Source organism: Arthrobacter sp. fls2-241-R2A-200 (assembly GCF_030209745.1).
Lineage (GTDB): Bacteria > Actinomycetota > Actinomycetes > Actinomycetales > Micrococcaceae > Arthrobacter.
Window position 1 is genome coordinate 114,395 of sequence record NZ_JARVRJ010000001.1, and the last position, 57,671, is coordinate 172,065.

General features: G+C 62.8%; 48 protein-coding genes and 1 pseudogene (2 of these 49 running past the window's edge). 31 read left to right on the plus strand and 18 right to left on the minus strand.

Translation table 11 applies throughout. The features are described 5' to 3' along the window. A protein-coding gene (locus QRN42_RS00550; protein ID WP_284977531.1) for a chitobiase/beta-hexosaminidase C-terminal domain-containing protein crosses the window boundary here: on the minus strand, window positions 1–187 show its 5' end (the start). 2,756 nt of this gene lie to the left of the window's left edge; only the first 187 of its 2,943 coding nucleotides appear in the window; its start codon is at window positions 185–187; its stop codon lies off the left edge, out of view. A 208-nt stretch (window positions 188–395) separates the two neighbouring features. On the opposite strand from QRN42_RS00550, the gene QRN42_RS00555 reads away from it, so the two are divergent. Continuing rightward, on the plus strand, window positions 396–1,529 hold the full coding sequence (locus QRN42_RS00555) for an LOG family protein (RefSeq protein WP_284977532.1): 1,134 nt from the start codon (window positions 396–398) through the stop codon (window positions 1,527–1,529). A gap of 4 nt (window positions 1,530–1,533) precedes the next feature. On the opposite strand, the gene QRN42_RS00560 is transcribed toward QRN42_RS00555, so the two are convergent. Both QRN42_RS00560 and QRN42_RS00565 read right to left on the minus strand, forming a co-directional pair. After that, window positions 1,534–2,346 carry a matrixin family metalloprotease gene (locus QRN42_RS00560; RefSeq protein ID WP_502869471.1) on the minus strand — a complete coding sequence of 271 codons (813 nt, stop codon included), beginning with the start codon at window positions 2,344–2,346 and terminating at the stop codon, window positions 1,534–1,536. A 50-nt stretch (window positions 2,347–2,396) separates the two neighbouring features. After that, window positions 2,397–3,533, minus strand: coding sequence for a VIT1/CCC1 transporter family protein (locus QRN42_RS00565; protein WP_284977534.1), 1,137 nt, complete (start codon window positions 3,531–3,533; stop codon window positions 2,397–2,399). Window positions 3,534–3,766: 233 nt separating this feature from the next. Between QRN42_RS00565 and QRN42_RS00570 the strand changes: the two genes are divergently transcribed. Continuing rightward, window positions 3,767–3,958 carry a hypothetical protein gene (locus QRN42_RS00570; protein ID WP_284974201.1) on the plus strand — a complete coding sequence of 64 codons (192 nt, stop codon included), beginning with the start codon at window positions 3,767–3,769 and terminating at the stop codon, window positions 3,956–3,958. Window positions 3,959–3,994: 36 nt separating this feature from the next. Here QRN42_RS00570 and QRN42_RS00575 read toward each other — a convergent pair. After that, window positions 3,995–5,527: pseudogene (locus tag QRN42_RS00575) on the minus strand (sodium:solute symporter family protein). Window positions 5,528–5,784: 257 nt separating this feature from the next. Between QRN42_RS00575 and QRN42_RS00580 the strand changes: the two are divergent. Beyond that, window positions 5,785–6,360, plus strand: coding sequence for a helix-turn-helix domain-containing protein (locus QRN42_RS00580; RefSeq protein WP_284974203.1), 576 nt, complete (start codon window positions 5,785–5,787; stop codon window positions 6,358–6,360). A gap of 8 nt (window positions 6,361–6,368) precedes the next feature. On the opposite strand, the gene QRN42_RS00585 is transcribed toward QRN42_RS00580, so the two are convergent. Continuing rightward, window positions 6,369–8,342 carry an APC family permease gene (locus tag QRN42_RS00585; RefSeq protein WP_284977535.1) on the minus strand — a complete coding sequence of 658 codons (1,974 nt, stop codon included), beginning with the start codon at window positions 8,340–8,342 and terminating at the stop codon, window positions 6,369–6,371. Window positions 8,343–8,581: 239 nt separating this feature from the next. Here QRN42_RS00585 and speB point away from each other — a divergent pair, with 239 nt between their 5' ends. The 11 genes from speB (at window position 8,582) to QRN42_RS00640 (ending at window position 25,026) form a co-directional block, all read left to right on the plus strand. Beyond that, on the plus strand, window positions 8,582–9,682 hold the full coding sequence (gene speB, locus QRN42_RS00590; RefSeq protein ID WP_284977536.1) for an agmatinase: 1,101 nt from the start codon (window positions 8,582–8,584) through the stop codon (window positions 9,680–9,682). Further along, window positions 9,679–11,391 carry a thiamine pyrophosphate-binding protein gene (locus QRN42_RS00595; RefSeq protein ID WP_284977537.1) on the plus strand — a complete coding sequence of 571 codons (1,713 nt, stop codon included), beginning with the start codon at window positions 9,679–9,681 and terminating at the stop codon, window positions 11,389–11,391. Before speB ends, QRN42_RS00595 begins: the two co-directional genes overlap by 4 nt. Window positions 11,392–11,526: 135 nt before the next feature. Continuing rightward, window positions 11,527–12,009: a MarR family winged helix-turn-helix transcriptional regulator gene (locus tag QRN42_RS00600; protein WP_284977538.1), complete on the plus strand. Its 483-nt coding sequence runs from the start codon at window positions 11,527–11,529 to the stop codon at window positions 12,007–12,009. 72 nt (window positions 12,010–12,081) lie between these two features. Continuing rightward, window positions 12,082–14,085, plus strand: a complete 2,004-nt coding sequence (locus QRN42_RS00605; protein WP_502869472.1) for an MFS transporter — start codon at window positions 12,082–12,084, stop codon at window positions 14,083–14,085. A 207-nt stretch (window positions 14,086–14,292) separates the two neighbouring features. Next, a complete protein-coding gene (locus tag QRN42_RS00610; protein WP_284977540.1) occupies window positions 14,293–16,026 on the plus strand; it encodes an ABC transporter ATP-binding protein in 1,734 nt (577 codons plus the stop codon). Beyond that, window positions 16,023–18,101, plus strand: a complete 2,079-nt coding sequence (locus QRN42_RS00615) for an ABC transporter ATP-binding protein (protein ID WP_284977541.1) — start codon at window positions 16,023–16,025, stop codon at window positions 18,099–18,101. The genes QRN42_RS00610 and QRN42_RS00615 overlap by 4 nt, the downstream gene beginning before the upstream one ends. Before the next feature lie 59 nt (window positions 18,102–18,160). Beyond that, window positions 18,161–18,577, plus strand: a complete 417-nt coding sequence (locus QRN42_RS00620; RefSeq protein WP_284977542.1) for an acyl-CoA thioesterase — start codon at window positions 18,161–18,163, stop codon at window positions 18,575–18,577. Between the two features lie 63 nt (window positions 18,578–18,640). Beyond that, window positions 18,641–19,432 (plus strand): copper homeostasis protein CutC, encoded by a 792-nt coding sequence (locus QRN42_RS00625; protein ID WP_284977543.1) that lies wholly within the window; start codon window positions 18,641–18,643, stop codon window positions 19,430–19,432. After that, window positions 19,432–21,438 (plus strand): DUF5107 domain-containing protein, encoded by a 2,007-nt coding sequence (locus QRN42_RS00630; RefSeq protein WP_284977544.1) that lies wholly within the window; start codon window positions 19,432–19,434, stop codon window positions 21,436–21,438. Before QRN42_RS00625 ends, QRN42_RS00630 begins: the two co-directional genes overlap by 1 nt. Before the next feature lie 107 nt (window positions 21,439–21,545). Next, window positions 21,546–23,777, plus strand: coding sequence for an McrB family protein (locus tag QRN42_RS00635; protein WP_284977545.1), 2,232 nt, complete (start codon window positions 21,546–21,548; stop codon window positions 23,775–23,777). Window positions 23,778–23,814: 37 nt separating this feature from the next. Continuing rightward, window positions 23,815–25,026, plus strand: coding sequence for a 5-methylcytosine restriction system specificity protein McrC (locus tag QRN42_RS00640; protein ID WP_284977841.1), 1,212 nt, complete (start codon window positions 23,815–23,817; stop codon window positions 25,024–25,026). Here QRN42_RS00640 and QRN42_RS00645 read toward each other — a convergent pair. Next, complete coding sequence (locus QRN42_RS00645; protein WP_284977546.1) at window positions 25,023–26,693, minus strand: sensor histidine kinase; 1,671 nt, start codon at window positions 26,691–26,693, stop codon at window positions 25,023–25,025. The genes QRN42_RS00640 and QRN42_RS00645 overlap by 4 nt on opposite strands. A gap of 99 nt (window positions 26,694–26,792) precedes the next feature. Between QRN42_RS00645 and QRN42_RS00650 the strand changes: the two genes are divergently transcribed. Beyond that, entirely contained in the window at window positions 26,793–27,539 is a 747-nt protein-coding gene (locus QRN42_RS00650) for a response regulator transcription factor (RefSeq protein ID WP_284977547.1), read from the plus strand. A 24-nt stretch (window positions 27,540–27,563) separates the two neighbouring features. Here QRN42_RS00650 and QRN42_RS00655 read toward each other — a convergent pair whose 3' ends face one another. The 3 genes from QRN42_RS00655 to QRN42_RS00665 all read right to left on the minus strand — a co-directional run bounded on the left by QRN42_RS00655 (window position 27,564) and on the right by QRN42_RS00665 (window position 29,943). Further along, window positions 27,564–27,944 carry an Hpt domain-containing protein gene (locus QRN42_RS00655; protein ID WP_284977548.1) on the minus strand — a complete coding sequence of 127 codons (381 nt, stop codon included), beginning with the start codon at window positions 27,942–27,944 and terminating at the stop codon, window positions 27,564–27,566. A 338-nt stretch (window positions 27,945–28,282) separates the two neighbouring features. Next, window positions 28,283–28,762, minus strand: a complete 480-nt coding sequence (locus QRN42_RS00660) for a very short patch repair endonuclease (protein ID WP_284977549.1) — start codon at window positions 28,760–28,762, stop codon at window positions 28,283–28,285. A gap of 5 nt (window positions 28,763–28,767) precedes the next feature. Continuing rightward, a complete protein-coding gene (locus QRN42_RS00665) occupies window positions 28,768–29,943 on the minus strand; it encodes a zinc-dependent alcohol dehydrogenase (RefSeq protein WP_284977550.1) in 1,176 nt (391 codons plus the stop codon). A 286-nt stretch (window positions 29,944–30,229) separates the two neighbouring features. Between QRN42_RS00665 and QRN42_RS00670 the strand changes: the two genes are divergently transcribed. From QRN42_RS00670 to QRN42_RS00725, 12 genes are all read left to right on the plus strand, one after another. Then, a complete protein-coding gene (locus tag QRN42_RS00670; RefSeq protein ID WP_284977551.1) occupies window positions 30,230–30,556 on the plus strand; it encodes a hypothetical protein in 327 nt (108 codons plus the stop codon). Window positions 30,557–30,691: 135 nt separating this feature from the next. After that, complete coding sequence (locus QRN42_RS00675; protein WP_284977552.1) at window positions 30,692–31,168, plus strand: hypothetical protein; 477 nt, start codon at window positions 30,692–30,694, stop codon at window positions 31,166–31,168. A gap of 29 nt (window positions 31,169–31,197) precedes the next feature. Next, window positions 31,198–31,809 (plus strand): SIS domain-containing protein, encoded by a 612-nt coding sequence (locus QRN42_RS00680; RefSeq protein ID WP_284977553.1) that lies wholly within the window; start codon window positions 31,198–31,200, stop codon window positions 31,807–31,809. A 90-nt stretch (window positions 31,810–31,899) separates the two neighbouring features. Further along, the gene (locus QRN42_RS00685; RefSeq protein ID WP_284977554.1) at window positions 31,900–32,970 is read left to right on the plus strand and encodes an alkene reductase; all 1,071 of its coding nucleotides are present in this window, start codon (window positions 31,900–31,902) and stop codon (window positions 32,968–32,970) included. Window positions 32,971–33,032: 62 nt separating this feature from the next. Next, window positions 33,033–33,725, plus strand: a complete 693-nt coding sequence (locus QRN42_RS00690) for a GntR family transcriptional regulator (protein WP_284977555.1) — start codon at window positions 33,033–33,035, stop codon at window positions 33,723–33,725. 162 nt (window positions 33,726–33,887) lie between these two features. Next, window positions 33,888–34,889: a sugar phosphate isomerase/epimerase family protein gene (locus QRN42_RS00695; RefSeq protein ID WP_284977556.1), complete on the plus strand. Its 1,002-nt coding sequence runs from the start codon at window positions 33,888–33,890 to the stop codon at window positions 34,887–34,889. A gap of 4 nt (window positions 34,890–34,893) precedes the next feature. Then, a complete protein-coding gene (dhaL, locus tag QRN42_RS00700) occupies window positions 34,894–36,666 on the plus strand; it encodes a dihydroxyacetone kinase subunit DhaL (protein ID WP_284977557.1) in 1,773 nt (590 codons plus the stop codon). A 2-nt stretch (window positions 36,667–36,668) separates the two neighbouring features. Next, window positions 36,669–37,151: a ribose-5-phosphate isomerase gene (locus QRN42_RS00705; RefSeq protein WP_284977558.1), complete on the plus strand. Its 483-nt coding sequence runs from the start codon at window positions 36,669–36,671 to the stop codon at window positions 37,149–37,151. Window positions 37,152–37,153: 2 nt separating this feature from the next. Beyond that, on the plus strand, window positions 37,154–38,143 hold the full coding sequence (locus QRN42_RS00710) for a 3-hydroxyacyl-CoA dehydrogenase family protein (protein WP_284977559.1): 990 nt from the start codon (window positions 37,154–37,156) through the stop codon (window positions 38,141–38,143). Between the two features lie 19 nt (window positions 38,144–38,162). After that, window positions 38,163–38,927, plus strand: coding sequence for an SDR family NAD(P)-dependent oxidoreductase (locus QRN42_RS00715; protein WP_284977560.1), 765 nt, complete (start codon window positions 38,163–38,165; stop codon window positions 38,925–38,927). A 33-nt stretch (window positions 38,928–38,960) separates the two neighbouring features. Beyond that, window positions 38,961–40,310 carry an MFS transporter gene (locus tag QRN42_RS00720; protein ID WP_284977561.1) on the plus strand — a complete coding sequence of 450 codons (1,350 nt, stop codon included), beginning with the start codon at window positions 38,961–38,963 and terminating at the stop codon, window positions 40,308–40,310. 21 nt (window positions 40,311–40,331) lie between these two features. After that, a complete protein-coding gene (locus tag QRN42_RS00725; RefSeq protein WP_284977843.1) occupies window positions 40,332–41,108 on the plus strand; it encodes a triose-phosphate isomerase family protein in 777 nt (258 codons plus the stop codon). Here QRN42_RS00725 and QRN42_RS00730 read toward each other — a convergent pair. After that, window positions 41,105–44,728 (minus strand): TM0106 family RecB-like putative nuclease, encoded by a 3,624-nt coding sequence (locus tag QRN42_RS00730; protein WP_284977562.1) that lies wholly within the window; start codon window positions 44,726–44,728, stop codon window positions 41,105–41,107. The genes QRN42_RS00725 and QRN42_RS00730 overlap by 4 nt on opposite strands. A gap of 389 nt (window positions 44,729–45,117) precedes the next feature. On the opposite strand from QRN42_RS00730, the gene QRN42_RS00735 reads away from it, so the two are divergent. After that, window positions 45,118–47,574: a Tex family protein gene (locus tag QRN42_RS00735; protein WP_284977563.1), complete on the plus strand. Its 2,457-nt coding sequence runs from the start codon at window positions 45,118–45,120 to the stop codon at window positions 47,572–47,574. 50 nt (window positions 47,575–47,624) lie between these two features. Here the strand turns inward: QRN42_RS00735 and QRN42_RS00740 are convergent, their stop codons facing one another. From QRN42_RS00740 to pxpA, 7 genes are all read right to left on the minus strand, one after another. After that, complete coding sequence (locus tag QRN42_RS00740) at window positions 47,625–48,671, minus strand: alpha/beta hydrolase (protein WP_284977564.1); 1,047 nt, start codon at window positions 48,669–48,671, stop codon at window positions 47,625–47,627. Window positions 48,672–48,692: 21 nt separating this feature from the next. Continuing rightward, complete coding sequence (locus QRN42_RS00745) at window positions 48,693–49,094, minus strand: DUF1622 domain-containing protein (protein ID WP_284977565.1); 402 nt, start codon at window positions 49,092–49,094, stop codon at window positions 48,693–48,695. Window positions 49,095–49,275: 181 nt separating this feature from the next. Beyond that, window positions 49,276–50,256 (minus strand): 5-oxoprolinase subunit C family protein, encoded by a 981-nt coding sequence (locus QRN42_RS00750; protein WP_284977566.1) that lies wholly within the window; start codon window positions 50,254–50,256, stop codon window positions 49,276–49,278. Next, window positions 50,246–51,169, minus strand: a complete 924-nt coding sequence (locus tag QRN42_RS00755; RefSeq protein WP_284977567.1) for a 5-oxoprolinase subunit B family protein — start codon at window positions 51,167–51,169, stop codon at window positions 50,246–50,248. Before QRN42_RS00755 ends, QRN42_RS00750 begins: the two co-directional genes overlap by 11 nt. Then, a complete protein-coding gene (locus QRN42_RS00760; protein WP_350224855.1) occupies window positions 51,166–52,521 on the minus strand; it encodes an acetyl-CoA carboxylase biotin carboxylase subunit in 1,356 nt (451 codons plus the stop codon). The genes QRN42_RS00755 and QRN42_RS00760 overlap by 4 nt, the downstream gene beginning before the upstream one ends. 6 nt (window positions 52,522–52,527) lie before the next feature. Then, on the minus strand, window positions 52,528–52,767 hold the full coding sequence (locus tag QRN42_RS00765; protein ID WP_090820234.1) for an acetyl-CoA carboxylase: 240 nt from the start codon (window positions 52,765–52,767) through the stop codon (window positions 52,528–52,530). 56 nt (window positions 52,768–52,823) lie between these two features. Then, entirely contained in the window at window positions 52,824–53,588 is a 765-nt protein-coding gene (gene pxpA, locus QRN42_RS00770; protein WP_284977568.1) for a 5-oxoprolinase subunit PxpA, read from the minus strand. Between the two features lie 121 nt (window positions 53,589–53,709). Here pxpA and QRN42_RS00775 point away from each other — a divergent pair, with 121 nt between their 5' ends. Then, window positions 53,710–55,170: a PucR family transcriptional regulator gene (locus tag QRN42_RS00775; protein WP_284977569.1), complete on the plus strand. Its 1,461-nt coding sequence runs from the start codon at window positions 53,710–53,712 to the stop codon at window positions 55,168–55,170. A 31-nt stretch (window positions 55,171–55,201) separates the two neighbouring features. On the opposite strand, the gene QRN42_RS00780 is transcribed toward QRN42_RS00775, so the two are convergent. Further along, window positions 55,202–56,113, minus strand: a complete 912-nt coding sequence (locus QRN42_RS00780) for an MSMEG_6728 family protein (protein ID WP_284977570.1) — start codon at window positions 56,111–56,113, stop codon at window positions 55,202–55,204. 82 nt (window positions 56,114–56,195) lie between these two features. Here QRN42_RS00780 and QRN42_RS00785 point away from each other — a divergent pair, with 82 nt between their 5' ends. Both QRN42_RS00785 and QRN42_RS00790 read left to right on the plus strand, forming a co-directional pair. Further along, window positions 56,196–57,218 carry an adenosine deaminase gene (locus QRN42_RS00785; RefSeq protein ID WP_284974242.1) on the plus strand — a complete coding sequence of 341 codons (1,023 nt, stop codon included), beginning with the start codon at window positions 56,196–56,198 and terminating at the stop codon, window positions 57,216–57,218. A 131-nt stretch (window positions 57,219–57,349) separates the two neighbouring features. After that, window positions 57,350–57,671, plus strand: the start of a protein-coding gene (locus QRN42_RS00790; protein ID WP_284977571.1) for a pullulanase X25 domain-containing protein. Its footprint extends 575 nt past the window's final position; the window shows 322 of its 897 coding nt (coding positions 1–322); the start codon lies at window positions 57,350–57,352; its stop codon lies off the right edge, out of view.

The window sequence follows — 57,671 nt, forward strand, 5'->3', positions numbered from 1 at the left end:
GGCTGGCAGCAACAACTGGTGGCGCGAAGCCGAAAACCAGGGTGGTCAGGCCGAGCGAAAGGCCTGAGAGGAATCCCAAAGCGCGCCTGGGTATGGAGGCGCGCTGGGGCCCGGAGGAGGTACGGCGAGTGAGGGAGGAAGAGTGGGTGCCGCCAAGGGGACGGCGAGGGGAATTTGAACGGACCACAATCATGCTCCTTGAGCAGATGTTGGGCCCCCCAGCCGGCAAGCTTACGGCGTCCCTTTCGACGCCGATTCAATGGCATTGGCTACTTCAACCGCGTTCCCCGGAAGTACTAAGGATACGGTGCGTGTCACGTTACTCCCTCCGCGTGGATCTGAAAAGTGCCCGGCTAGGCCAATATTCACGGTGGTCGGTCCCTTAGGCTAAACCCATGAATCGAACCGGAGCTTTGAGTCCGAGCCCCCGGACACTCGACGTCGAAAGCGTGGCCCGCTTCGACGAATTGGTGAAGGCAGGTGCCCGCTCCCTCCACGGCTGGCACGCACAATCCCTGGATCTTCGCGGCCGTTCCCGTGAGCTCAAAGCCCTCGACCCCCGCGGGGCTGTTTTCTTGGGGTGCACCTTTGACAATGGTGTGGAGGAGAGCTTGAGAAGCCGCGGTGCGCTCATCTTTCCCCAGCTCGGCGGCGTCCCTTTCAACCCTTACCGCGCCAGCCTCTACAGTGCGCAGGAACTCTACGAGGACATAGCTACCGAGGAATACGAGTCCACACTGGACGCCCGGGTATATCAGTGGAGCATCCTTCCGGGCCGTCGCGGAAGCCTTGACTCAACGCTTGCCGCCGCCCTCCATGACCACGCGATCGGCGATGCCTTGGATGAGTTGCTGGAACACGGAGTTCTCGCTGGAAAGAAGCTGGTGGGTGTCATGGGCGGGCACGCTGCCCAGCGTGGCACCAGCGAGTTCGCCGACGCCGCCCGACTAGGCCGCCTGCTGGCCCAATCCGGCTTCACTGTCGCTACAGGAGGCGGTCCGGGCGCGATGGAAGCCGCCAACTTAGGTGCCTACCTTAGCGGAATGCCCGACGCCGATTCCGCGGCTGCCCTTCAGGCGCTCGGCGCCGTGCTAGGGTTCCGGCCCTCGGTGACGGCTTGGGCGCGTCAGGCGGCCGCCGTCGTCGAGCGTTATCCCCAGGGCACGGCGACGCTGGGGATTCCGACATGGTTCTACGGCCACGAGCCGCCTAATCTCTTCGCCACCCACATCGCCAAGTACTTTGCCAATTCAGTCCGGGAAGCCATCCTCCTGGAACTCTGCAACGGAGGTGTCGTCTACCTTCCCGGTGCGGCCGGCACAGTCCAGGAAATCTTCCAAGATGCCTGCGAAAACTACTACGGCACACCGGAAACGGTGACCCCCATGGTGCTGGTTGGCCGCGATTATTGGGTCAGGGATTTCCCGGCGTGGCCCATGGTGCAGAGTCTCGCGGAGGGCCGTCCCATGGCGGACCGGATCTTCCTGGTGGATACCATCGAGGATGCGCTGGCGGTCCTGACGCGGTAGCCGCTCAGATGTCCTTCCGGCAGGGCGCCGATGAGAGGCGGTAGAGGCCGTTGAGGTCCCCGGCGGCGAGGCCATCCGGGGCGCCGATTTCCGGGTACATGAGCTGGACCGGATCATCCACATGGTCCAGCCCCATCACGTGCCCCAGTTCGTGTTGCATGACGGCCAATACGTAGTCCTTGCCGCCCTGTTCGGCAAGCAGTTCGGTGATCTGAGGAGTGTCCAACTCCAGGCTGCCGGTGATGTAGCTTTTAGGCCCTTTGTTGAGCGAATACATGGTGCTCCCGCCGGTCCCGATGACGTTCCCGGCCAAGGCCGGAGCCACGTCCGGAGTTGTCCAGGAGATAAGTAGGGGAGCCCAGCGGTCGCCGTATTTGGCCCGCTGATACGGTTCGCGGTGGGGCACTGGAAGCTCGTCCGTGCTGCCATCATTGACGAAACTGATGCCGGTGGCGGTCGAAATTTTCTCGATGGCAGTGCTCAGGAGTGCGTCGCTCCCTGGCGGGGCGGTGGCGCTGTTCACCACATAGTGCAGCGGCCGGCAGGGCGAGTACCCCACGGGAGTGCCGTCGTCGTTAGTGGCCAGGAACTTATATGAATCACTGGCGACAGCTGGCGCGGGAGGCGAGCCCAGCGGCGCGTCTGCCTCTTCACGGCCTGGCGGAGGCGCGTTCTCTGCCCGCGGAGGCGACGGTTGGACGATTCCCGGTTGCGGGGAAGCCAGGGCGCTGAACGGCGGGAGCAGTTCTTTGAATCGTGCGTTGCCGTGAAGGAACAGGCCGATGACGACGGCGAGAACCGCCGACGCTACCACCAGGAGACTTCGCGTGGCCGCCCTAACGCCTCGGTGCTTCGGCCGATTCAAACTCAGACGATCAAGGCGCCGAATAGCAGCCCCAGCCCGTAAGTGGCAGCCGCCGCACCGAAGCCGATAGCCAGCTGCCGGAGGCCGCGGCTCAGCGGCGATGTTCCGGAGAGCAATCCGACGACGGCGCCCGTGCCCAAGAGTGCGATGCCCACCAAAACACCGGCTACTGCCAACGCGCCCAAGCCGGTCATGCCAAACAGGAAGGGGATGATGGGCACGATAGCGCCGGAGGCGAAGAAGCAGAAACTGGACATGGCGGCGCCCCACGCAGAGCCCACGGTCTCGTGATCGTCGGTGGGCGGCTTTTCCGGCTGCAAGGACAGGCTGGGGTCGCAGTCGCAGGTGAACAAGCCCATGCGCTCGGCTACGCGGTGCTCGGCTGCTTCCCGTGTCATTCCGCGGGCCAGGTAGACCAGGACGAGTTCGTTGTGCTCGATGTCCAGGGAAGGGGCCGCTGTCAGCGTTGCCTGGGTTGGCAAGGTGGCGTTGAGAAGTTCGCGCTGCGACCGCACGGACACATACTCCCCGGCGCCCATGGAGAGTGCACCGGCAAGGAGCCCGGCCACCCCACTCATGAGGACCACTGAGCTGGACACGCCTGTTGCGGCCATGCCCATGACCAGGGAGAGGTTGCTTACCAGGCCGTCGTTGGCGCCAAAAACGGCCGCGCGGAAGGTTCCGGAGAGCCGGTTCCGTCCTCGTGTGGCCAAGCCGCGAACAACTTCCTCATGGATTTGTTCATCGGCCACCATGGCGGGGGTTGCAGCCGGTTCGGTTCCGTAGGGGGAGCGGCCTTCTGCGCGCTGCGCCAAGGCAAGGACGAACACCGAGCCGAAGTGGCGGGCCAGGAATCCGAGGAGCCGGCTGTGGTTGGACGCGGCCTTGGGCATCCCGGCGTGCTCGCCCAGGAGTTTGAGCCAGTGTGCCTCGTGGCGGCCCTCAGCCTCGGCGAGGGCCAGCAGAATCTGGCGTTCTTCGCCCTCTCGCCGCTGTGCCAGTTGCCTGTACACGGCAGCTTCTGCTCGTTCATCGGCCAGGTATTGCCGCCAACGCCGCAGATCGGCTGCGGTGGGAGGCTTGGGGGCGGCGTCCGGAGCGGGGCTCGACGAACCGGGGGATTCTTGGTGCGCTTGCACGGTGTGTCTCCTGTGCTGGGTGGGGTAGAAATCGGCCCCTTTGCACGCACCACTGTACCTCTTATCGGCGTCGAATTTTGGCCGGTATTCCTTAATCGGAATGTTCGGCGCACCTCAATTTCGCACCCTCCTTGACCGCCGATTGCGACGGTGCTCAGATGGAAGGACACCGGCGGGAACTCCCCGCGTTTCGGATGAGGGCTCTCGCCAGCCCACGGGATGGAGGTCGCATCATGAACTCTATTGATCCAACTGCGAACTACCCTGAGCGGACACGCATCGAGTCGGACCCGGCCTACGACTACAGCGAAGACCAAGAGGTGGACCAGCCTTGGGTGGAAGACGTTGACGCCCCCGAGGACGATGAACGAGTGGTCCCGATTGATGAAACCGAGGAATTCCGGGGCGAAGAGGACGACATCTAGCGGATTGCCCGCAGACGCCGTCCCCTCCGGCCCAGGTTACTTGGTGGCGACCGGGTGCAGCGCCGGGGGCAATTCCTCTGAAACCGCCCCTGCAACGCGGGCATCCCATGCAGCCCGGACCGCGGGATCCGTGGGCGGCGTGAGCAGTGAGATGACCACATAGGCGATGAAAGAGGCAGCGAGGCCGTAGTAGATCGGTTCGTTGGCGTAAACGCCGTCCTCGCTTGGGATCGCTCCGGTGGCGAACAGGATCAGCAGGCCCAAGGTGAGGATCGAGCCAATGGCCATCGACCACGCTGCGGCTATGCCTGTTCCGCGTTTCCAGACCAAGCCGCCGAGGATTGCCACCAGAAGTCCACCCACCAGGATGTCGTAGGCAATGGTCAGGGCTACCACAACGTCCTGTGCCGCCATCGAGATCAGTACGGCAACAACACCCAAGCCCAGAACCCAATAACGGTTGGCCTTGACATCGTGCTCGGGATTTTCGGTGTCGTCGGTGGAGATCGTCTTACCGAACCAGCTGGCAACGAACGGCACGACGTCGGCGCGAGCCACCGTTGCGGCAGCGATCAGGGCACCCGATGCGGTGGACATCATTGCCGCGACAGCAGCTGCCATGACAAGGCCGCCGATTCCGATGGGCAGGATGTGGGTGGCCACCTCTGCGTACACGACGTCTTTACCGAGGGTGGCGACGTCGATATTGGGCAGAGCCACCCGGGCAGCCAAGCCGATCAGGGCACCTGCCACACCATAGAGGATGCAGTAGACGCCGGCGGTGGCGCCTCCCCAGCGTGCCACCGTGGGGGTTTTGGCGGTGAAGACGCGCTGCCAGATGTCCTGCCCGATCAGCAGGCCGAGGGTATAGACCACGAAGTACGTGATGATCGTCTGGACACCGATGCCGTCGATCTGGAAGAAGCTGGCGTTGACCCGTGCGCGGATCCCGTCGAAGCCGCCCGCGGCGTTCAGGACGAAGGGGAGCATCAGGAAGAAGATGCCCACCGTTTTGATGATGAACTGGACCTGATCGGCCAAAGTGATGGACCACATGCCGCCGATGGTCGAATATACGAGGACGATGGCACCGCCGATGGCGATGGCCAGCCAGCGCTCCCAGCCGAACAGGACAACGAAGATGGTGGCGTAGGCCCCGGTGGAGGTTGCTCAGAGCATCAAGGTGTACGCGAGCATGACGATGCCGGAGGTCTGCGTTGCCTTGCTTCCGTAGCGAAGGCTCAGCATCTGGGACACCGTGTAAATCTTCAACCGTTGGATGGTTCCGGCGAACAGCAAGCTCAGGAGCAGCACGCCGGCGCCGATGGCCACCACCAGCCACATGCCGGAGATGCCAAACTTGTATCCGAGGCCTACGCCGCCAACAGTGGATGCCCCGCCGAGGACAACGGCTGCCATGGTGCCCGTATACAGGAAGGGTCCCAGGCGGCGGCCTGCCACGAGGAAGTCGCTGTTGTTCTTGGTGCGGGACTTGCCCCACCAACCGAACGCGAGCATGGCCAGCAGGTACACCACCACTATTGCGATGTTTAGAGCCGAAGATTCCATGGATGGTCCTTGAAGCTAATGCACGGTGGGGAACGACGCCGCTCCTGCAAAAATCCTGCGAGGGTGGGTCTCCGTGCGGGCGAGGGGGGAGTGGCTGAATGCCTAGCAGTCAACACTTGTTGCCTGTGAGGATATGTTGTGACGGGCGCAACAGTCAAGCAAGGGCCTCCAGCTGCCCGGCAGGCGACTCCCGCGGACCGATCCGGCTACTATTGCTCCAATGAATGGGCCGGAGTGCAGGCCTGAAAGGTTCGTGAATGAAGGCTCTTCCCGTTGAACCGAGCAACGTACCTGTTGCCATAGGTTCCAGAATCCGTGCTGCCCGCCAGGCCCAGCGCCTCACCATCGAACAAGTGGCAGACGCCACCGGCCTCACCAAGGGTTTCCTGAGCCGCGTGGAGCGCGACCTGACGTCGCCGTCTGTCGCGTCCCTCGTGACACTGTGCCAAGTCCTGTCCGTCTCTGTAGGCGATCTCTTCATTGCCCCTGAGACCCACCTGACCAGGCGAAACGACGGCCCCCGGATTTCGCTCGGGGGCCAGGGTATCGTGGAACGGCTCTTGACCGCCCGCTCGGAACGCCGCCTGCAAATACTCCAAGCCACCATCGAACCGCGTGGGCGTGGTGAGAGCGAGTTGTACGCGGTGGATTGCGATGTCGACGTGCTGCATGTGGTCAAAGGCCGGATCAAACTCGTCCTGACCAACGAGGAGTACGACCTCGAGGAAGGGGACACTCTTTCATTCCCCGGGCGGGAGCCACACACCTGGATCAACCCGACAGACCACCCGGTCGAGGTGCTCTGGGTTCTTGTGCCTGCGGCGAGCCGGTAGCGCGTCCCTTAGCCCACGTGGACCCAGGGGCGCCGGGTGATGTCCGGTTCCGCTTCCCGCAACACTTCGCGGGTGACTGGCGCGATCTCGCCTTCTCCGAAGAACAGGAACCTACTCAAGTTGGAGATGGGATTCCCCTCAGTCCAGCGGAAATAGATGTGAGGCATGAATCCGGTGACGTCCCGGATGTGCAGCAGGACCGCGGCCACGGTGTTGGGAACGTTGTTGCTGTGGACCTCGAGGATTTTGAAGCCGAACCGCTCTTTGCCCACCACCTGGAGCTCCTGCTCAAAGTCGGAACTGTCGTCCACGATGACCTCGATGAACAAAACTTCGCTGTCCACGGGCAGGTGGTTGGCCTGTTGGGCGTGCTGGAGTTTTTCCCTGTATCTGTTGGCACTGAGGCGTTTCGGTTCGTGGGCGATGATGCGCACGGGACCATCAGCGTTCTCTGCCGTGAATTCCAACGCTTTCTGGTCCATCTTGATGTAGGTGGCACGCAGTTCGAAAGCCCGCCGGATACGGGATACAAAGCTCACCACCATGATTCCCAGGATGAACAAAGCGGCGATCTTCAAGCCGTCCGGGCGTTCAATGGAGTTGACCACGGTGGTGTAGACAAATGCCACGGAAACGATCCCAAAGCCTATGACTTGTCCCCGCTGCTTCTTGCGCCGGGCGGACAGCGTCACGGCAATGGAGGCAGAAGTGATCAGCACCAACACTCCCGTGGCGTAGGCGCCACCCTGCGCGTTAACGTCGGCTTTGAAGATCAGCGTGACCACAAAAGCGATGACGGTGAAGACGAGCACCAAGGGGCGCAATGCCCGGGCCCACGCGGGAGCCATTCCATATCGCGGCAGGTACCTCGGCACGAGGTTCAGCAGTCCGGCCATGGCAGAGGCGCCGGCAAACCACAAGATGGCAATGGTGCTGACGTCGTACACGGTCCCGAATCCGTCGCCCAAATACTTGTGCGCAAGGTAGGCCAGTGCGCGGCCGTCCGCCTTTCCGCCGGCGTCGAACTCCGCAGCGGGGATCAGCATCACGGTGGTGAAACTGGACGTGATCAGGAACGTACTCATGATGATGGCCGCCGTGGTCAAGAGTTTGTGGGCACCCTTGATCCGGCCTGCAGGATTGGCCTCTGTGTCGGCGTCGTGTCCCTTGATTTGGGGCATCACGGCAACGCCGGTCTCGAAGCCGGAAAGACCCAGGGCAAGTCGTGGGAACACGAGCAGCGCCAAAGCAAGCATCATGATCGGGTCACCGTGTGAGGTAGTGAGGCCCGTCCACCAGTCCGGAATGACTCGGGAGTCACTGAATACGTGACCGATGGATACGCCCACCACCACGAGGTTCAGGGTGAGGAAAAGGCCAACCAGGACGACGGCGACATTGATGGCTTCCTTGAATCCGCGCAGGAAGACGATACCCAGCCCGGCAATCAAAGCGAGCGTGATGACCACCTGCTGGCCTTCGAGGAAGTCCGGCGCGAATGGATTCTCGATGAGGTGGGCGGTGGCGTCGGCGGCGGAAAGCGTGATGGTGATCATGAAGTCCGTGGCGGCGAAGCCGAGCAGCGCCAGGACGAACAGCTTGCCACTCCAGCGGGGGAGCAGGCGCTCCAACATCGCAATGGAGCCTTCTCCCCGGGGACTCTCCTTGGCCACCCGCCGGTATACGGGCAGGGCGCCCGCCAACGTGGCAATGACCAGGAGAAGCGTCGCCAGCGGGGACAGGAGGCCGGCAGCCAATGCCGCGATGGCAGGCTGATAGCCGAGTGTGGAGAAGTAGTCCAGGCCGGTGAGGCACATGACTTTCCACCAGGCTTGGGGCTTGTGCGACTCCGCAGGGCGGCCGTGTGGACCTTGCCGCTTGCCCGAGGTTTCCGGCATTCCTTCCAGCAGCCACGATTTGAGGTTGAAGGGAAGCTTTGGCCCGTTGGCCGGATCGGCCGGAGGCCTCGTCAGCGTAGTCACATGGTCCTTTCGTGCAGCAGTGTGCTGCTTCCGCTAGGAGCGTATGGCTGCCGCCGACGTCGAACGGCCGTTTTTTATGGAATCTTTACGTCGTGTGTGAGCGGGATCTCATGTGTTTCACGGGACTGTGTTTGGGGCTGTCTTTGTAAACAACTGATGCATCCTACGAAACTTTGAGTGTATGATGGGTGTCACAGAGAACTGATCCCATTCACCGATCCACTAAGGAGTGGCGCACTTTGGAAGAGCTCCGCATTGAGGCCAACGGCAACCTCGGCCCTATCGATTCATCCCGCATTCCGCGCTACGCAGGTGCTGCCACCTACGCCCGGTTGCCGCGTTTGGACCAGGTCTCCAAGGCCGACGTCACAGTAGTCGGCGTTCCTTTCGACTCCGGCGTTTCCTACCGCCCGGGCGCCCGCTTCGGCGCCAACCACGTACGCGAAGCCAGCCGGTTGCTGCGCCCGTACAACCCGGCGTGGGACGTCAGCCCCTTCGAAAACATCCAAGTCGCCGACGCCGGTGACATGGCGGTAAACCCGTTCAATATCAACGAGGCCATCGAGACCATCCAGCAAAACGCCTTGGACCTTACGGCAAAGGGAAGCAAGCTGGTCACGCTCGGTGGCGATCACACTATTGCCCTTCCGTTGCTGAGGGCCGCTGCCGAGCGCGCTGGAGAACCCATCGCCATGCTGCACTTCGATGCGCACTTGGACACCTGGGACACCTATTTCGGTGCTGAGTACACGCACGGGACTCCGTTCCGTCGCGCCGTCGAAGAAGGAATCCTGGACACGGAGGCCATCAGCCACGTGGGCACCCGCGGCCCCCTTTATGGCAAGAAAGACCTCGACGACGATCACCGCTTCGGCTTCGGCATCGTCACCTCGGCCGACGTCTACTACCAGGGCGTGCTCGAGACGGTCGCAAAGATCCGTGACCGTATCGGCAACCGCCCCCTGTACATTTCGGTGGACATCGACGTCCTGGACCCCGCCCACGCACCGGGAACCGGCACCCCTGAGGCCGGCGGCATCAGCAGCCGCGAGCTGCTGGAGATCATCCGCGGCTTCCGCGGCATGAACCTGGTGGGTGCGGACATCGTGGAAGTCGCCCCGGCATACGATCACGCAGAAATCACCGGTGTGGCGGGCAGCCACGTTGCGTACGAGCTCGTGACCCTTATGGCGGACAACGCAGTGGAAGGCGATCGGCACGGCGCACCCAACGGGTACGCACAGCAGGCTCTGGGCGCCCGCATCGAAGAATTCGCGCAGGCATCCGCGGCGCAGGCCGGCGCAGCGCGCGCTTCCGCAAACGGGGCCGAGCAGCGATGATCGACGTCGATCCCACAGCGGCAGCGGCGGCCAACGGAGCGTCGGGGACCGGCCAGCGCAATGGTGGGGACCTCGTCGTCGAAACCCTTGAGGCACTCGGTGCCAAGACCGTCTTCGGGATTCCGGGCCAGCACGCGCTGGGACTCTTCGACGCGATGGGCCGCGGCAACCTGCACTTTGTCTCTTCCCGGGTGGAGAACAACTCCGCCTTCGCCGCTGACGGCTACTCGCGCGCCACCGGCGAAGTCGGTGTGCTGTTCCTGTCCACCGGCCCGGGTGCGTTGACGTCCCTGGCCGGTCTGCAGGAGGCCTATGCAACGGGCGTTCCCATGGTGGTAGTGGCGAGCCAGATCCCCCTGGATGGCCTCGGTGCGCGCCGGAAGGGCATGCTCCACCAGCTCGATGACCAGAAGGCCTCGGCTGCGAACGTCACCAAGAGCCAGCGGTTGATCCAGCATGCCTCCGGAATCCCGTCAGCCATCCAGGACGCTTGGACCGAGGCGATCTCCTCGCCGCAGGGTCCGGTGTGGATCGAAATTCCCCAGAATGTACTGCTGGACCCGATCGTCGTTCCGCCCGTTGAGGACGCGCTCGCCGAAGCCTTCGACAACCCGCCGCGAGTCGAGCTGATCCGCGAGGCCGTCAAGTGGCTCTCGACGGCGGAACGTCCGGCCATCATTGCCGGCGGCGGCACACGTCGCGGCCGGGCGGAGAAGTCCTTGCTCTCCATCGCTGAGCAACTGCGCGCTCCGGTCATCTGCACGCCGGGTGGAAATGGGGCGTTCCCTTGGACCCATGAGCTGTCCCTGCAGTCCTGGATCGAGGACCGCTACATGACCGACGTGCTTGAAGATGCCGACGTGCTGGTGGTCATCGGATCGTCCTTGGGTGAAGTAACGTCCAACTACTTCACATTCGAACCCCGCGGCCGCATCATCCAGATCGACGCCGAGCCGCGCGTCCTGGAGTCCAACCGGCCAGGTTTGGGTATCCGCGCCGACGCCGGCCAGGCTCTTGCAGCGTTGGACGAAGCCCTGTCCCAGGCAGGTCCGGGGGACCGGTCGTTGCGTTCATGGCATGGCACGACGCCGGAAGACCTCACCAAAGAGACGCTGGCAAAGGTCCGGGCCCGCCTCGAATCACAGGATCTGGCCAAGGAACTGAAGTTCATGGCCGATATCCGCGAGGCTGTTCCGGCTGACATGCAAACGTTCTGGGACATGACCATCTCCGCATATTGGGGCTGGAGTTGCTGGGATGCCCGGCAGGGTCAGTTCCACTCCGCCCAAGGTGCCGGCGGCCTGGGTTACGGTTTTCCGGCGGCCATCGGCGGCGCGGTGGGATTGGAAACCACAGGCAAGCCGAGCAGGGTGCTGGCGGTGTCCGGCGATGGATCGTCCATGTACTCCATCTCCGAACTTGCCACCGCCAAGCAGCACAACATCCCGGTCACCTGGCTGATTGTGGACGACGGCGGCTACGGCATCCTCCGTGAGTACATGGTGGGAGCCTTCGGGAAAGCCACAGCCACCGAGCTGGCCCGCCCGGACTTCGTCAAACTTGCCGAGTCCTTCGGAGTCCCGGCGCGCCGTGTCGCACCAGAGGACGTCGGGGACGCGCTTAAGGCGTCCTTTGACGCCGATGGACCCAACGTCGTCGTCGTCGAGACGCTCCTGAAGATGTTCGGTCCCACGCATTTGGGCGACTAGCTTCGTCCCCAGCCAGCCCCCGTACGGATGTTCCGTGCGGGGGCTGGCCCATTTTTAGCTTCCTCTTCTTTAGTTTCCCAAAGCAATCATTTTAAGCTATGGTTGCTTAGGGCAAATAAAAAAGGGGTATTGGCAATGTCTGTCGGATCTGCCACGGCAACCGATTTGGTACATCAAATTTTCGATCTGCAGCGGACTCTGCGCTGCGTGGTGATGGCGCATCAGTCCAAGGCTGGCGACGTCGGAATGGCGATCCAAGGCGTGATGCGGTTCATCGGCGAAGGGGAAACCCGCGCCACCCAACTCGCTGCGCGCCTGGGCGTCAGCCCGCCGGTGTTGAGCAGGCATATAGCAGAGCTGGAAGACCTCGGCTTCGTCACCAGGCGACCGGATCCCGCTGACGGCAGGGCCCAGCTTCTCGCGTTGACGGAAGAGGGCGCCGCCAAACTCCGTGATTTCGAGGAACAACGCAGTGTCAGGGTGCGGGATTACTTGGGCGACTGGAGCGAGGAAGACGCCAGGGACGCATCCGAGGTTCTGCAGAAACTGACCGATTCACTCAAAGATTCAATCCGGGCAACGGCGGCCGGTTCCACTACGACGAACTACACAGTTTAGGAGCCCGGAATGGCTAAACCATCAACTCACACCCCCGCGGCGGCGGCCGCTGCGGTGGGCACTGCCGCGCCCATGACGCACCGCCAAATCATGGAGGCATTGACCGGTCTCCTGGCAGCCTTCTTTACGGCAATCCTGAGCAGCACCATCGTGTCCAACGCGCTGCCCACCATCATGTCCGAGCTCAAGGGCACGCAGACGGACTTTGCCTGGGTTATCACTGCCGCCCTCTTGGCGAACGCTGCCACCACTCCCATCTGGGGCAAGCTTGCCGACCTGTTCGACAAGAAGCTCCTGGTGCAGTTGAGCATCGTTATTTTTGTCGCCGGTTCGGTCATGGCGGGCCTTTCCCAGACCATTCCGCTTTTGCTGACCGCCCGCGTCATCCAAGGCGTGGCACTGGGTGGCCTCACCGCGTTGGCCCAAGCCATCATCGGTTCCATGATTCCGCCAAGGGATCGCGGTAAGTACTCCGGATACATGGGCGCGGTCATGGCTGTTGGTACAGCCGGTGGTCCTTTGCTCGGTGGTTTCATTGTCGATAGTCCGCTCGGATGGCGCTGGACGTTCTTCGTCTGCGTCCCGCTTGCCGTCGTCGCGCTTATCCTGCTCCAGGTGACCCTGAAGATCGAGCACATCAGGCGGCCCGCAAAGATCGACTGGCTCGGCTCCATCTTGCTGACTTCAGGCGTGAGCCTGCTCCTCATTTGGGTTTCCTTCGCTGGCAACCCGGACTACTACGACTGGATCTCCTGGCAATCCGCCCTCATGGTCGGCGGCGGCGTGGTGCTGTTGGGCCTCTTGGTTCTTGTGGAAACCAAGGTTGCCCAGCCGATCATCCCGTTGAAGATCATCTCGGAGCGCACCACGGCACTGGCTATCGTCGCTTCGATTGCCGTGGGTATCGCCATGTTCGGCTCCTCCACCTTCCTGGGTCAGTATTACCAGGTTGCCCGCGGTGCCACGCCTACTGAGGCAGGCCTGCTGACGCTTCCGATGATCGCTGGGAACCTGGTCGGTTCGGTCGCATCCGGCATCCTGATCAGCCGATTCGGAAAGTGGAAGCGGTTCCTGATCGCCGGATCCGTCTTGCTGGTGGGTGGCCTCGCCTTCGCCGGCACTTTGGATCACACCACGGCTCTGTGGCTGGTGGCCATCTACATCGGAGTCTTCGGCCTGGGCCTTGGCATGCTGATGCAGAACCTGGTCCTTGCCGTGCAGAACACCGTCCAGGCCAAGGACATTGGAACGGCCAGTGCTTCGGTTGCTTTCTTCCGCTCTGTCGGCGGCGCGATCGGCGTATCAGTCCTCGGTGCCGTCATGGCCAACCACGTCAAGGACTTGGCGGTCAGCGGGATGGCCAAGGCCGGGATCCCGGTGCAGGGTGGTGGTGGGGCCTCCGGCTCCAGCATGGACCTGACGGACATGCCGGCTCCGATCCGCGACATCATGCGTGCAGCCTATGGTGACGCGACTGCACAGATCTTCATGATTTCCGCGATCATCGCCGTGCTTGCCTTCGTGTCCGTGCTGCTGATCAAGGAACGCCCGCTCCGCCGGACCGTTGACGCCACCCCGGACAAGGGACTCATCGCCACGGCATCCGCCGAGGCCGCGATGTCCGTGGATACCGCGTCGATGGACGCAGTGAAGCTGGGCGACACTGAGGAAGCTCCCGACGCCGTCGAACGTCCGACGTCGAAACGCCCGCTTTCCCGGACGGCACCGCGCGAGTCCGCTCCAGCCGACGGGCCGGACCTCGACTTGGAGTTTGCCCGGATCCTCACCCAGGAACGGCCAGGCAGTGCGGGGGACGTGAGGGAGTTGCAGGAGCAACTGTCCAGGACGCAGTATGTCCTCGCTGAGCAGCAGCTGCAGTTGAGCCGGGCAAACGTTGAACTGCAGGCGCGCCTGCGGGAGCAGCAAGCCATGGCCGAACAGCAGGCCCGCACCGCAGCCGAGCTCGCGGCAATCCGCAAGGAACTCAAGCGCGAGCGTAAGCAACAGGAGCGTATGGCCCTTCTGCTCCTGCAGGGAGTGGAAGCCCGCTCCGATCACGGCAAGCACGCAGGCTAACTTCGATGCACATCAAAGCGCCGGCTGGGATTCCAGCCGGCGCTTTTGTTGTGTCCAGAGACTTAAATACTCCGCAGGGATGATCTTTTGCCGTGGTTGTTTCGCCGCGGCAAGGGATTTCGTAGAGTGGGGAGGCTAATAGTGTCAGCCCTTGCTGCAAAACTCTCTTTTACTTCATTCACGCACTCTTTCTAAGGACCCGTGGGCATGCTTGTCACCCTTATACGGCGGTATTCCAAGCCGTATTTGCCGCAGATAGTGGCCGTCCTCATTTTTCAGTTGGCGTCCACCATCGCCACGCTCTATCTCCCCAGCCTCAACGCCAAAATCATCGATGAAGGAGTGTCCAGGGGGGACACCGATTTCATTTGGCGTACCGGGGCGCTCATGCTCGCTGTGGCCCTCGGACAAGTCGTTTCGGCCATCATCGCGGTCTATTTCGGTGCAAAGACCGCAATGGCGATCGGCCGCGACCTGCGCCGCGGTGTCTACCGCCAGGTCAGCAGCTTCTCGGCGCAGGACGTGAACCGCTTCGGTGCCCCAACCCTCATTACGCGCGGCACCAATGATGTCCAGCAAGTACAAATGCTGGTGCTGATGGGCCTGAACTTCATGGTCTCAACCCCCATCATGTGCGTTGGCGGCATCATCATGGCCCTGCGCGAAGACCTCAGCCTTTCCTGGCTGGTCTGGGTGTCCGTGCCCGTCTTGGTGGCCGTGGTGGGATACCTCGTGGTCCGCCTTATGCCGCTGTTCCGCTCCATGCAGAAAAAGATTGATGCCATCAACGGTGTGCTCCGGGAGCAGATCATCGGCATCCGGGTTGTGCGCGCGTTCGTCCGCGAACCTTATGAGGTCAAGCGATTCGGCGATGCCAACCAGGACCTCACAGCAGTTTCGGTCAAGATCGGCAACCTGTTCGTCCTGATGTTCCCGGCTATCGGCATGATCCTGCACCTGTCCACGGCTGCCGTGCTGTGGTTCGGCGGCCACCGTGTTGATTCGGGAGCCATGCAGGTCGGTTCCTTGACGGCGTTCCTCCAGTACCTGTTGCAGATCCTGATGGCCGTCATGATGGGTACGTTCATGGCCATGATGATCCCGCGCGCATCGGTCTGTGCGGACCGCATTGGTGAGGTCCTCGACGTCGAGCCTTCCATCCACAACCCGGTCTCGCCGGTGGTTCCTGCCGAGAAGAAGGGCCGCGTTGAGTTCCGCGACGTTACCTTCAAATACCCTGGTGCGGAAGCGCCGGTTCTGAGCAACGTCTCGTTCACCGCTGAGCCCGGCAAGACGCTGGCCATCATCGGCTCCACCGGTGCAGGGAAAACCACCTTGGTGTCCCTGCTGCCGCGGCTCTATGACGTCGCTTCCGGCCAAGTACTGCTCGACGGCGTGCCGGTCACCGACCTTGATGCATCCGAGATCACCAGCCGGGTGGCCGCTGTGCCGCAGCGGCCGTACCTGTTCTCCGGCACCATTGAGCACAATCTCCGATTCGGCAAGCCGGACGCCACGGACGCAGAACTGTGGGAAGCACTGGAAACCGCGCAGGCGAAAGGCTTCGTGGCGGAGAAGTCCTCCGGGTTGAACCGCCGCATCGCCCAGGGCGGCACCAACGTTTCCGGTGGCCAACGCCAGAGGCTCTCCATCGCCAGGGCTTTGGTGACCAAGCCGAACGTGTACTTGTTCGACGATTCGTTCTCGGCGCTGGACGTAGCTACCGATGCCCGCCTGCGGAAGGCCTTGAAAGCCAAGACGCAGGACTCCACGGTCATCATCGTGGCGCAGCGGGTCTCCACCATCGCCGACGCGGACGAAATCCTGGTGTTGGATAACGGCCGCATCGTGGACCGGGGAACACACGATGAACTGCTGGAGACATCGCCTACGTACCAGGAAATCGTTGAATCCCAGCTGAGCGTGGAGGAAGTGGCATGAGCGAGCAGAACCAGCAGAAGAAACGTGGCTGGGCTGCCAAGGCAGAGGCCGCGAAGAACGCCAAGGCGGCCGCCGTGGCGGAAACAGCAACCGAAACGCTTGACGACGACGACTTCGTCGAGGAGGAGTACGTTCCCTCAGAGGCCGACGGCGGCATGTTCGGTGACGTTCCCGCCAAGAAAGCCAAGGCCTTCTGGCCGTCCGCCAAACGCCTCATGGGTTTACTCAAGCCCGAAAGCACCGGCGTTTACACGGTGGTCGGCCTCGTGGTGGTCTCCGTGGTCCTCAACGTGATCGCTCCCAAGATCCTCGGCAACGCCATGGACGTTATTTTTGGTGGCGTCATGGGAAAGCAGCTTCCGCCGGGCGTCACTCAGACGCAATTCGCTGACCTGATGCGCCAGCAGGGCCAGAACAACTTCGCGGACATGGTCTCCAAGATGGAACTGACCAATGGAATCAACTTTTCCAAGCTGACATTCCTGATTTCGATCGTGCTTTTGATGTACTTCGTGGCCAACATCTTCATGTGGGCGCAAGGGTGGTTGCTCAACAGGATCGTCATGAGGGTCATCAAACGGCTCCGTAACGATGTCCAGGCCAAGCTCAACCGGTTGCCGCTGAACTACTTCGACACCCGTCAGCGTGGCGACATCCTTTCCCGGGTGACCAACGACGTCGACAACGTCCAGCAGGGCCTCCAGCAAGCGTTCTCGCAGTTGGTCAGCTCCGTGCTCACTGTGCTGGGCATCATCGTGATGATGTTTATCGTGTCCTGGGAGTTGGCACTCATTGCATTGGTGGCGCTACCGCTCTCCGGGATCGTGGCCGGCGTCATTGGCGCACGCAGCCAGAAGCTCTTCGCGGCGCAGTGGAAGAACACCGGAACCCTGAACGGCCAGATCGAGGAATCCTTCTCCGGCCACGACCTCGTCAAGGTCTTTGGCCGGGATGCCGACATGCTCGAGCGGTTCGATGAACGCAACGAGGCTCTTTACAAGGCGTCCTTTGGAGCGCAGTTCGTTTCCGGCGTGATTTTCCCGGCCATGAACTTCGTTTCCTACCTCGCTTACGTCGGCATTGCCGTGGTGGGTGGGCTGCGGGTCGCCTCCGGTTCCATGAGCCTTGGTGATGCGACGGCGTTCATCCAGTACTCGCGCGAGTTCACCCAGCCTCTCGGCCAGATTGCGGGCATGGCAAACATGCTGCAATCCGGGGTCGCCTCGGCGGAACGCGTCTTCGAATTCCTCGACGCGGATGAAGAGGTCGTGGAGACGGGAACCCGTCATTTGCCGGCGAAGACGGATGGACATGTGGAGTTCGAGCATGTCTCGTTCAGCTACGTCGCGGATAAGCCCCTCATCGAGGACCTGTCCTTCAGCGCAGAGCCGGGCCATACGGTGGCAATTGTCGGCCCCACGGGTGCCGGCAAGACCACCCTGGTGAACCTCGTGATGCGGTTCTACGAGCTCAACGCCGGCCGGATCACCCTTGACGGCGTGGACATCAAGGACCTGAGCCGGGCGGAACTGCGTTCCAAGGTGGGGATGGTGTTGCAGGACGCCTGGCTGTTCGGTGGGACCATCTACGACAACATCCGGTACGGCAACTTGGATGCCACCGAGGACCAGGTCATGGAGGCGGCCAGGGCCACCTACGTTGACCGCTTCGTCCGTGCCCTTCCGGATGGCTACCAGACCATCATCGATGAGGAAGGCAGCAACGTCAGCGCCGGTGAGAAGCAGCTCATCACCATCGCCCGCGCGTTCGTTTCCAACCCCTCCTTGCTCATCTTGGATGAAGCAACCAGCTCCGTGGACACCCGCACGGAATTGCTGCTGCAGAAGGCCATGGCAGCTTTGCGGACGGATCGGACGAGCTTCGTGATCGCCCACCGTCTCTCAACCATTCGCGACGCCGACACCATCCTGGTCATGGAAAACGGCAAGATCGTGGAGCAGGGCAACCATGCCGCGCTGTTGGCCCTCCAAGGTGCCTACTACCGCTTGTACATGTCTCAGTTTGCCGGTGAGGAAGACACGGCTGTGGACGACTCGACGGCGGTGCACAGCTGAGCACGTCCGCAGAACCCGGGCAGTCCGTGGCACCCCGGCGCATCGAGGTACTTGTACCTATGCGCTGGGGTGACATGGATGCCTACGGGCACATCAACAACGTTCAGATCGTGCGCATGTTGGAAGAGGCCCGTGTTGCCGCGTTCGGGCCGCCAAGTGGCGCAGGCTTGCCTGGGGCCGAGCCGCCCGCGGCGCTGTTCAACGACGTCGGACCCGGCGTCATGACCCTGGTTGTTGAGCACAAAGTCCGCTATGTGCGGACCTTGGAGTATCGCAATATTCCGGCCGTGGTAGAGATCTGGGTCGGGGCCATCAAAGGTGCCAGCTTCGATCTTCACTACGTCATCAAGGATCCGGTCACCAGGGAGGACTGCGTGAAGGCCACCACGCATTTGGCCTTCGTCAGCGAGGCCAGCGGCCGGGTCCTCAGGCTCACCCCGGAGCAAAAAGCCAAGCTGGAGGCGTACCGGGCATGAACCGCAGGGTGCATGGACTGTGAATCCCGTCCCCGTTAATCCATGTGCCCGTAGAGTTTCATTATGAAACTGGAAATCGCCGTGGTGAGCGCTACCGGAGCAGGGACTGCCGCATCAGAGGGCGCAGACCGGGTTGAGCTCTGCAGCAGCCTGGAACTTGGCGGAATTACCCCGAGCCAAGGGTTGATGGAGGCCAGCCTCGAACACGTCGATGGGCGGTTGGAGATCCATGCCTTGATCCGGTGCAGGCCCGGGGACTTCCGGTATTCCGCCTCGGATGTTGACACGATGGTCCACGAGACCCGTCACTTGCTGGCCCAAGGTGCCCATGGCGTGGTGTTTGGGGCACTGAGCGGCGAAGGGGACGTGGACCTCACAGCGACACGACGACTGGTGGATGCAGCGCGGGAGGCAAACCCGGACGCGCAGCTGACATTCCACCGGGCCATTGACCAAGCCAGGGACCCGCTTGCCGTGTTGGATGAGTTGCTGGCACTGGGGTTCACCAGGGTGCTGACGTCAGGGCATGAACCCAGTGCAGGTGCCGGCTTGCCCACCTTGGAGCGAATGGTTCAGCGCGCACATGGTGATGCGGAAATCATGGCCGGCGGCGGCCTGACACTGGAAGATATTCCGGCCATGCATGCCGCTGGCCTCGCAGCCGTCCACCTTTCAGCCAAGAAAGTGGTCTCCTCGCGGGCCGATTCTTCCGCCAGGGCCGATTCCTCCCCACATACAGGGAAGCCCATCGACGTCGGCAGTCACCGCTGGGATCCGACGGCATATACGGTCACCGACCGCCCGACCGTCCGCTCGGCGCGGGCGATTGTGAACGCCTTGCTGGTGCAACAGTGATGCGGACGCCTACCACTCCAGCCACGGCACGGGTAGAGCCCTCCAACCTCACTGTCACCACCATTTCGCTCACCATGGCGGACGTGGGACGGTCGAATCCGTTGCCCCCTGTGGCATCGGAGCTCCAGCAGTCCTACCTGGTGGGCGCCGGCGTCCCGGAAGAACTTCAGGCTTCAACCAGATACGGCGGGGTGCCCAACGTCTACCCTTATCTGACGCAGGATAGCTACACCCGGGAAGCCACGCCCCGTGAGGTGACCGCCGTCGTTCTTGAAAACAGCAAGCTCAAGGTGACGGTGTTGCCATCACTGGGCGGCAGAATATGGGAGTTGTTCGACAAAACGGCCGGTAAGCACCTTTTGCATACGCACCACTCGCCTCAAGTGGCCAACTTGGCGCTCCGGAACGCATGGTTTGCCGGCGGCCTGGAGTGGAATATCGGAACTCGGGGTCATTCACCCACCACGTGCGATCCGCTCCACGCTGCAATCGTCCACACCCCTGACGGAAAGCACATCCTGAGGTTGTGGGAGTATGAGCGGTTGCGTGAAGTGGTGTTCCAAGTGGACTTGTGGCTTCCCACGAACTCGGAGGTCCTGCTCGCGGCGGTGCGGATACGGAACCCGAATGATCACGAGGTTCCCATGTATTGGTGGAGCAATGCTGCGATCCCGGAGACGGACAGGAGCCGCGTGATCGCGCCTGCCGATGAAGCCTTTGGCAGCGACTACGCCGCTGCCATCACCCGTGTCCGCCCCACCGATCATGAAGGCTACGATGCCACCTGGTTGGTCAACAACCCACACGCCGCCGACTACTTCTTCGACATTGAGGGTTCGCAGCGGCGCTGGATCGTCGCAGCAGATGACGACGGCGACGGCTTGGCCATAATGTCGACAGGCATGTTGCGCGGCAGGAAGCTTTTTGTCTGGGGGCAGGGCCCTGGCGGTAAGCGCTGGCAGGAATGGCTCAGCCCCGGTGCTGGTCCCTATGCCGAAATCCAAGCGGGGCTCGCCCAAACACAATTCGAACACCTGGCTATGCCGGCCGGCGCCGAATGGGCGTGGGTGGAGGCCTACGGGAACGGCCACCTGGATCCGGAAACCTCACATGGCGTGGACTGGGATGCTGCGGTGGCGCATGCGGGTGAACGTCTCGAGCACCTGATGCCGCAGGCATACCTTGACGAGGCGCTCCCGGCGGCACTGCGGGACGGCGACGTGCCGCCGTCGAAAATGTTGTCGGTGGGAAGCGGCTGGGGCGTGGTGGAGCGGGCCCGCCGCCGGAAGACCGGCCGGGCGTGGATTGACGAGTCGGGCACGCCGTTCGTGAATGAGAGTGTGACCGGAGAGCAGCGCCCGTGGCTCGAGCTCCTCTCGGGGAAGGAGTTCGGCGAACGGCCGGACGTTGATGAACCAAGCTTTGTTGCCGGGGCTGATTGGGAGGAATTGCTGGCCAGCGCCGGCAACCAAGACAGCCCGGAAGCACAGTTTCACGTGGCCACCATGAAGCACGCGCGGCAGGAGCTGGCGGGCGCAATGGACGGGTATCGCGCGGTATTGGCGAACCGGCACGCCCGGGCCCGCACCACGGCACTCGCACACCGGGGATTGGGCCTGGCGATGATTGCTGCCAGTTTGGAGGGGCCGGAGGGTTTGGACGGGATGGAGGGGTTGGTCGAGCTCGTCAAGGGCGTCGAGGCGCACCCCTCACCGCTGCCACTGTTGATCGAAGCAATGACGCTGTGTATTCGCCACGGACACCCTCAGGCTGCCCTGGAACTGTTGGAGAAGAGCCCTGGGGCGGTGGCCGCCGTCGGGCGTTTGAAGTTCCTGAAAGCCGCGGCCCTTGCCGGGATCGGTGACGACGCCGGTGCTGCTGCCATACTGCGTGGGGGCGTCGAGATTCCGGACCTGCGCGAAGGCGAGGATGCGATCGCGCACCTTTGGGAACGGGTATGTCCGGGCGAGCCCGTGCCCGAAAACTACACGTTCGGGATGCGCTGAGGGAACGCCCTCAGAAAACCGGAGTAAGGAAGAAAGCTGCCCTGCCGGGCTCGTGAGCCTGTGGATAGCCGGATGCTTGGGTAAGCCAAACAAGGTAAGTTGTCAGGGTGACTCCCACCGCCAAACCTGACCTTGACCGCGCCCCCGGGATCTCCAAGGAGATCGAGGATGCAGCGTGGTTTGTGCTCGGTCCTGCGCTGCAGGGAAAACCTTCGGCGTTGGACGGCAGCACTCTGACGTGGACGGCCGAAGCCGCCGCGGAGTTACTCGAACGGCTGGAACGCGGGGTCGGGGATTCCAAAGCGCCCATGATGACCAACCTGCGCCAAAACCTGGAAGGCGCGTCCCGCGAGGCCAAGCTCCTGGCAGTGGAGTTGCTGTTCCTGCAGTCCTTGCCGCTGGCCCACGAGGTCAAGTCCCTCAGGGTGAAGCGGGCACGCGTCGCCGAGGCTGCGTCCTGGGTGGAGCCGCCAATTGAGCTTCCCGAGGAACTCTACGAAGGCTTGACGGACCACGGCGTCATCCGGGACCGCACCGCGGAGTTCAACTGGACCATCTGGGACCACCTGATGTGGCTTTGCCGCTTCGTCATCCATCTGGACACCCAAAGCACCGCAACCATCAACAAGGCCCTCGCGGACCCCCTGAAGTTCCACGAACTCGCCGCCGGCACCCCCGAGGACCAGCCCGCCCTGCGGCGCAGCATCGAGTATCTGGTGTGGCCCAGTTACTTTGAGCCGGTGGTGGCGGACGTTGAGCGCCAAGAGATCCGGGACGCTTTTGCCTCGCTGGTCGGCGGGGCCAAGGGTGACTCGGATGAGGACATTACCGCGGACATCCACAGGATCCGGCTGCACCTTGACGAGCAGGCCGGCCAGCGGATCGATTGGTACGACAGGCAGTTGGTCAGCCAGTGGCGCAAAGTAGGCGATCCCGGCCGCCGGTCCTGGCTTCTTCGGACCCACCACGACAACGCCGAGTTGCTCGCCGCCTGGGCAGCCGAGGAGAAGGCAACCCTGGACGTGGAACACCTGCGCTCGCTGTCGGCCGGTGTGACCGCCGGCGTGGTGCAACGTGCCGTTGACGAGGATTACAAGCACTTGGGTTACGTGGAGAGGGAGGACACCAAGACCGCGGTTTTCGCCTTCCTCACCGTCATGAAACCAGGGGACCTCACGCTGTACCAGCACGCCGGCCGCGTCCGCGTGGGCGTTGTGTTGGGCGAGCCGGAACACCAGGAGGACAACCGCGGCATCCGCCGCAAGGTCCGCTGGTTCGAGGACAGCTATGCCATCTCCGAACTCCCTCGCCACGCACAGAGGCAGCTCTCCACTCCGGGCATCATCGTGGACGTTACCCGGGTCATCCAGGCCCTGCAGGAACTGCTTCCTGTCGAGGCCGAAACCGACGGCGAGGAAGAGGTCCCGCCCACCGCCGTCGTCGAGGTTGTCCAGCAGGGTTTCCGTCCCCTGACGGAGGCGTTCGCCGAGTCCCTCCACATGGACCTGGAGCCCTTGCAGGAGATTGCGGAACTCCTTGAAGAGAACCGGCAGCTGGTCCTTTATGGTCCTCCCGGTACCGGAAAAACGTACTTGGCCAAGCACCTCGCGGCCGAGCTCGCGGGGGACAGCACCGATGAGCGTGTGAAGCTGGTGCAGTTCCATCCGTCTTACGCCTATGAGGATTTCTTCGAGGGTTACCGACCCGACCAGACCGACGACGGCCAGGTTTCCTTCAAGCTCGTTGCGGGCCCGCTTCGCCGCCTCGCGGAGGAGGCAGCCAAGCCGGAGAACGCGCACAAGCCCTACTTCCTGATCATCGACGAGATGAACCGGGCAAACCTGGCAAAAGTCTTCGGTGAGCTGTACTTCCTCCTTGAATACCGGGACGATCGCATCTACCTGCAGTACAGTCCCAACGAGCCCTTCAGCTTGCCGGACAACCTGTACATCATCGGCACCATGAACACCGCGGACCGATCCATTGCCATGATGGACGCCGCCATCCGCCGTCGCTTCGCCTTCATTGAACTCCATCCCAAAGTGGAACCGGTCCGGGGTTCCCTGCGCCGGTTCCTGCAGGCCCGCGGACTGGACACCCTCAACGCCGATCTCTTGGATGCGCTGAACGATGCCATCGATGATTGGGACCGCGACCTCATGATTGGGCCGTCCTATTTCATGAAGAACGCCGCGCAAAACCCCACAGGCTTGCGGCGGATCTGGAAATACGAGCTCATGCCGCTGCTCGAGGAGCACTATCACGGACAGTTGAACCGGGCGCAGTTGGAAGAACGCTTCGGCCTTGACCAGTTGCTGGGACGACTTGCGGCCCGCTGACCGCCGTCCTACGGGTGCAGCTCCCCGGCATGTGGTCATGGACGAGCTTTCCGGCGGCGTGGTGGACAAGGTCGATCCCGAGTCCGCGGCATTCATCAACGCCAGCGGCCTGGCCAAGGTTTCGCCCATCGGCATGGGTCTTTACCGCATTGAGCCGGTCGGAAAGGTCGGCTCCGTGCGGACCGCGTCGGTCCAACTTGAGGTTCGGCCCAAGGATCGGCTTGGCCTCAGCCGATTGCTCTTCCTACTCAGTTACGCCGGGGAGCAAGGATTCGGCGAGCACTTAGTAGAGGCAGCGGAGCACCCGGATTTATGGAGCGCGCTGGCCGAATCGCTGTCACAGCTGGCTGACAGGGCATTGAGCCGGGGAGTCTTGCAGGGTTATCTGACGGTGGAGGAGTCCCTGCGGAGGGTCAAGGGCCGCATCCGCATTTCAGACCAAATTTCGCGTCGCCCCGGGATGATGGTCCCGTTGGAAGTCTCCTATGACGAATTCACGGAGGACATCGCTGAGAACCGGATCCTCCGGGCCGCCCTGGAGCGGATGGGGCAAGTACCCGGAGTTCGTCCTGACGTCCTCAGCCGTTTACGCCAGCTCAAGGGAAAGCTCGACGCCGTCACCCGCCTTCAGTCCGGCGCACCCCTGCCGCCGTGGCGTGCCAGCCGCATGAACGCGCGGTACCACGCCGTGTTGCGGTTGGCCGAGGTCATCCTGCGGAATGCTTCGGCTGAGGCCGGAGTCGGCAAACAGCAGACTGCATCGTTCGTGGTGGACATGGGGCAGGTCTTCGAAGAGTTTGTGGGGACGGCCTTGCGCAGTGCCATGAGCGCCTACCCAGGTGAGATGCGGCTGCAGTACGGGGCCATCCTGAATGAGGCTGTGCGTGACTCGGACCGCCTGACGGTAAGGCCGGATGCGGTACATTTCCTCGGTGGCCGACCCGTGGTGGTCTACGACACAAAGTACAAGGCAGCCTCCGACGCGGGAGCCTCCGTAAGTGCCGACCACTACCAATTGCTGGCGTACTGCACAGCGCTCCGGGTACCCACCGCGTGGCTCGTTTACGCGGGGCCCGGGGAGATCAAATTGCGGCGCATCCTTAACACGGACATCGACATCGTGGAGTACCCGCTGGACCTGTCTAGGCCGCCGTCGGAGATCCTGGCAGCCCTGGCGGATCTCGCCGAACAGTCGTGGGGCGAGGTAGTCCGCCAAGCGGTAGCAGACCTCCCCGGGCAGGACGGCTAGGCCGGCACCTTCACCGTGAACGTGGTTCCCCGGCCGGGTTGGCTATCAAGGGTGATGGTACCGCCATGGGCCTCGACGATTGCCTTGCTGATGGGAAGGCCAAGGCCGACGCCGGGGATGGTGCTGTTGCGCACACCGCCCGCCCGGAAAAACTTGGTGAACGCCTCCGCCTGTTCATCATCGGTCATGCCCATCCCGGTGTCACTGACGCGGCAGAAGACGAAGTTCGAGTCCTCCCACGCCGCTACCTCAACGTCGCCGCCGTCGGGGGAGTACTTGATGGCATTGGAGACCAGGTTGTCCAGCACTTGTGCCATCCGCGAGGAGTCCACGTGTGCTTCCAGGGCGTCGGGGACGTCCATGGAGAGACGGATGCCGGCCTTCGCGGCGCGGGGCTCGGCGGATGTGACGCTGCCCCGCACCAGTTCGGCCACGTCCACGGCGTGCGGCTGGATGACGATGTGGCCGGAGCGCACTGACAACAGGTCTGAGACGAGGGTCAACAGGCGTTCTGCGTTGCGGCGGACGATGTTCAATTGGGCTTTGGCTGCAGCGTCGAGTCCATGGGGATCATCAAGGATGAGCTCAACATAACCCAGGATGGATGTCAGGGGAGTGCGGAACTCATGGGAGACGTTGGCAACAAAATCGTCTTTCGCCGCCAGTGCGTTGACCAGGTCCGTGACGTCGCTGAAGACCACCACCGAACCTGCGAACTTGCCGCCGTCGTCCGTCATGGGCCGGGCGCTCGCGGTGAAGGCGCGCTGGTCTTTGGCTGTGCCAATCCAGACCAGCTGATCGGTGAATCGTTCCCCAAGGACCGCTCGCCGCACCGGACGGCGATCTGCCGCCAAGGGTGAGGTCCTGTCCCGATCGAATATGAGCAGCTCCGCCTCGGCGGGATTCGGATTCCCTGGTGGGGCGGCCAGGGCATGTGTTTGGCGTTGCCTACGGTTCATGAGGATGTCCTGCCCGTCACTGTCGACGGCGACGACACCCAACGGGAGTGCCTCCATGACGGTGTTCAGGAGCCGTTCCTGCGTGGTGCTGACATCCAAGGCCTTCTTGAGTGCTGCATCCTTTTCTTTCAAAGCACGTTGCTGGCGCACCACGCTCAGGGTCAACACGCTGACCGAAATGCCAATGCCAAGCATCAGGATCGGGAACAGAAGGGGTTTGGTGATGTCTTGCTCGGTAAGGGCGCCGCGGACGAATAGCGGCACCCAAACTATTCCCAGCGGTCCGAGGAATGACATGAAGATTGCGAGCCTGGGGTAAAGACCGGACGCGCACAGCCAAATAACCGGCAGAACCACCAGGACACTGAGGCCGGTAATGGAATCCACCGACCCTTCGCGGGCGAATCCTATGGAGACCATGTCCAGGATCGGGATCGAAAGGAAGCTCGCATAGGGCAGGCGGTCCCATGGCAACAGCACGCAAAGGGCCAGGAGGATCGTCTGACTTAGCAGGTAGATGACGAACAGTTCATTATCCAGCGTGGCGGGGAAATACAGCCATACCAAAATGGCGGAAATACACACACAAACGGACAACGGCAATTGGCTGAGGACCACCCGTATCCGGAGCGAATGTTCGTGGAATGAGCGCTCGAACACCAAGAGTTTCTTCTTCTCGCTCATGTCCCACGGTGAGGGGTGGGTCATGGCAGGACCACAAAGGTTGCAGAAGAAGTTCGATTCATGAGATTAGCCTAACCATAATGGATATACTGCTGAGGTTATCGAATGGGGCTGAGGGGCGCGATGAGTGAAGCACGTGTGGGGCTGGTTATTGAAGATGACCAGGATATTCGCGAGTTGGTTCGCGTCGTCCTATCCCAGGCAGGGTTTGACGTGCACGTCGCGTCCACCGGATCTGCCGGCGTGACCTCCGCCCGGGAGCTGAACCCCGACGTTATCACCTTGGACCTCGGACTGCCGGACATCGATGGATTCGAAGTCGCCCGCCAGATTCGCAAATCCTCCGACGCGTACATCATCATGCTCACCGCGCGCGCCGAGGAGTTGGACACCTTGATGGGCCTGGAAGCAGGCGGCGACGACTACCTCACCAAGCCGTTCCGCCCGCGCGAGTTGCGCGCCCGCGTGGAGGCCATGATGCGCAGGCCGCGTGCGTCGTCGGAGTCCAAGCCAGTGACGGAAGAACTGCCGGATCCGGAGATAACGCACAACGGCTTGGCCGTTTCCGCCGGCTCGCGCACCGCAGTACTGAACGGCAGGGAGCTCAAGCTCACCCGCACCGAATTCGACCTCCTCCTCGCATTGCTTGAAACCGGCAGGATCGTGCGGACCAAGGCGGATCTGGCGCGTCGCCTGCGGAACGAACAGTACGACGTCGGAAGTTACGTCAGCGATGCCGACGAGCGTGCCGTTGAGGTGCACATGGGGAATTTGCGCAAGAAGCTCGGGGACAGTATCCAGACTCCCCACTGGCTGGAAACAGTCCGAGGTGTTGGCTACAGGCTGGCCCCGTCTGCCAGCAACAATTAGGCGGCCAACAACAAATACGCGGCCTTAGGATAGCGGTGTCTCGAGCTCGTAAATCGTGCCGAAGACAAAGTGCTCCATTTCGGTGACCTGCAGCTTGAGCTCGCTCAGGTGTTGGCCGCTGGGCAGCAATCGGAGCCTGATTTCCATCTCGGTGGCGAGGCGGTTCATGCAGATAGCGCCCACCATGGCGCTGGATGTCTTCAGGCTCAGTACGGCGTCCATGGCATCTTCCATGTCCAGGTTTTCCAAGGCGCGATGAAGGCGCGATACCCGCCACGGCAGAAGCGCAACGTAATTGCGGACGAAGGCAAGGATGATGCCCTGATCGCCTCCCAACTCCGCTTGAAGTTCTGTCAGGACGGTATGGTCCACCAAGGAATCGGTGCACTCGTCATACTCAGACACCAGACTCCTCCCGCCCCGAAACAATAGATTCACGCTTCAACAGTAGGACTCGTGGAAGTGCCCGCAGGCCATCCAAGCAAAGATTGATCCAATCTTGAGCGGACTCAGAGGCAGACTTGATCCCCCTCTCCGAGAGTGGAAATCAACCGAAGAATGGTCACTGATTGGGGAGCACAGGCGTGGACGAAAGCACCGGAAAATCCGTGAACCAGAGGGCTCGCCCACCAGTGGGGATTGCGGCGGCGGTAGGCATTTGCCTCGTCGTCTTGCTGGGCATCGGCGGTTCCTCGGCGTACTCTCTCTGGGGCCAGGGCTCCGTCCATGACCGCTCGACCCAGTCAGGAACGTCCTCCCACGCCGGACGATAACTGGCCGCTTTTTCCCGCAGCTGCGTCGAGAAACGCCCTCATCCGGTCTTCGAGAGCGGAGCGGTCTTTGAGTTCGCATTCCCACACTGTCAACACTTCCCAGCCGGCGGCCTCCAGTTCGTGGCGCTTTTGGGCATCCCGTTCGCGGGTGCGGGTCCTTTTGGCCGCCCAGAATTCTGCGTTGGCGGCCGGTGCGTGCTGCCCCGCCTTGCAGTCATGGAAGTGCCAAAAGCAGCCGTTGACGAAGATGACCTTGTGCCGCCCGGCGAAGACGAGGTCGGGACGGCCCGGGAGGCGGGTCTGCCCGTACTGGCCGTGCAGTCGATACCTGTAACCCTTGGCATGCAGCAGAGCACGGACCAGCAATTCCGGCTTGGTGTCCTTGCCCCGGATTTTGGACATGTTGCTGCTACGCTGCTCCCGCGTCAGGCGGTCCCGCCCTTGGTCCACCACTGCTATGGCTTGAGCACCACCTTGATGCAGCCGTCCTGCTTCTTCTGGAACTTTTCGTAGAGCGCAGGTGCCTCATCAAGTGAGCCCGTGTGGGTGACCAGGTGCATGACTCCCAGCGGATCGGCGTCGTCCTCTACCAAGGGGAGGAGTTGGTTAGTCCAGCTTCGAACGTTGCATTGCCCCATCCTCAACTGGATTTGCTTATCGAACATCGTCATCAGCGGCATCGGGTCTGCTTGCCCGCCATACACGCCGCTCAGGGAGATGGTTCCGCCGCGGCGCACGAGGTCGATTGCCGTATGGAGGGCTGCCAGCCTATCGACGCTCATGGTTTCCATCGCCACTTGTGCAGGCTTGTCCGGGAGCAGCGAGACGGCCTTGTGCAGGAACGACGCCACCGGGGAACCATGAGCTTCCATCCCCACCGCATCCACCACCGAATCCGGTCCTCGTCCCAATGTTTCCTCACGGATTTTGCCGGATACGTCCGGGCTGTAGTCCATCGTCTCCACGCCGTGGGCCTCAGCCATGGCCCGGCGCTCGGGGACGGGATCCACGCCAATTACACGGAAGCCTTTGTGGACGCCGATCCGGGCGGCAAATTGCCCCACGGGTCCCAGCCCCAACACGGCCAAGGTACCTCCCTCCGGAACGTTGGCATACTCCACCGCTTGCCAGGCTGTAGGGAGGATGTCCGAGAGGAAGAGGTAGCGCTCGTCCGGCGCATCCGAGTCGACTTTCACAGGGCCATAGTCCGCGAAGGGAACACGCAGGTACTGTGCTTGTCCGCCCGGAACGGAGCCGTAGAGTTCCGAGTAGCCAAACAGCGCCGCCCCTGATCCCTTCGACGTGACTTGCGTGGTTTCGCACTGGGACTGCAGGCCTTGGTTGCACATGTAGCAATGCCCGCAGGAGATGTTGAACGGAATGACAACCCGGTCGCCCTTTTTGAGCCGGTGGACCTCCGCGCCCACCTCTTCCACAATCCCCATGGGTTCGTGCCCGATCACATCCCCTTTGTGCATGTACGGGCCAAGGACTTCGTAGAGGTGCAGATCAGAGCCACAAATCGCGGAGGACGTGATGCGGACGATAGCGTCTGTCGGTTCCTGGACAGCGGGATCGGGTACGTCGATGACGCTCACGGAGCGCCTGCCTTGCCAAGTAACTGCTTTCACGTTGTGGTACTCCCTGCGTTGTGGCTGGGTTGTCCCGCGCTGCAGGAGACCTTTCCAGCGAAGCAGAGAAGATGGGTGGGCACAAGGCATTCACAAGAACAACTAGTAAGCAACCTGATCATTGGTTTACCATTACTGCAAGGGGGAGTAACCGGGCAGAGCTGACGGAGGAGTGACCACATTGTCCACCACAAAGAAACCGTATATCCCGGGGGCCGCATCTCATGCTGAGGTGAAGGCCCTGATCTGTTCGGCCTGCCATTCCGCAGACCACCTGAATTTGGAAATGATTGAATCCATAGAGCCGCACCCCGGAGATCTCCTGGTGTTGGTTTCCTATAAGTGCATGACGTGCGAGGCGTCCTACTCCCATACCGCGGCGTTCCATGATGTTGCCGAGGTCCTTAACCGCGCTGGAACAGTGTCCGGCCTTCTGCAGTTCGGCGGGGAATACTTCCATTGCGGGGAACCAATGAGCTTTGCTAACTCCTCGGCGCGGAGCCTCTACGCGCCCATGTCCACCGAAGACGTCGACGACGGCCTGCTCGATGTCTACCTGCAGACCCGCGTGCTGCAATGCCGCTGCGGATTCCGGATGGAGCTACCCGCCTAAGTTCCCTGAGATTGGGGTGCTCATAGGGGTTGCGGCGCTACGCCACCGTTTAGGACGATGTGAGCAGGGGTACAGCTCGGGTAGAAGGTCAAGGGCGGCGCCGATGAAAGGCCGCACAACAGGGAGGTAGCCGGCATGGACACTGGACAAGTGGTACTGATCATTGTCATCGTCGTCATTGTTATTGCGGCGATAGTTGTGGCCGCAACCATCGGCCGCCGGAAGAAGGCGGAGGTGAACCGCCGTCGAGCCGCTGAGTTGCGCGAGAAGGCGGACCTAGAAGCCATAGGCGCCCACCAGGCCAAAGCTGAATCCGCCCAAGCCGAAGCCGCTGCGCTGCAGGCCGAGGTGGAAGCGAATCGTCTTCGCCGCGATGCCGAGCAGCACGCCCAAAAGGCTGACGAGGCCCACGGGCGGGTGGAAGAACATCTTCGCCACGCCGACAAGCTTGATCCCAACGCCGGCAGGGACTCCGGTTCAAACGGCTTGCCCTCTGGTGGTTCCCGCACACATGACGCGAACCGCTCCGATGCCGCCGAAGGTGAAAACGTGACCCGCGACCGTGCAGGGCACGACGGCGGCGCTACCCGCGAAGACGACGGGAACCGTTAACTTTCGATCAGGCAAAAGGGAGGCGGGTAGTGAGCATCGTGGTGAGGAGAACAGGCCGGGACGTGCGCTCGAACGAGTCGAAAGCGAACCGGCATGCAGTGGACGTGGTTCTTGGACATTTGGGCGAGATTGGGCCGGCGGTAGCTGCGCTCCGCAGGGAGTCCTCGCGACTTGCTGAATGGGGCGAGGAGTTGGCTCGCGTCCGGCGGCGGGGAGGCAGTGTTTTCGCCGCCGGAAGCGACACCTCCGCCCACGAAGCCGAGCGCTTCACGTCTGAACTGGCAGCCCACGATCCCACGGGAGGCTCGGGCTTCAAAGCAATATCCCTGAGCAAGGACTCCGATGGCGCCGGAAGCCTCGCTGAGCAGATCCCGCACTTAGTGCGCGAGGGCGACGTCGTCGTCCTGCTGGCGGCCAGGGAAATCACTGATGATCTCAGGGACGCCGCGGCTGCGGCGAAATCTGCGGGAGCCCGCGTTTGGGCCCTGACCGGCAGTGAATCCAAGGACCTTGACCGCTCAGTCAACGAATCCATTTGCATCAACACAGATCCGCCTCACGCTGAAGAAGCCCACTTGGTGGCTGTGCTGGCTTTGTGTGAGTGCTTCGACGACGCGCTCAAAGAGGGCCAGACCGGTTAGACGGAGTGTGATCTGCCCCTCCTCCGGAATAGTTGCAAGCGCCGTGCAGTTACGCAGAATGAACGTGTTTCACTCTGAAAGGAACTGCGCATGCTGTTTTCTCCCCTGGCCCTCGGCGAACTCGAACTCTCCAACCGACTGGTGATGGCCCCCCTCACCCGCCTCCGTGCGGGAGAAGATGGCGTGCCGGGTCCTTTGATCGCCGAGCACTACCGTCAGCGGGCTTCCCTCGGCCTGATCGTTAGCGAAGGCACCTACCCGGTCCGGGCAGGGCAGTCCTACCCCGGGCAGCCTGGCCTCGTCACTGAGGAGCAGATCGCGGGCTGGAAGAAGGTCACCGACGGCGTCCACGCCGAGGGTGGCCGGATGTTCGCCCAGATCATGCACGGTGGGCGCGTCTCGCACGCCGATATCACTGGTGGTGCAGAGATCGTTGGCCCGAGCGCCGTCGCGATTGACGGTGAAGTCCGCACCCCGAACGGCAAGCAGCCTTATCCGGTGCCGCGCGAGCTTCGCACGGACGAACTGCCGGGTGTCATCCAGGAAATCGTCACAGCGTCCAAGAACGCTATCGAGGCAGGATTCGACGGCGTGGAACTCCACTCCGCCAATGGCTACCTGCTCCACGAATTCCTGGCCCCCAACTCGAACGTCCGTACCGACAGCTATGGCGGCTCCCCGCAGAACCGGGCACGGTTCGTGATCGAGACGGTCAAGGCAGTAGTGGAAGCCCTTGGGGCAAACCGCGTGGGCATCCGGATCTCGCCCGAACACAACGTCCAGGGCATCGCGGAGACGGATGCCGCTGACGTGCGCGCAACGTACGAGGTCTTGGTGGAAACCATTGCGCCCATGAACCTGGCTTACCTGAGCATCCTGCACCACGATCCCAAGAGTGCGTTGTTGCAGGACCTGCGTGAGCGTTTCAATGGGACTTTCCTGGTGAATACAGGCTTCAGCGAGATCACCACCCGGGAAGATGCCCTTGCCATCATGGAAGAGGGCCTCGCTGACGCAGTGGTTGTCGGCCGCCCGGCGATTGCCAACCCGGATCTTGCCAGGCGCTGGCGTGAAAGCTTGCCGCTCAACGAGCCGGACGCTTCCACCTTCTACGCGGATGGCGCCACGGGTTACACGGATTACCCGTTCTACGCGAACTAAAGCAGGACGGCATGTGACACAGCCGTAGGGGCCACGCACCGGGTTCCTATAGGATTTGTGACATGCCTGATGCATCCGCTGCCCGTGCCGGCTTTCCCGTAAGCCGCCAAGTTCTGGCCGACCATGTCTATGAGGCACTCCTCGAGTGGCTCATGGACGGTCGGCTGGAACCCGGGGCAGCGGTAAGCATCGATGGCATGGCCCGGGAGCTTGATGTTTCGCCCACGCCGGTGCGGGAGGCGCTCGCCAGGCTGGAGCACACGGGCATGGTCCGCCGGGTAGCGCTCAAGGGATACCGGGTTGCTCCGGTATTCACCCGTGAGGACTTCGCGGAGCTCATGGAAGCCCGGCTCTCCATCGAGCCAGTGAATGCCCGACTTGCCTGTTCCCGGATGACGGCGGAGGGGCTGGAGTCACTAAAGCAAGCCGTGGAGGACCTCCGGAATGCGCCTCGTGGCGGCAGTTTCGCCGAATACCGAAGCTATCTCGAAGCCGATGAACGCTTCCACCAGATCATTGCAGCCCAAGCCAAGAACCAATTCCTGCTCACTGCCTACAACACCCTAGGTGGTCAGATCCAGCGGTTCCGCCTGTTCGGGGGAGTGGGGATCACCGATGCTGAGCAGGCAATAGCTGAACACCAAGCGGTCCTCGATGCATTGGCCAGCGGCGACCCTGAGACGGCCGCCGCCATGATGACCGAGCACGTGCAGAAGGTGCGTGGCCGGGCTATGGCGGACGCGCCCGCGGAATGACGGGCGAAAGGCTTGTCGCCGTCGGGTTATCGTCTTTCTGAGGTCCTTTCTGGGTGCCAGCACCTGAGCTATAGGATCTAGGAAAATCCATAAAAAGTCTTGACAGGTTCCGCTCGTTCGTAAATCCTATAGGAAACAGGATTCCACGAAGGAGTGACCACTATGGCGTACACCGCCAAGGATTGGCCCATAACAGCGGCCCTGCTGCAGTTCCCCGGCACCGATGCCGCAGGTAAGCACATCAACGACGCCGACGCTTCCACGTGGGCTTCCGTCCTCCAGGAAGTCAAGGAAGCCGGCTTTGAGAACGCAGACCTCACCGACAGTTGGGTCCGCCCGGGAGACCTCGGCAAGGAGCGTCTGGCCGAGTTCAAGCAAACCGCGCACGAAGTAGGCATCGGAGTGCCGGTCATTTCGGCAATCCGCCGCAGCGTGATCCACCAGACGGACTGGGCCGAGAACCTTGCCTACAGCCACCGCACCATCGATGCCGCAGCTGAGCTTGGTTGTGAAGTTGTTTCCTTCGGACTGCACCAGGCCATCACGCCGGAACAGCAGAAGCAGCTTTGGTTCTGGACTGTGGAGGGCTACAAGGACCCGGTCGGAGACAAAGAAGCCTGGGGCAACGCCGCCTCCCGTATCCGTGAGCTCGGCAAGCACGCGGCTGAAGCCGGCATCCTGGTGTCCCTTGAGATGTATGAGGACACCTTCCTCGGTACCGCTGACTCCTCGGTCCAGTTGGTCCAGGACATCGGGTTGGACAACGTTGGCCTCAATCCCGACATCGGCAACCTGATCCGCCTGCACCGGCCCATCGAGGACTGGCGGGAGATGGTGGCCAAGACCCTCCCGTACTCCAATTACTGGCACATGAAGAACTACCTCCGGGATGAAGACGTGGCCCGCGACAGCTTCATCACCATGCCTGCTCCCATGGAAAGCGGTCTCATCAACTACCGCGAGGCCTTCAAATTTGCCCTCTCCGTGGGCTTCCAAGGAATCCTCTGTACCGAGCACTACGGTGGCGACGGACTAAGCGTCACTGCGAGCAACCAGGAGTACCTCCGCAGGCACGTCCTGCCGAAGACGGACGGTTACGCACTTGGCAAGAGCCAGGTAGCGCAGGGCCGCCAAGAACCGGCAACAGAGCTCGCAGGAGTCTAGGGAAATGACTCAAATCTTTGACAATCCGGCAGAATTTGCCGATGAAGCCCTCGACGGTTTCGTGGCCGCAAACCGCGGCTACGTGGCCCGCGTTGATGGGGGAGTGGTCCGTTCAACCGAGATCCCTGCCGGTCAGGTTGCCCTTGTTGTAGGCGGAGGCTCCGGTCACTACCCTGCGTTTGCCGGACTGGTAGGCCCGGGACTGGCTGCGGGTTCAGCCTGCGGCAACATGTTTGCCTCCCCAGCTGCCGGGCAGGTCTACCGGGTGGCCAAGGCCGCCAACGCCGGAGGCGGAGTCCTGCTCAGCTACGGCAACTACGCCGGTGATGTCTTGCATTTCGGACAAGCCCAGCTGCGGCTCAACGCGGAGGGCATCGAAACCCGCACTGTCACCGTCACGGACGACATCGCCAGCGCACCGATAGACCAACTCGAGAAGCGTCGCGGGATCGCGGGGGACCTCACCGTTTTCAAGATCGCCGGCGCTGCCGCCGAAGCGGGCCTGGACTTGGACGATGTCGAACGCTTGGCCATCAAGGCCAACTACCGGACGCGGTCATTGGGTGTTGCCTTTGATGGTTGCACGCTTCCCGGTGCCAACGATCCGCTGTTCCATGTACCGGCCGGTCAGATGTCGCTTGGCCTGGGAATCCACGGCGAGCCCGGGATTTCCGAGCATCCCATGCCCACGGCGTCCGAGCTCGCTGAACTCCTGGTGTCCAAGCTCCTCGCGGACAAACCGGAGGATGCGGGCGAGCGAGTGGTCGCCATCGTCAATGGTTTGGGCACAGTGAAGTACGACGAACTTTTCCTGCTGTACGGCAAAATCGAGAAGCTGCTGACGGCGGCCGGGCTCAGCGTCGTGGAGCCGGAATGCGGGGAATTGGTGACCAGCCTGGACATGTCCGGCCTGTCGTTGACGCTCTTGTGGTTGGACGACGAACTCGAACAGTTGTGGGCCGCGCCCGCCGATACGCCCGCGTTCCGGAAAGGCAGCATGTCTCCCCGCGCCGCGCGGGCCGATGTCGGGGCCACCCAAGCCGGCGTGGCCCAGGCAGGGGCCGTGACCGAACAGCCCACAGTCGCTGCCGCCGAGCTCGGACGGCTGGCGGTTGCTGTTCTCGCCGAGGTTCGGGACGTCGTGGTCGAGCATGAGGACGAACTAGGCAAGCTCGATGCCATCGCAGGCGACGGCGATCACGGCATTGGTATGCGCCGCGGCGTGGATGCAGCGGCCGCGGCCGGAAAAGCAGCCTCCGGCTCCTCGGTGCAGCGCATTCTGGAAGCCGCCGGGGAAGCCTGGAGCGAAAAGGCAGGCGGAACCTCCGGTGCGCTGTGGGGTTCGGCTGTCATCGCGGCCGGGCAATCGCTCGCAAACCGCGAAACGTACGCTTCTGCAGATGCAGCCGCGGCGGTCAAGGCATTCGTCCGTGCCATCACCGAACTAGGCAAGGCCGATCCTGGCGACAAGACCATGGTTGATGCCCTCCTTCCCTTCCGCGACGCTTTCCTGGCAGAGCTCGACGGCGGCACCCCGGTTGACCGGGCGCTGGCGGCAGCAGCCGCAGCTGCGCAGTCCGCTGCCGCAGCGACCGCTGAACTCCGGCCCCTCAAGGGCAGGGCACGCCCCTTGGCTGAGAAGAGCCTCGGCCACCCGGATCCCGGTGCGGTGTCCTTTGGCTTGATCGCAGCGCGTATCTCACAATTCATCGATTCAGAACTGGCGTCAGTTGCGGTAGCAGGACAGCTGCCGGAAACAGCCGGAAACGGAGCTTGAGCATGAGCAACAACCAAGGCTGGCGCATCGTCGTCGGCAATGACGAGGCAGGCGTCGAGTACAAGCAGGCGCTCCTGGCAATGTTGGAAGCGGACCCGCGCGTGGCGTCGGTGACGGATGTAGGGGTGGGTCCGCAGGACTCCACCGCGTACCCGCATGTGGCTGTTGACGCAGCCCGCAAAGTGGCCGACGGCGAAGCGGACCGTGCACTCCTGATCTGCGGCACTGGACTGGGCGTGGCCATCTCGGCCAACAAAGTTCCCGGCATCCGCGCAGTCACCGCGCACGACAGCTATTCAGTGGAACGCTCGGTGCTGAGCAACAATGCCCAAGTCCTCACGCTCGGCCAGCGGGTCATCGGCCTGGAACTGGCCAAGAAACTCGTAGGGGAGTGGCTGCAGTACCGCTTTGATGAAAACTCCTCCTCCGCCGCCAAGGTGGACGCTATCTGCTCTTACGAGCCCAACTACACGAAGGCAGTCTGATCATGACGTCAACAAATCCCCCAACCGCATCCGAAGGCACCGAGGCCCGGAAGATCGCCGTCGTTGGTTCCGGCTACATGGGCGGCGGCATTGCACAGGTTCTGGCACTGGGCGGGGCTCGCGTGGCGTTGGCCGACGTTTCCGCGGAGATCGCACAAAAGAACTACGAGCGCTTGTTGGTTGAATCGGACCAGTTCGTCGCCGATGGTCTCTTCCCGGCAGGATCCACGGAGATTCTCAAGCAAAACCTGTGGGCTGCCAAGGACATCGAGGAAGCTGTTGGCGATGCCGAATTCATCGAGGAATGCGTCCCTGAGGTCCTTGAGATCAAGCACCAGACGCTCGCCCGGATCAGCGCCGCGGCACAGCCGAACGCAGTCATCGGTTCCAACACGTCCACCATCTCCATCGCGGCTCTTGCCGAGGCGGTGACCGGGGCGGAGCGGTTCCTTGGGGTGCACTTCTCCAACCCGTCGCCCTTCATTCCCGGCGTGGAGGTGATCCCGCACGCTGGCACCGCCGCGAGCACTGTCGGCACAGCCTGCGATCTCGTGCATGCGGCCGGCAAGCAGACCGCCGTCGTCAAGGACGTCACCGGATTTGTCCTCAACCGCCTGCAGTACGCACTGTTCCACGAAGCCGCTCAGCTGGTGGAACAGGGCATCGCAACGGCCGACGACGTCGACACCCTGGTCCGTACGACCTTCGGCTTCCGCCTGCCCTTCTTCGGGCCGTTCGCCATCGCCGATATGGCCGGTCTGGACGTCTACAACTTCTGCTACAAGTCCCTGCAGACCGAATTCCCGGAACGCTTCGCTACGCCCAAGATCCTTTCCGATCTGGTGGAAGCAGGGAAGCTCGGCACCAAGACCGGCTCGGGGTTCCTCAACGTCCCGGCTGATCGGACACCGGAACTCATCGCGTACCGCAACAAGGCCTACGTCGCCATGCAAAAACTCATCGAAGAGCTTGGCCCGGCCCCCATCAACTGAGCTTTCCAGGAGCATCACTATGAACTTCCCCGCAACGCGCACGGCGATTGTCACCGGCGCAGTATCCGAGCGCGGCATCGGCCGCGCCACCGTCAACTACCTGGCCGCCCAAGGCTGGAACATCGGCATCATCGACCTCGACGACGCTGCCTGCAAAGCGGCAGCGAAGGAAATCGCAGCTGAACATGGCGTCAAAGCACACGGTGTTGGTGCCAACGTGGCCAATGAAGCGGAGGTCCGGGCGGCGATCGATGAGCTCGAAGCCGAGTTGCCGCAGATCGTTGCGCTGGCCAACGTGGCCGGCGTCAGCTCACCCATTGGTTACCTCGAACTTGAGCCCGCAGAGTGGGACCGCGTGCTGAACATCAACCTCAACGGCGTCCATTACGCGACCCGCCGTGTGGCAGAGTCCATGGTCAAAAACCGCATCGGCCGGATCGTCAACATCTCCTCGGTCTCAGCCCAGCGCGGAGGCGGTACGTTCTCCAAGACCCCTTACTCCGTGGCCAAAGCGGGAGTAATTGGCTTGACCCGTGCCACGGCGCGGGAACTGGGCGGCTATGACATCACCGTCAACGCCATCTCACCTGGCCCCATCGATACCGACATCATGGGCGGCACGCTCAGCCAAGAGCGCAAGGACGAGCTCACCAAGGAACTCGTGGTCAACCGCGTGGGTTGCACCCGTGACATCGCCGCCGCCATCGCCTTCCTCATCAGTGAAGACGCCGGATACATCTCCGGGCAGACGCTGAATGTGGATGGCGGACTTTACATGCACTAAACCCCCCAACAGATTGCTCAAAGAGGAGTTTCCATGTCTGCTGCTTCAACTTCCACAAGGGAGTTGCTTGCTTCACCCGTCCTGAAGTCGGCAATCTCCAAGGCGTCGCTACGGCTGATGCCCATGATCGTCATCCTCTACGTCGTGTCCTTCCTGGACCGCACCAACGTTGGATTCGCTGAAGCCGCCCTCGGCGTGGACAAAGGAATCGGAGCAGGCGCGTACGCCCTGGGTGCCGGTATCTTCTTCATCGGTTATGCACTGTTCGAGATCCCCAGCAACCTGCTGCTGACAAAGTTCGGTGCCAAGATCTGGCTCGCCCGCATTTCCATCACCTGGGGCATCGTCTCCGCGTGTTTCGCCTTTGTCCAAGGCGAGACGTCCTTCATCATCCTGAGATTCCTCCTGGGCGTTACCGAAGCCGGTCTTTTCCCAGGTGTCATCATGTTCCTCGCCGCCTGGTTCCCCAACAAGGTACGGGTCAAGATGTTTGCGATCTTCTACCTGGCCCAGCCGTTGTCACAGATGCTGGGTGCTCCGCTGTCCGGCTGGCTCATCAACATCGGAGACCAGATTCCCGGCGTCGCTGGTTGGCAGGTCATGTTCTTCGTTGAAGGTTCGCTGGCCGTCGTCGCGGGCATTGCCGCGTTCTTCTTCCTCATCAACAGCCCCCAGGATGCCAAGTTCCTCAGCAAGGAAGAAAAGGTTGCCCTGACCGATGTCATGGAGCTGGAGGACACCGTCAAGGAAGAAACCGGCCCTCGCGGCATCCTGGCCTCCATGCGGAGTGGCCGTGTCTGGTACTTCACTGTCATCTACTTCTGCCTGCAGATCGCCGTTTACGGCGTCACCTTCTACCTGCCGCAGCAGGTGGCCCAGTTGACCGGCCAGAAGGTGGGGTTCGCCGTCGGGCTCTTGGCTGCCATCCCGTGGTTCTTCGGAATCTTCGCCTGCTACTTCGTGGGCAAGGCTGCCAACACCGTGGCTCTGCGCCGGCGATGGGGCACGGCACTGTTCCTCTCAACGGGTGTGTGCATTTTCGGATCGGCCTGGGCTGGAGCAAACCACCTGCCTGCGTTGGGCATCATCTGCATCACCTTGGCTGTGTGCAGCTTCTTGGCCATCGGGCCCATCTGCTGGTCCTATCCGACGGCATTCCTCACCGGAACTGCCGCCGCTGCCGGTATCGGCCTCATCAACTCCCTGGGCAACCTGGGTGGTTTCGTGGCACCGATCCTGCGCACCACCGTCAATCAGGCCACCGCATCCGACACCGGCACCATGGGGGTCTACGCCCTCGGCGTCCTGCCGTTCCTGGCGGCGCTCATGATGTTCGGTACCCGGGCATTCAGCAACAAGGCCGACGAACTGCTGGACAAGTAAGCCGTGAGCCACACATCTTCCATGCAGGACACCCTGTTCATTGGCGTCAGCAGCAAGATGTACATGGGCTACGCACAGAGCCTGGTGTGGCTGGAGCAATTGCTCGCAGAAGTGGACGCCCGTCCGGCCCTCGCGGCCGGGCGGGTTGTCCCGTTCGTCATCCCGTCCTTCCCGGTGCTGCCCGAGGCTGCACGCTTGATGGCCGGTACCCCCTTGCTTCTCGGTGCGCAGAACTGCGGTTGGGCTGAGGGACCGTGGACGGGCGAGGTTTCACCGTCGATGCTGGCGGAACTGGGTGCTGGCTTGGTGGAGATCGGCCATGCGGAACGACGTCAATTCTTCGCGGAGGACGATCCTATGGTGGCACTGAAGGTCCGCGCGGCGTTGGGCGCTGGGATCACACCTTTGCTCTGCGTGGGGGAGGCGGAGACTGCCGAGCCGGCGGAAGCAGCAGGTACGGTCTTCCGCCAGATCGAGGCAGCCGTGTCCGGCGACTGGTCCGCAGCCTCGAAACTCCTCATCGCGTACGAACCGGTGTGGGCAATAGGGGCACCCGAACCGGCGTCGAGCACGTATGTGTCCAAGGTAGTTGCCGCCTTGCGCGCCGCCCTTTCCCAGTACGGCCTCTCGGGGTTGCCTGTGATTTACGGCGGCTCGGCCAAGCCGGGGCTGTTGCCCGGGCTCTCCGGGGTTTCCGGTCTTTTCCTTGGCCGCTTCGCCCATGATGCCGCGAACTTTGGTGCTGTCCTCGACGAGGCACTTACCCTCTCCAACCGGGTCGCACATCAGGCCGTTTAGCGGGAACCGATCGTCTTCATCTGCTGGTTAGTTGGGTAACCCGGCGTGGCGCCGCCGCGCTGGCAGAGGGCCACGAACCCACCGAGGTTCTCCAGGCCCTCGGGGTGCGTGGGGAGGTAGTTGGTCAGTTCAGGTGAACGCACGACGACGGCACGCCACTGACCGCGTGAGACCGCCACGTTGATCCGGTTGCGTGAGAGCAGGAACTCCATGCCGCGCGGAACCTCTCCAGCGGCGGACGCGGCCATGGAGACGATGACAACGGGCGCTTCCTGGCCTTGGAACTTATCCACGGTCCCTACGCGCACCTTGCCCAGACCCGCGGCCCGGAGTTCGTGCTTGATGAGCTGGACTTGGGCGTTGTAGGCCGCGACCACCAGGATGTCGGGTTCGTCGAGTGGTCTGCTGTCTTCCGAGTGGGATGGATCGAGCCAGAGCAGGCCGAGGTGCGCTTTGACCTGACGCACTACTTCCGCAGCTTCTTCGGGGGACGACGACGAGTTGCCGCTGTGTGGGACGTAAACGCAGGAGACGCCTGGCTTTACTCCCTCCAGACGGCGCAACTCAGCTGCCGGTGCGGACTCCAGCCGATTGTCATAGGACAGCTCGGAGACGGCGCTGCAAAGGTCCGGGTGCATCCGCCATGACGATGCCAGGAAGTAACCCAGCTCTGGCGGCAGGGTGTTGTGGCCGTCCGATAGCCAGCCCAACGCGGATTCATCCACCGGCTCCGGATGCTTTCCTTGGGTCACTTGGGGCAGCTGTTGGGGGTCGCCCAAGAGCAAAAGCCGTTTGGCCGCGCGGCTCACGGCCATGGTGTTGGCGAGGGAGAACTGCCCGGCCTCGTCGATGACCAGCAGATCCAACACCCCTGCTGGAACGTCCTTGCCCACCATGGTCCACGCCGTACCGCCAATGAGGCCGCCGCCGGCGCTGGAAAGAAGTTCCTGGACATGGCCTTTACCGCATTGCTTCCATGGCACGGGGTCGTTGTGTTTGACCTCTTTTGCTACCCGGTAGGGATCGACTCCGGCTTTCTCCACGGCCGCGCACAGCAGGTTCTCCACCACCGCATGTGATTGCCCAACTACTCCCACCTTCCAGCCTTTGGCCACGAGCGCGGCGATGACATGCGCGCCCACGTACGTCTTGCCACTGCCCGGCGGACCTTGGACGGCGAGGTAGGAGTGTTCAAGGTCTTGAACTGCCTCAGTGATGGCATCGATGTAGCCGTCCGGCCCTGGCCTCACGGCTGGAAGCGCTGCGAGCGTGCGGAGCTTCGGGGGCTTCCGCCGAACGAGGTCCAATGCCGGGTCTTGGGGCCAATCAGGCAATGAGTCATCCAGCTTTGCAGCCAAGGCAGCCAGTGCAGCCTTCTGGCCGTTGGTGGGAATGGGGGTGTCCGGAGTCAGCGCCATGGGCACCTGGCTGAACTCGGCGGAGTCTTTGCGGAGACCTTCCCGGATAGTCGCCGTCTCCGCGTCGCCTCTTTCCCCGATCCCGATAACTTCGGTCCCTGGCCAGCCCGCCCGACCAAGTGCCGCTGATGCCTTCTCGGCAAGGGCGTCGGGCAGGGGCGCACCATACATGCGGAAGTACGTCTTCCCCGGCTCCAAGCCAGAGCCGTCCCCTGAACGGCCTATCAGTTCAACGATCCGGGCTGGGTTACTACGAGGTGTTGGTTTGGCCCAATCCTGGAGCACCAGGGCCTGTTCCACGACGAAAATGTCCCGCTCGTCAGGCCATTGGCTGGCGGGTTTCTCCAGACGGTCAAAGTGTCCCCACCAGTACTGCTTGTCCTCGCGGCGGTGATAGCCGACGCCCGCAGCAACGATAGCGATGGCCCGTGAATCTGCCGAGGCCCGCTGTTCCTCGGGGAGGCCGGCCAGGTAATCCAAGAGGGCCGTTTCCTCAGGGGCGGCCTCGTACCCGGGCGTGGATTCTTCCGGGCCACGGGGCGGGTCCCCCTCCACGACGCCGGCGCCGGCCGGCTCAATGTCACGTCCAGCCGAGAGCCTCAGCAGCCAGTTCCGCAGTTCCAACGTCGACAGGCAGTCGTACTCGTTGTAGTCGCGGATGCTCTCCAGAATTGTGGCGGCATCTTCGGCCCGTCCGACGTCCCGGGCCGTGCAATAGTCAGCGTAGGCAACCACGGAAGCTCCGGCGTCGACGACGTCCCCCGAGCGCAGATGCTGTCCCATGTACAGCGGTTCAAGTTTCTTGATGCTGTAGGAGTTTTCCGAGATGCGGATGCTGTGCCGCACGGTGTCATAGAGGTCCACCAAGACACCGTCCCGCAGGAGGTCGTCGACGGCGTTCTCACCCACTATGTGCGTTAGGGACAGATTCCTCAGCGCCGTTTTCTCATAAGCGGCGTAGTGGTAGATATGCATGTTCGGATACTTGGCGCGCCGTTTTGCCACGTAGTCGAGGAACTCTACGAATGCTTGGCCTTCCTCGGCCCGGGAGTGAGCCCAGAAGGGCCGGAAGACCGGGTCAGCCCCGGGGCTCAGCGGGTTCTCAATGACGCCGAAGAGATACTCAAGGCCCCACTTTCCGGTGGCAGGATCCTCCCACAGGGGGTCGCCTTCAAAGTCGAAAAAGATATCACCGGGATCGGGTGCGGGAATGCGGCCCAAGGTGTTTTCAGGCAACACTTCGTAGCTGATGGCTTTGGCTTGTCCGGCTTTATCCGTGTAGTTGACGGTCCCATCGGGATGACCGGTTCCGGTCTGAAGCCGTGCTTGCCCGCGCAGGCGCATGAACGTGGAATCGTTGGTATCCGCGGGCGATGCCGCCAGCTGATCGATGGTGGTGATTCCGGCCATGATCAGCTTTTTCCTGCGGCTCATGCGCATACCAGCAACCATCAGGAGATCCCGATGCAAGGTGACCTGTTCCGTGCAGTAGTCGCACCTGCCGCAGGCAGAGAAGCTGGAGTCACCCCACTCAACCGGGCCGCTGCCGGAAATATGCATGGCCGTCATGCCTAGGAAGCGCTCGCGGCGTTCCTTGAACACGGGAAGGATCTGGGAAAGGGGATGATCGCTATTCACCCTATTGCCAAGAACCAACGTGAGGGTGGGATCCGGAGTGATGCCCGCCTGCAGGAGTTGGTCCCCATACGCCGCCAGCTGCAAGAGGGCTGTGACTTTGGCGTGCCTGGCCAGCTTGGTGTCGTAGACGGCGTAGTGGCCTCCGTGCCTCTTCACCAGGAAGTCCGAGCGGCCGTGGAATCGACCGTCAAAGAAAGCGGCTTGGAAAACCACATCCGCCCCTGACCGCAGGGCTTCAATGGACTCCGCATGCTTGGCCGCAAGGGTGGCACGATCCATTGCCTCGGCGGGAACGACGTCGTAAACGCCTCTTCCCGTGACCGGATTCCAGGCACCGAAAGTGTCCACGAACTCGTCAAGGACGCGGTGTTCGTGGACGTCCCCCAACCTTGAGGTCCGCTCCAGCATGGCATCAGCGGGAAAGTCAGGCCTTGCTGAGCGGCCAAGTTTCTCGTCAAGTTTGCGCAGCAGTTGGTATTCGCACGTAGCGGCGATGACGAGGTCGCTGGCGGAAAAAACCAGGTCCGGCTGTGCCCCCGCTGTCTCAGGATCGAGAAAGAACACCGCGGTCCACCTACCTTCCGTGCCAGGAATGAATGCCTTCCAGCCAAGCTATCAGCGGGCACCGACAATATAGAGGGCAAGGCATTCCTAATCGGACAATCAGCTGGGCGTCCATGTCTTTTGGGAGCCTGATCGGGCGCGAGCGTGAGGTACCTTGCTGCTGCAGGATCGCATTGAGCGCATCTTGCTGGGAACGTTTCCGAAAAAAGAATTTGTCCGTGGCGCCGAAAACGGACACCCAGAACCCCCAGCCGCCGCGAGGCATCCGTGGCAGAACGCCTCGCGGCCCGCTTGTCCAAGCCTGATTCAACTACAGCACTAACCCGGCCCCCGGGATAGCCCTTGTGGAAAAGCGAACTGAAACTGTCGGCCGGGTGAGGCAAACTGTCATGGTGACTTTAAATCTCCAGCGCCAGCCAGCAGCTTCCGTAGATACGGCCATCCATGCCTTGATCGCTTCTGAACTCGGCGTCAAGGCATGGCAGGTTAAGGCAGCGGTGGAACTGCTCGACGGCGGATCCACCGTCCCCTTCATCGCCCGCTATCGCAAGGAAGTCACCGGGACGCTCGATGACACCCAATTGCGGGACCTCGAAGAACGGCTGCGTTACCTGCGTGAACTGGAGGACCGCCGCCGGTCCGTCCTTGAGGCGATTGCTGCCCAAGGCAAACTGACCCCGGAACTGGAGGCCGCCGTCGTCGGAGCGGACACCAAGGCCAGGCTGGAAGATATCTACCTTCCGTTCAAATCCAAGCGCCGCACCAAAGCCCAGATCGCGCGGGAGGCGGGGCTGGAACCGCTCGCCGATGTCCTGCTGGCGAACCCGCAGCTGGACCCCGCGGCTGAAGCTGCGAAGTACCTGAACGCCGAGCATGCAATAGGGGACGCTGCTGCCGCGCTCGCAGGTGCCCGCGCCATTTTGGTGGAGCGGGTGGGGCAAGATGCGGATCTGGCAGAGGATCTGCGTGAGCGCCTGTGGAAGCAGGGGCGCATGGTGTCCCGCGTCAAGAAGGGCATGGAGGCCGAAGGCCAAAAGTTCAAGGACTACTTCGAGTTCACGCAGGTACCTTCCGGCATGCCGTCGCACCGGGTGCTCGCCCTCTTGCGCGGCGAGAAGGATGGGATCCTGGAGTTGGATCTCGCCGAAGCGGACCCGGCTGACGACGACGCCCTGGCCGCCGCCCGCAGCCGCTATGAGAACGCTGTGGCCACGCGCCTCGGCGTCGCCAACCATGGCCGGCCTGCTGACGCCTGGCTGATGCAGACCGCCCAACTGGCCTGGCGCGGCCGCATCTTGGATCGCCTCACAACGGATCTCCGCGGACGGATGTTTGCTGACGCCGAGGACGAAGCCGTGCGGGTCTTCGCTGCGAACCTCCGTGATGTCCTCCTTGCCGCTCCCGCCGGGAACAGGGCCACACTAGGCTTGGATCCAGGGCTCCGGACGGGTGTAAAGGTCGCGGTGGTGGACGGCACCGGCAAAGTTGTCACCACGGACACTATCTACCCGCACGCTCCCGCCAAGAAGTGGGACGAGGCATTGGCCACACTGGTGCGGCTGGCCAAACAACACAACGTGGAACTCGTCGCGATCGGCAACGGGACAGCCTCCCGAGAAACGGACAAGCTTGCCACTGAGCTCATCAAGTCCCTTGAAGCCGCTGGCTCCAAGGGCGTCCAGAAGCTTGTGGTGTCCGAGGCTGGCGCATCTGTGTATTCGGCCTCCGCCTTGGCGGCCTCTGAACTTCCCGGCATGGATGTTTCACTCCGCGGCGCGGTCTCCATTGCCCGGCGGTTGCAGGATCCGTTGGCCGAATTGGTCAAAATCGAACCCAAGTCCATTGGCGTGGGCCAGTATCAGCACGATGTCACTGCCGCGAAGCTGGATAGATCCCTTGATGCCGTGGTTGAGGACTGCGTGAACGCTGTTGGTGTTGACGTCAATACGGCCTCCCCGGCGCTACTTAGCCGGGTGGCCGGCGTCGGACCGCTCCTCAGCGAGAACATCGTGGCGTACCGCAACGAGAATGGACCTTTCGCCAAGCGAAGCGACCTGAAGAAAGTCCCGAGGCTCGGTGCCAAGGCCTTCGAACAGTGCGCGGGATTTCTCCGGATCACCGGGGGAGCGGAACCACTCGATGCTTCCAGCGTCCACCCCGAGGCGTACTCCGTAGCGCGGAAGATCCTGGCGGCGGCCGGCGGTGGACCGACAACCGTTCTGGATCCGCAGGCTTTCGTTGACGGCACCTTTGGCCTTCCGACGGTTCGGGACATCATGACCGAACTCGAGAAACCCGGCCGTGACCCCCGGCCGGCGTTCAAAGCCGCCGCCTTCTCCGAAGGGATCGAGAAGATCTCGGACCTCAAACCAGGCATGATCCTTGAAGGCACGGTGACCAACGTGGCCGCGTTCGGTGCCTTCGTCGACGTCGGAGTCCACCAAGACGGTTTGGTGCACGTATCCGCACTGTCGAACAGGTTCGTCTCGGATCCGCGGGAGATCGTGAAGTCAGGGCAGGTGGTCCGGGTCAAGGTTCTCGAGGCCGACCCCGAACGCAAGCGGATCTCGCTGACGTTAAGGCTCGACGACGAGCCGGGCGCCGCTGGTGGGCGTGGTTCCGGTGCTCGTGATGCAGGTGCTCGTGATGCCGGCGCGCAGCGTGCAACTGCGCAGCGTGCAGGCGGCCAGCCGGGCCCGCGCGGCGGCTCGCAACCGGGGCAGGGCGAGCGCCGGCAGGGGAACTCTCGCCAAGGCAAGCCCCAAGGAAAGCCTCAGCAAGCCCCCGCAGCTCCCGGCAACACAGCCATGGCCGAGGCACTCCGCCGCGCCGGGCTTGGCAAGTAGCCTGCTGTCGGCATGATCCAGCGTGCTGCACGGTGGGATTCGCCGGCGCGTCACAAGTCAGCCGTCCTGGCCTTCCACACGAGTGCGTCAGCTTGCTGTAGCGCCACCGGAAGCCAGCGGCCGATGCGTTCGAGGGCCAGCCGCCGGATAGGTTCGGACGACAGGAAGATGTCGTGCAAAGCGTTGGGCAGGCGGCTGATTGTCACAGTGTCCGCCAAGGACAGCGCCCGGTGGGCGACGGCGTCCACGTTGAGTGCGACGTCCGCTGTGAGCGCGTTGGCGGACCACTTTGGCTGGAGGTAGCTCTTGTCCGAGAGCAACACGAGCACCGGGATGTCGATGCCAAGGCCTGCAGCCACGGTTGCCTGCCCTCGAAATACGGCGTCAAGGAATGCGGGGGTGATGGGAAACCCGCGATCCGGCCGCCATTGAAGGTTGTAGTCCCATTCGCCGTCGAGCGTGGCTGATACGGCTCGGGTGTAGATGCCGGGATCCACGGGCGGCAACGGCACCAGGGGGTGAAGGCGGGCGCGCAGCCCCACTAGGGGCGCAATGGCACGCCGCCCGAACTCGGTGGCTTGGAATTCCAGCCACGGACTGTTGAGGATCAGTGCATCCGCGGCGCCGGGATGGCGGTGGGCCCACAGGCTCAGGGTAAGTCCGCCGGTGGAGTGGCCCAGCAGGATCAGGGGCCGCTTCGTTCCAGCCGCAGCACCAGACCGGCCCATGGCTTCCAATGCGGCTGCGATATCGGAGTCGTAGTCGGCAAGGTCCGTCACGAAACCCGGAGTCAGTCCCGGACGGAGGCTCCGGCCGTAATTGCGCAGGTCCAGGGCGTAGAAACGTGCGCCGGCTCGGTGCCAGAACTCGGCCACATGGCGCTGGAAAAAGTAGTCGGACCAACCGTGCACGTAAAGTACGTCTGCGTCGATGCCCGGCGTCGATACTTGGTCTGTCTCTCCCGCCCAGGGCTGCTCGGCGCCGTCGGGGCGTGCGCCAAGGTACCTGACCAACGTGGCGACAGCACCGGCGTCGAGCTGTAGCGTTAGTTGCTCAAAGCCCTCACCCAGAATGTCAGGAGTCCACGGCGGCGTCATGGTCGGATCGTCGCTGCGGGCCTAGGACGGAACCGAGGTGCTGGGCGCCGAGGTACCACTTCCGGGGTTCTTTTCCTTTTGCCATGGCCAGCGGCCGGTGATTTCCAACTCGAGGGAGAAGCTCAAGAACGTCCGGATCAGAACAATAATCGCCAGAACTCCGACACTTTCAAACGTCGGGGTGACCGCAACGGTGCGGATAATGTCGGCAGCCACCAGGAGCTCAAGACCCAGCAGGATCGATCGCCCCAGTAGTTGCCGGTAAGCCCGGTACGGCGAGAACGGGGCCAGGCCCTCGGCACGCTCGGGTTGGTAGCCCCGGAGCGCCATCGGAAGCGAAACCACGGCGCCCACCACCATGATGGCCACACCGGCAGCGTCCATGTAGCTGCCGACTTGTTCAATGATGTGCTGGAAATCCATGGTTCTCCCGAGTACGTGCGTCCCTCCACCGTCTCACAGACCCGGTTCCGCACGCAGCGCGGCACGCGCTCCAGGAAGATGCGGCGCGCTCCAGAAAGGTGCGGCCCGCGCTTCAGCAAGACGCGGCGCGCCACCGGCGCACCGCACCTTGCTGATGCCACTTCGCTGATGCAACTTCGGGTCAGGGCTTAGCGCCCAGGGATTCCCACGCCTTGCTCTTCTGCTCGGCGCGTTCCTTGCGGGCGACGATGGCCTCGTCCTGACTGACTGCGACGAATGTGGTCACCGTGCCGGGAGCCGCGCGGGCAACGAGGTCCATGTCCGCACTGATGACGGTTGCGACCATAGCGTAGCCTCCACCGGAGACAGCGTCGCGGTGCAGGATAATGGGCTGGGTTCCTCCGGGAATCTGGATGGAACCCACCGCATAGCCCGCATCCACGATGTTGGAAGGATCTGATCCGGCGCCGAAGGGCTGTTCGCGTTCCTTCCACTCCACGCCTGGACCGGAGTAGCGCAGGCCCATGCGGTCCGCCACAGGAGTGACTTTCCATTCCCCGTTCAGGAGGTTGTCCTTTCCTGCATCGGTGAGCCGGTGGTCGTAGAGGCCCAGGACGATCCGGACGGACTGTTCCTTGGCAAAGGAAGGACGGAAGGACTCAGGGAGCGTCTCAACGGAGGGAAGGTCACCGCGCGCCGAACCAACCGGTACAAGGTCTCCGGCTTCGAGTTTTCTGCCGTTGAGCCCGCCGATACCGCCCAAGGTGTACGTTGAGCGGCTACCCAGGACTTCAGGAACGTCGATCCCGCCCTGGACGGCGATGTAGTACCGGGTGCCGCCCTGGATCACTCCGAAGCTGAGTTCGTCGCCGGCAGCCAGGTGAAGCCGCGTCCACTGGGGCTTGGCCTCTCCGTTGACTTTGACCTCCACGGGGGCGCCGGTGATCGCTATGACGGCCTCGGCGTCGGTCACCAGGACCGGGCCCAAATACGTGCACTCCAGGACAGCATCGCCGGGGCGGTTGCCAACCAACCCGTTTCCCAGTTCCGCGGAATACTGGTCCATGGACCCGCTCTGCGGGATGCCCACGTTGTAGTAGCCCGTGCGGCCTTGGTCCTGAACCGTGGTGGCGAGGCCGGGGTTCTTGATTTCAAATGCCATTGAGGGCCTCCATGAGTTCCTGGTTGTAGGCCTGCGGATCGGACAACGCCCTGCCGGCGTCGAAGGTGACAGGGACTTGACGGTACCGGTAGCTGCCGTCCTCAACCTGGGCTTGGATGGCGTTGTACTCGTCCTCGGTGACCGGCTTGAACTTGACGATGTCGCCCGGGCGGAAGAAGACCATGAAGTCTTTGAAGTCGGCCAGCGACTGCGCGGGATCGTAAATCGGAGCCGCGGCCACCCCAAACATTTGGTAGCCGCCGGCGCCGCGCACTGAATAGATGGCCGCGAAGCAACCGCCGTGGCCCACGGTGAGTTTGGGCGTGTCGGTCCGAGGGCTGAGGTACTTGGGGACCTGCAACTGCTTGTCGCGCTCCACCAACTGGAAGAGGAACGGCAGCCCGGCCACGAAGCCCACCATGGAAACAAGCCAGGGTTGTTCGTGGTGGCGGCGGATGAACTCCGCAGCGTCCTTCAGCCCGTTGACTTTCGCCGCGTAGTCAAGGTCCGTGCCGCCGGGTTCTTGGTGGAACCCTTCGCGGAACCGCTGGGCTACCTCGGCCGTGAAGGGGTCGTCGTACCAGACAGGGACCTCGATGATCCTGGTTTCCAGCGACTGTTCGTCGTGGTTCCGGAGTTCCAGTTCGATCTTCCGGACCGTTGATTCCAGGGTCGACGGCGGCAGGATGTCCGGGTTGAACCGCACCAGGAGCGAGGCGTTGGCGGGGCAGATATCGACGACGCCGGACAGCTCGGCGTCGGCCAGTTTCCTGGCGATCGACATGACCTTGAAGTTCGCGGCGAGGCTCATGGACTCGTCCACTTCAACGAACAGGAACTCGTCACCGCCCCAGGTGTAGCGGGCTTCACTCCGCACGGAGTTTGACGAGAGCGCTGTGCTGGGCGTGGTCATTTCGCCTCCAAAAGATCGGGAGCGGACTCGATGAACTTGGAATGGTGGGTGACGGAGGCGAATTCGGGACGCGCCAGCAGCATCTTATGCACCGGAACGGTTGTTTTGACTCCCTCAACGTGCACGTTGTCGAGGGCTTCAAGGGCGGCGGCGATGGCGGCGTCGCGGTCAGCTGCGTGGACGATCAGCTTTGCCAGCATGGAGTCGTAGTAAGGGCTCACGACGGATCCGGTGTCCACGCCGGTGTCAACCCTGATGCCTTCACCTGAAGGCCATTCAACGGAGCCGAGCTCGCCGGGGCTGGGGAAGAAGTTGTTGCTGGGGTCCTCGGCGTTGATCCGGCACTCGATGGCGTGGCCGGTGAAATGGATGTCGTCCTGGGTGAGGGACATGGAACCGGTGCCTGCGATGAGGAGCTGCTCACGGACCAGGTCCACGCCGGTGATCTGTTCGGTGATGGGGTGTTCCACTTGGATGCGGGTGTTCATCTCGATGAACGCGGCCTCGTGATTCCGGGGGTCGTACAGGAACTCAACGGTCCCGGCTCCCCGGTATCCGCACTGCCTGGCCAGTTCCACGGATGATTCGCGGATGGTGTGCCGCACGGCTTCCGGGAGATCAGGGGCCGGTGCTTCTTCGATGACTTTCTGGGAGCGCCGTTGCATGGAGCAGTCACGGTCGCCGAGGTGGATGAAGTTGGTACCGTCGCCCAGGATCTGGACCTCCACGTGGCGGGCATGCTCAACGAAGCGTTCCAGGTAGACCGTGGGATCACCGAAGACCGACGCTGCCTCGCCACGGGCCATCTCGATAGTCTGCAGCAGTTCGTCCTCGCTGTTGACGAAGCGGATGCCGCGCCCACCGCCGCCGGCAGATGCTTTGACTACCAAGGGGTAGCCGATCCCGGCTGCAATGGCCACAGCGTCGGCGGCCGGGTCCAAGGGACCGTCGGAGCCGCGCAGCACCGGGACGCCGGCCTTGTGGGCCGATTCCCGGGCAAGCGACTTGTTTCCCATCATCTCGATGGCATCGGCGTCCGGTCCTACCCAGATCAACCCGGCGTCCGCCACTTTGCGGGCAAAGGAAGCGTTCTCGGAGAGGAAGCCGTAGCCGGGGTGGACGGCGTCGCAACCTGTTTCAAGGGCAGCGGCGATGATCGCGTCCTGATTAAGGTAGCTGGCGGGCGCTGGTGCGGGACCAACCACCACGTACTCGTCGGCGGTTCGGGCGGCGAGGGACCTGACGTCGGCCTCGCTCACGACCACCACCGTGCCGATACCCATGTCCCGGGCGGTCCGGAGGATCCGGACCGCGATCTCGCCGCGGTTGGCGATCAGCAACTTCTTCATCATGGTTGCCTAACCTTCACGTACGACGACGATGGGGTCGCCCGGGTTGACCATGTCACCTTCGGCCACCTCGAACGATTCGAGGACGCCGGCAACGTCGGACTGGATTTCGGTGAACTGCTTCATGATTTCAACGATGCCCAGGGTTTGGCCTACTTCGATGGTGTCGCCTTCGTTGGCGAACGGAGGCTTGCCGGGACCGGGCTTCCGGTAGAAGATGCCGGGAAGCGGGGAGACGATGGTTCCCATAGGGTGTTCTCGCTTTCAGAGGGTTGTTGGAAAATCAGTGTGAGGACAGGAAGGGGTCAGCGGGCGTCGAGCACAGCTCGGACGGCCGAAGCCACCGCCACCGAATTCGGGGCGTCAGAGTGGACGCAGATACTGCCGAAAGTGATGTCCAGTTCGGTGCCGTCGACAGCCAGGACTGGACCGCCGTCGAGCGCTTTCCTGACGCGGTCAGCCGCGGCATCGGGGTTGGTGGGTTCGGGCCTGCGCTGGATCAGGAGCTCGCCGGCCGGGCCGTAGTTGAGGTCCACGTACAGCTCGGGGATGAAATCCACGCCCATGGCCTTGCAGACGGACTCGTGCGCTGTGCCTGCGAGGCCGAAGAACGGGACGTTGAACAGTTTGGCAACGCCGGCAGCAGCGGCCATGAGCTCCTCGTCACCGGCCAACATTCCATACAGGGCGCCGTGGGGCTTGATGTGGTTCAGCGGCAAGCCGTGTTTGCCCAGAAACGCGGTCAACGCGCCGGTCTGGTAGAGGATGATCGACTCAACCTCTTCCGGCCCGAGGACCATGCGCCGCCGGCCAAAGCCAACGGGATCGGGGAGGCCTGGGTGGGAGCCGACGGCCACGCCGTGTTCGGCGGCGAGTTCCACGGTCCTGTTCATGACGTCCGGATCGCCCGCGTGGTAGCCACAGGCCACGTTGGCGACGTCGATGATCCGCATCAGCTGCTCGTCGTTGCCGAATTCGTGAAGGCCTACGCCTTCGCCCATGTCCGAGTTCAAGAGCACAGCCCTACCGGGGCTGGACGCAGGAGTGCTGGGGGTCACATTCGTATGCATGGGGGCAACGCTATCCAAACGCGGCCTGCAGGGTAATTGTGCAAGCTGCTGAATATTCGCGGGTGGATTATGATGGCTGCACTATTAGTGGGGCGAAGCGCCGCCAATGTTGGAGGCTCACATGCGTGTTTCGGACTTGATGGAAGACCCTGACCTGAAGATTGCCCTTCGGGTCCAAGGGACGCCCGGCCGCTTGGCGAGGCCCATCACCTGGTGTGCCCCGACGGAACACATGGACCCTACCCCCTTCCTCAGCGTCAATGCCCTGGTACTGACCAACGGGATGGGGCTGAATGTCAAGGACTACCGGATCTGGGAAGCCTACGTCGAGCGCCTGATGGAGGTTCCGGTGGCGGGGCTCGTGTTCGGTTTGGGGGCAGCCCACCGCGAGCTCCCGTCGGGTTTGGTGGAAGCCTGCGAGGCACAAGGCCTCCCGCTGTTGGAACTGCCGCCAGAGGTCCCCTTCGTCCTGGTCATGCGGCACGTCGAGCAGGTGATCGCCACCGAACGCTATGAGGAACTCCGTTCGGGGTGGGAGCTGGCCGACGAGTGTACCCGCTTGGCAGCTGACGGCCGCTCGCTGGCCACGGTCCTCGAACGGGTGGCCTCGTTCGTCCAAGCGCGGGTGACGGTGGTGGACGACGTCGGGTTCGAACTTATCGGGGCAGGAGACGCCGGGGGAGGTACTGCGCGGACAACCCTGCGCATTCCGAGCGGAGAGTCGCAGCGTTTCAGGCTCATGATCGAGGGCATCAAAAGCACCGTGGTGCTTCAGCCGATCCTTGGCCCGGTGGCAGCAGTAATCGCCATGCAGTTGAGTTACACGCTGGGATCGCGCTCGCCCTTGCACTCCCGTGAGGCCGCGCGGTTCATGGAGGCGCTTTACGAGGACAGGGGAACCACGCCGGCGCAGCTGAAGCGCCTGGCTGTCGATACTGGCTTTGATCCGGAAGAGACGTGGGGGTCCGTGCTGATCGGTGCGTCCAAGGACATCCCGCGGCTTAAACTCCGGGCCATCGCATGGAGGGCCAGGGTGGGGCTTGAAACCAACTTCGGCATCGTCCGTTTCATGGAGGAGAAGGGGCTGACCACGCTGCTCGTGCAGCAGAAGAGGGGAAGCCTGGGACTTTTGGAGATGATCCGGGGCTTCTTCAACGACGCGCCCGAACTCGCCGTGGTGGTCACGGAGGCCAGCACGCTGAGCGAGCTACCGTTGGCGCTCAACCTGGCCCGCCGCCACCTTGGCAAGCCCGGGGTCCGAACAGCTCCGCTGGCCGACCTGACGGGCATCGTCCAAGGGCTGCCCAGTGCCGGGCTCGTGGCCATGTCCCAGCGGCTGCTGGCGCCGCTGACGTCCGACGGCGGCAGCGCCCTGCGCGAGACCCTCGCCTCCTACTTGCGGCACAGCGGCAGCTCACGGGAAATCTGCGATGAGCTCTTCATTCACAGGAACACCCTCAGCTACAGGCTGCGTAAGATCGAGGACGCCCTGGGCCTGGATCTTTCCAACGGTGAAGTGCGTGCGACGTGTCTGCTGGCCCTCAGCATCGTCGCGGCCCATCCCCAGGGCACGCACGCCTAAGGCACGTGCCCGCAGGACGAGGCTTTCGGGGCTACTGCGGTGCCGGAACCGGGAAGAACACGCGCGGATCCTGCAGCAGCGCGGGGTAGTCGAAGTCGGAACGGTTGACCACGTTGGTGACCTCGAAGTTGCGGGCGAATCGTCCGTCTACCGTGATGGGACGGCCCTGAACGAGTCCGACGGCGAAGATGCGGCCGCCGTCGAACGGAACGGCGAGCTCGGACTTGCCGGGCAGCGTGTTGAACGCACGCTCCTGGGCCTGGCGCTTCCGGGTGGGCTTCTTCTCCTGCTGCTTTACAGGACGCTTCTTGGGCCCGCCTACCTGCCGGCGTGCCTTCTCCTCGGCGTACACGAATTCGTAACCGTCCTCAGCCGAAGCGGCAACAGGCTTCGCCTTGCCGTGCGGCGGCATGCTGACCGTGGTGAGCTGCTCCGGGCGGAGATCCTCCACGTTGGCGCGCAGGATCCAGAGGCTGTCTTCCTCAGGGTCCTCCGGGTGGAACTCGTGCTTGGGCTCCGGCCAAATGTACTCGAGCCTCTCTTCGGTGCCTGCGAAGAGTTCGCTGTAGTGTTTGGGATCTTTGCCGATGAGCTTGGAGCGGTGGCTGCGGTGGAGGTCCTCGTTGCCCAACCATGGCGGCATGACGATCCTGGAGGCGTAGTCAGGGTGCGCGGCCTGGGGTGCGAATTCGGCGATGTTGTCCCGCGTGTTGTCCGGGTGGCCGCGTTCCATCCATTCGTCCGCCATTGCCAATCCGTACATGGTCAACGCAGGGACGTGCCCCATCCACATGCGGACAGCGGGGTGGGACTGCCAGCCGTACTCGGGTATCACGAGCGCGCGGAGAACTTGCAGAGCTTCGACGCGCTGCTTGCCGAGCCTTGAGGTGTCGAGCGCGGCGGCGCTCTGACGGAAATCGGCAAAGGGGAGGAAGGTCTGCATCCTTTCAGTTTGACGGTGCTGCGCCTGAGAACCAAGTTGAGTGCTCCGGGACACGTCCGCGGATGGGGCCTAGAGTTGTCGGGTGGAAACTTTTGGCGAGAAAACGACGACGACGGCGCCCCCGGTTGCCGAACTGCACCTGCACATCGAAGGGACTCTCCAGCCGGAGCTGATCTTTGCCCTGGCCGAACGTAACGGCATCGACTTGCCCTATGAGGACATCGACGAGCTCCGGGAAAAATACGAATTCACGGACCTCCAGTCTTTCCTGGACCTCTACTACGCCAACATGGCAGTCCTGCGGACTGAGCAGGACTTCACCGACATGACGCGGGCCTACCTGAAGCGGGCAGCCGCCGGGGGAGTGCGCCATGCCGAAATCATGATGGACCCACAGGCCCACACCTCGCGCGGCGTGGCATTGGAAACGTGCGTCAACGGTGTGGCCAACGCCTTGGCCACATCCGAGGAAGACTTTGGTGTTTCGACCCTCCTCATCGCCGCTTTCCTGCGCGACATGTCCGAGGACTCGGCACTAGAGGTGCTGGACCAACTCCTGGCCATGCACGCACCGATCGCTGGTATCGGCCTGGACTCCGCGGAGGTGGGCAATCCGCCGTCGAAATTTGAGCGGCTTTACCGGCGGGCCGGCGAAGCGGGACTTCACCGGATCGCCCACGCTGGCGAGGAAGGGCCGGCGTCGTACATCACCGAGGCCCTGGACCGTTTGCACGTTGAAAGGATCGATCACGGCATCAGGTGCATGGAGGATACGGCCGTTGTCCAGAGGCTCGTGGCCGAGCAGGTGCCGCTGACGGTTTGCCCGCTCTCCAACGTCCGTCTCCGTGCAGTGGACAAACTCGCTGACCATCCGTTGCCCGCCATGCTTGCCGTTGGCCTGAACGTTTCGGTTAATTCGGACGATCCCGCGTATTTTGGTGGTTACGTGGACGATAACTTCAAGCAGATGGGGGAAGTCCTCGGCTTTTCCGTGCCGGAACAGGCAACGTTGGCGGCAAACTCCATCAGGTCCTCGTTCGCCAGCGATGCCCGAAAGACCCAGCTGCTCGATGAGGTGACGCGGTGGGTCCTCGCCGCTAGCTGAGAGGCGTGAACCACTTGGGCCCGTTGTGATGTCACACTCGGTCACGACACACGGTGTTTACGTTCCGTAGGCGCGGGAATTAACAAATCATTGGCAAACTGCTGTGGAGTATCCACCGTTGAAGGAGAAGCATGGGCGCGAACACCGCCGAAAACACCACCCTTCGTCTGAAGGCCGTTTTGGACATCCTCGCTGAAAGCGTGTGGGCCGGGACGACGCTGAACGCCGGGGAGGTACTGGCTGAAGCGACGGCCCGGGTCCCGTTCAATGACCACGAAGCCGAGCTGCTCAGCGGTGGCATCCCGCGGGGCCACAAGACCCTGACGTCGGCTTCGGCCAAGTTGGTCAAGGCCGGCTGGCTGGTCAAGGGCCGCTCCGGCTGGACCATTCCCGAGGACGGACTGCGTGCCACGGTCGCCTTCGCCGATCCCGCGGCTTTTGCCGCAGCGCTCG

Excerpts from the sequence above, each read along its gene's own strand:
- QRN42_RS00740 (WP_284977564.1), bottom strand. The coding sequence starts at position 48,671 with ATGACGCCGCCGTGGACTCCTGACATTCTGGGTGAGGGCTTTGAGCAA.
- QRN42_RS00775 (WP_284977569.1), top strand. The coding sequence starts at position 53,710 with ATGCGTGTTTCGGACTTGATGGAAGACCCTGACCTGAAGATTGCCCTT.
- QRN42_RS00625 (WP_284977543.1), top strand. The coding sequence starts at position 18,641 with ATGAAACTGGAAATCGCCGTGGTGAGCGCTACCGGAGCAGGGACTGCC.
- QRN42_RS00675 (WP_284977552.1), top strand. The coding sequence starts at position 30,692 with ATGGACACTGGACAAGTGGTACTGATCATTGTCATCGTCGTCATTGTT.
- QRN42_RS00690 (WP_284977555.1), top strand. The coding sequence starts at position 33,033 with ATGCCTGATGCATCCGCTGCCCGTGCCGGCTTTCCCGTAAGCCGCCAA.
- QRN42_RS00780 (WP_284977570.1), bottom strand. The coding sequence starts at position 56,113 with ATGCAGACCTTCCTCCCCTTTGCCGATTTCCGTCAGAGCGCCGCCGCG.
- QRN42_RS00725 (WP_284977843.1), top strand. The coding sequence starts at position 40,332 with ATGCAGGACACCCTGTTCATTGGCGTCAGCAGCAAGATGTACATGGGC.
- QRN42_RS00605 (WP_502869472.1), top strand. The coding sequence starts at position 12,082 with ATGACGCACCGCCAAATCATGGAGGCATTGACCGGTCTCCTGGCAGCC.
- QRN42_RS00745 (WP_284977565.1), bottom strand. The coding sequence starts at position 49,094 with ATGGATTTCCAGCACATCATTGAACAAGTCGGCAGCTACATGGACGCT.
- QRN42_RS00760 (WP_350224855.1), bottom strand. The coding sequence starts at position 52,521 with ATGATGAAGAAGTTGCTGATCGCCAACCGCGGCGAGATCGCGGTCCGG.
- QRN42_RS00755 (WP_284977567.1), bottom strand. The coding sequence starts at position 51,169 with ATGACCACGCCCAGCACAGCGCTCTCGTCAAACTCCGTGCGGAGTGAA.
- QRN42_RS00705 (WP_284977558.1), top strand. The coding sequence starts at position 36,669 with ATGAGCAACAACCAAGGCTGGCGCATCGTCGTCGGCAATGACGAGGCA.
- QRN42_RS00650 (WP_284977547.1), top strand. The coding sequence starts at position 26,793 with ATGAGTGAAGCACGTGTGGGGCTGGTTATTGAAGATGACCAGGATATT.
- QRN42_RS00695 (WP_284977556.1), top strand. The coding sequence starts at position 33,888 with ATGGCGTACACCGCCAAGGATTGGCCCATAACAGCGGCCCTGCTGCAG.
- pxpA (WP_284977568.1), bottom strand. The coding sequence starts at position 53,588 with ATGCATACGAATGTGACCCCCAGCACTCCTGCGTCCAGCCCCGGTAGG.
- QRN42_RS00620 (WP_284977542.1), top strand. The coding sequence starts at position 18,161 with ATGCGCTGGGGTGACATGGATGCCTACGGGCACATCAACAACGTTCAG.
- QRN42_RS00645 (WP_284977546.1), bottom strand. The coding sequence starts at position 26,693 with ATGACCCACCCCTCACCGTGGGACATGAGCGAGAAGAAGAAACTCTTG.
- QRN42_RS00685 (WP_284977554.1), top strand. The coding sequence starts at position 31,900 with ATGCTGTTTTCTCCCCTGGCCCTCGGCGAACTCGAACTCTCCAACCGA.
- QRN42_RS00720 (WP_284977561.1), top strand. The coding sequence starts at position 38,961 with ATGTCTGCTGCTTCAACTTCCACAAGGGAGTTGCTTGCTTCACCCGTC.
- QRN42_RS00710 (WP_284977559.1), top strand. The coding sequence starts at position 37,154 with ATGACGTCAACAAATCCCCCAACCGCATCCGAAGGCACCGAGGCCCGG.
- QRN42_RS00640 (WP_284977841.1), top strand. The coding sequence starts at position 23,815 with ATGGACGAGCTTTCCGGCGGCGTGGTGGACAAGGTCGATCCCGAGTCC.
- QRN42_RS00580 (WP_284974203.1), top strand. The coding sequence starts at position 5,785 with ATGAAGGCTCTTCCCGTTGAACCGAGCAACGTACCTGTTGCCATAGGT.
- QRN42_RS00600 (WP_284977538.1), top strand. The coding sequence starts at position 11,527 with ATGTCTGTCGGATCTGCCACGGCAACCGATTTGGTACATCAAATTTTC.
- QRN42_RS00615 (WP_284977541.1), top strand. The coding sequence starts at position 16,023 with ATGAGCGAGCAGAACCAGCAGAAGAAACGTGGCTGGGCTGCCAAGGCA.
- QRN42_RS00750 (WP_284977566.1), bottom strand. The coding sequence starts at position 50,256 with ATGGCATTTGAAATCAAGAACCCCGGCCTCGCCACCACGGTTCAGGAC.
- QRN42_RS00735 (WP_284977563.1), top strand. The coding sequence starts at position 45,118 with ATGGTGACTTTAAATCTCCAGCGCCAGCCAGCAGCTTCCGTAGATACG.
- QRN42_RS00610 (WP_284977540.1), top strand. The coding sequence starts at position 14,293 with ATGCTTGTCACCCTTATACGGCGGTATTCCAAGCCGTATTTGCCGCAG.
- QRN42_RS00555 (WP_284977532.1), top strand. The coding sequence starts at position 396 with ATGAATCGAACCGGAGCTTTGAGTCCGAGCCCCCGGACACTCGACGTC.
- QRN42_RS00715 (WP_284977560.1), top strand. The coding sequence starts at position 38,163 with ATGAACTTCCCCGCAACGCGCACGGCGATTGTCACCGGCGCAGTATCC.
- QRN42_RS00570 (WP_284974201.1), top strand. The coding sequence starts at position 3,767 with ATGAACTCTATTGATCCAACTGCGAACTACCCTGAGCGGACACGCATC.
- dhaL (WP_284977557.1), top strand. The coding sequence starts at position 34,894 with ATGACTCAAATCTTTGACAATCCGGCAGAATTTGCCGATGAAGCCCTC.
- QRN42_RS00595 (WP_284977537.1), top strand. The coding sequence starts at position 9,679 with ATGATCGACGTCGATCCCACAGCGGCAGCGGCGGCCAACGGAGCGTCG.
- QRN42_RS00670 (WP_284977551.1), top strand. The coding sequence starts at position 30,230 with ATGATTGAATCCATAGAGCCGCACCCCGGAGATCTCCTGGTGTTGGTT.
- QRN42_RS00765 (WP_090820234.1), bottom strand. The coding sequence starts at position 52,767 with ATGGGAACCATCGTCTCCCCGCTTCCCGGCATCTTCTACCGGAAGCCC.
- QRN42_RS00630 (WP_284977544.1), top strand. The coding sequence starts at position 19,432 with ATGCGGACGCCTACCACTCCAGCCACGGCACGGGTAGAGCCCTCCAAC.